Source organism: Actinoplanes solisilvae, assembly GCF_003999975.1.
Lineage (GTDB): Bacteria > Actinomycetota > Actinomycetes > Mycobacteriales > Micromonosporaceae > Actinoplanes > Actinoplanes solisilvae.
In genome coordinates this window covers 285,283-342,953 of record NZ_RJAC01000001.1, presented here as the reverse complement: position 1 = coordinate 342,953, position 57,671 = coordinate 285,283, and the positions used below count along the sequence as shown (strand labels likewise).

Annotated in this window: 45 protein-coding genes (2 of these 45 only partly in view); 27 read left to right on the top strand and 18 right to left on the bottom strand. The window is 70.8% G+C overall.

Annotated features, from left to right (window positions below; genetic code table 11):
- Both EER30_RS01585 and EER30_RS01580 read left to right on the top strand, forming a co-directional pair.
- Positions 1 to 305: the 3' end of an ABC transporter ATP-binding protein gene (locus EER30_RS01585; RefSeq protein WP_127497519.1), read on the top strand. Its footprint begins 508 nt before the window's first position; only the last 305 of its 813 coding nucleotides appear in the window; its start codon lies off the left edge, out of view; the stop codon is at positions 303 to 305.
- A 4-nt stretch (positions 306 to 309) separates the two neighbouring features.
- A complete protein-coding gene (locus EER30_RS01580; protein WP_127497517.1) occupies positions 310 to 1,203 on the top strand; it encodes a ribokinase in 894 nt (297 codons plus the stop codon).
- Here the strand turns inward: EER30_RS01580 and EER30_RS01575 are convergent.
- From EER30_RS01575 to EER30_RS01565, 3 genes are read right to left on the bottom strand one after another with little or no spacing between them, the layout of a single operon-like run.
- Positions 1,200 to 2,087: a methyl-accepting chemotaxis protein gene (locus tag EER30_RS01575; protein ID WP_127497515.1), complete on the bottom strand. Its 888-nt coding sequence runs from the start codon at positions 2,085 to 2,087 to the stop codon at positions 1,200 to 1,202. The two genes, EER30_RS01580 and EER30_RS01575, sit on opposite strands and share 4 nt — an antisense overlap.
- A complete protein-coding gene (locus tag EER30_RS01570) occupies positions 2,088 to 2,621 on the bottom strand; it encodes a PAS domain-containing protein (protein ID WP_127497513.1) in 534 nt (177 codons plus the stop codon). It abuts the gene before it with no gap.
- Positions 2,622 to 2,677: 56 nt separating this feature from the next.
- Positions 2,678 to 3,139: a DUF6232 family protein gene (locus tag EER30_RS01565; protein ID WP_127497511.1), complete on the bottom strand. Its 462-nt coding sequence runs from the start codon at positions 3,137 to 3,139 to the stop codon at positions 2,678 to 2,680.
- A 55-nt stretch (positions 3,140 to 3,194) separates the two neighbouring features.
- Between EER30_RS01565 and EER30_RS01560 the strand changes: the two genes are divergently transcribed.
- From EER30_RS01560 to EER30_RS01545, 4 genes are all read left to right on the top strand, one after another.
- The gene (locus tag EER30_RS01560; RefSeq protein WP_127497510.1) at positions 3,195 to 3,968 is read left to right on the top strand and encodes an enoyl-CoA hydratase/isomerase family protein; all 774 of its coding nucleotides are present in this window, start codon (positions 3,195 to 3,197) and stop codon (positions 3,966 to 3,968) included.
- Between the two features lie 39 nt (positions 3,969 to 4,007).
- The gene (locus EER30_RS01555) at positions 4,008 to 4,547 is read left to right on the top strand and encodes a hypothetical protein (protein WP_127497508.1); all 540 of its coding nucleotides are present in this window, start codon (positions 4,008 to 4,010) and stop codon (positions 4,545 to 4,547) included.
- A gap of 26 nt (positions 4,548 to 4,573) precedes the next feature.
- On the top strand, positions 4,574 to 6,196 hold the full coding sequence (locus tag EER30_RS01550) for an Hsp70 family protein (RefSeq protein ID WP_127497506.1): 1,623 nt from the start codon (positions 4,574 to 4,576) through the stop codon (positions 6,194 to 6,196).
- A 74-nt stretch (positions 6,197 to 6,270) separates the two neighbouring features.
- The gene (locus tag EER30_RS01545) at positions 6,271 to 7,893 is read left to right on the top strand and encodes an acetolactate synthase (protein ID WP_127497505.1); all 1,623 of its coding nucleotides are present in this window, start codon (positions 6,271 to 6,273) and stop codon (positions 7,891 to 7,893) included.
- On the opposite strand, the gene EER30_RS01540 is transcribed toward EER30_RS01545, so the two are convergent.
- From EER30_RS01540 to EER30_RS01530, 3 genes are all read right to left on the bottom strand, one after another.
- On the bottom strand, positions 7,894 to 8,202 hold the full coding sequence (locus EER30_RS01540) for a PLD nuclease N-terminal domain-containing protein (protein ID WP_432417493.1): 309 nt from the start codon (positions 8,200 to 8,202) through the stop codon (positions 7,894 to 7,896).
- A 77-nt stretch (positions 8,203 to 8,279) separates the two neighbouring features.
- Complete coding sequence (locus EER30_RS01535; RefSeq protein ID WP_127497501.1) at positions 8,280 to 8,594, bottom strand: DUF202 domain-containing protein; 315 nt, start codon at positions 8,592 to 8,594, stop codon at positions 8,280 to 8,282.
- Positions 8,591 to 8,971 (bottom strand): YidH family protein, encoded by a 381-nt coding sequence (locus EER30_RS01530; protein WP_432417492.1) that lies wholly within the window; start codon positions 8,969 to 8,971, stop codon positions 8,591 to 8,593. Before EER30_RS01530 ends, EER30_RS01535 begins: the two co-directional genes overlap by 4 nt.
- Positions 8,972 to 9,344: 373 nt before the next feature.
- Between EER30_RS01530 and EER30_RS01525 the strand changes: the two genes are divergently transcribed.
- From EER30_RS01525 to ligA, 6 genes are all read left to right on the top strand, one after another.
- Positions 9,345 to 10,124: an electron transfer flavoprotein subunit beta/FixA family protein gene (locus EER30_RS01525; protein WP_127497499.1), complete on the top strand. Its 780-nt coding sequence runs from the start codon at positions 9,345 to 9,347 to the stop codon at positions 10,122 to 10,124.
- 14 nt (positions 10,125 to 10,138) lie between these two features.
- Positions 10,139 to 11,089 carry an electron transfer flavoprotein subunit alpha/FixB family protein gene (locus EER30_RS01520; protein ID WP_127497497.1) on the top strand — a complete coding sequence of 317 codons (951 nt, stop codon included), beginning with the start codon at positions 10,139 to 10,141 and terminating at the stop codon, positions 11,087 to 11,089.
- Between the two features lie 76 nt (positions 11,090 to 11,165).
- Entirely contained in the window at positions 11,166 to 12,341 is a 1,176-nt protein-coding gene (locus EER30_RS01515) for a cysteine desulfurase family protein (protein ID WP_127497495.1), read from the top strand.
- 54 nt (positions 12,342 to 12,395) lie between these two features.
- Entirely contained in the window at positions 12,396 to 13,496 is a 1,101-nt protein-coding gene (gene mnmA, locus EER30_RS01510; RefSeq protein WP_127497494.1) for a tRNA 2-thiouridine(34) synthase MnmA, read from the top strand.
- A complete protein-coding gene (locus EER30_RS01505; RefSeq protein ID WP_127497492.1) occupies positions 13,489 to 14,499 on the top strand; it encodes a uroporphyrinogen decarboxylase/cobalamine-independent methonine synthase family protein in 1,011 nt (336 codons plus the stop codon). The genes mnmA and EER30_RS01505 overlap by 8 nt, the downstream gene beginning before the upstream one ends.
- Positions 14,500 to 14,645: 146 nt before the next feature.
- On the top strand, positions 14,646 to 16,994 hold the full coding sequence (gene ligA / locus EER30_RS01500; protein WP_127497491.1) for an NAD-dependent DNA ligase LigA: 2,349 nt from the start codon (positions 14,646 to 14,648) through the stop codon (positions 16,992 to 16,994).
- Between the two features lie 12 nt (positions 16,995 to 17,006).
- On the opposite strand, the gene EER30_RS01495 is transcribed toward ligA, so the two are convergent.
- Positions 17,007 to 19,088 (bottom strand): putative bifunctional diguanylate cyclase/phosphodiesterase, encoded by a 2,082-nt coding sequence (locus tag EER30_RS01495; RefSeq protein WP_127497489.1) that lies wholly within the window; start codon positions 19,086 to 19,088, stop codon positions 17,007 to 17,009.
- Positions 19,089 to 19,517: 429 nt separating this feature from the next.
- On the opposite strand from EER30_RS01495, the gene gatC reads away from it, so the two are divergent.
- Complete coding sequence (gene gatC / locus EER30_RS01490) at positions 19,518 to 19,817, top strand: Asp-tRNA(Asn)/Glu-tRNA(Gln) amidotransferase subunit GatC (RefSeq protein WP_127497487.1); 300 nt, start codon at positions 19,518 to 19,520, stop codon at positions 19,815 to 19,817.
- Between the two features lie 4 nt (positions 19,818 to 19,821).
- Positions 19,822 to 21,285, top strand: a complete 1,464-nt coding sequence (gatA, locus tag EER30_RS01485) for an Asp-tRNA(Asn)/Glu-tRNA(Gln) amidotransferase subunit GatA (protein WP_127497485.1) — start codon at positions 19,822 to 19,824, stop codon at positions 21,283 to 21,285.
- Positions 21,286 to 21,333: 48 nt separating this feature from the next.
- On the opposite strand, the gene EER30_RS01480 is transcribed toward gatA, so the two are convergent.
- Positions 21,334 to 22,785: a M1 family metallopeptidase gene (locus EER30_RS01480; protein WP_127497484.1), complete on the bottom strand. Its 1,452-nt coding sequence runs from the start codon at positions 22,783 to 22,785 to the stop codon at positions 21,334 to 21,336.
- A 120-nt stretch (positions 22,786 to 22,905) separates the two neighbouring features.
- Here EER30_RS01480 and gatB point away from each other — a divergent pair, with 120 nt between their 5' ends.
- Entirely contained in the window at positions 22,906 to 24,405 is a 1,500-nt protein-coding gene (gene gatB / locus EER30_RS01475) for an Asp-tRNA(Asn)/Glu-tRNA(Gln) amidotransferase subunit GatB (RefSeq protein WP_127497482.1), read from the top strand.
- Positions 24,406 to 24,425: 20 nt separating this feature from the next.
- Here gatB and EER30_RS01470 read toward each other — a convergent pair whose 3' ends face one another.
- The 4 genes from EER30_RS01470 to EER30_RS01455 all read right to left on the bottom strand — a co-directional run bounded on the left by EER30_RS01470 (position 24,426) and on the right by EER30_RS01455 (position 28,759).
- Entirely contained in the window at positions 24,426 to 25,439 is a 1,014-nt protein-coding gene (locus EER30_RS01470) for a hypothetical protein (RefSeq protein ID WP_127497480.1), read from the bottom strand.
- 45 nt (positions 25,440 to 25,484) lie between these two features.
- On the bottom strand, positions 25,485 to 27,086 hold the full coding sequence (locus EER30_RS01465; protein WP_127497478.1) for a metallophosphoesterase family protein: 1,602 nt from the start codon (positions 27,084 to 27,086) through the stop codon (positions 25,485 to 25,487).
- 56 nt (positions 27,087 to 27,142) lie between these two features.
- The gene (locus EER30_RS01460; protein WP_432417491.1) at positions 27,143 to 28,321 is read right to left on the bottom strand and encodes a PQQ-dependent sugar dehydrogenase; all 1,179 of its coding nucleotides are present in this window, start codon (positions 28,319 to 28,321) and stop codon (positions 27,143 to 27,145) included.
- 63 nt (positions 28,322 to 28,384) lie between these two features.
- Complete coding sequence (locus tag EER30_RS01455) at positions 28,385 to 28,759, bottom strand: PH domain-containing protein (RefSeq protein WP_164842199.1); 375 nt, start codon at positions 28,757 to 28,759, stop codon at positions 28,385 to 28,387.
- A 63-nt stretch (positions 28,760 to 28,822) separates the two neighbouring features.
- Between EER30_RS01455 and EER30_RS01450 the strand changes: the two genes are divergently transcribed.
- The 3 genes from EER30_RS01450 (at position 28,823) to EER30_RS01440 (ending at position 32,932) form a co-directional block, all read left to right on the top strand.
- Positions 28,823 to 29,908: a WD40/YVTN/BNR-like repeat-containing protein gene (locus EER30_RS01450; RefSeq protein WP_127497474.1), complete on the top strand. Its 1,086-nt coding sequence runs from the start codon at positions 28,823 to 28,825 to the stop codon at positions 29,906 to 29,908.
- Positions 29,908 to 30,192: a MoaD/ThiS family protein gene (locus EER30_RS01445; RefSeq protein ID WP_205650085.1), complete on the top strand. Its 285-nt coding sequence runs from the start codon at positions 29,908 to 29,910 to the stop codon at positions 30,190 to 30,192. Before EER30_RS01450 ends, EER30_RS01445 begins: the two co-directional genes overlap by 1 nt.
- A gap of 109 nt (positions 30,193 to 30,301) precedes the next feature.
- The gene (locus EER30_RS01440; protein WP_240669702.1) at positions 30,302 to 32,932 is read left to right on the top strand and encodes a putative bifunctional diguanylate cyclase/phosphodiesterase; all 2,631 of its coding nucleotides are present in this window, start codon (positions 30,302 to 30,304) and stop codon (positions 32,930 to 32,932) included.
- Between the two features lie 2 nt (positions 32,933 to 32,934).
- Here EER30_RS01440 and EER30_RS01435 read toward each other — a convergent pair whose 3' ends face one another.
- Complete coding sequence (locus EER30_RS01435; RefSeq protein WP_127497472.1) at positions 32,935 to 33,948, bottom strand: LacI family DNA-binding transcriptional regulator; 1,014 nt, start codon at positions 33,946 to 33,948, stop codon at positions 32,935 to 32,937.
- Between the two features lie 313 nt (positions 33,949 to 34,261).
- Here EER30_RS01435 and EER30_RS01430 point away from each other — a divergent pair, with 313 nt between their 5' ends.
- The 4 genes from EER30_RS01430 to EER30_RS01415 are packed head-to-tail and all read left to right on the top strand — an operon-like array spanning position 34,262 to position 39,974.
- Positions 34,262 to 35,563 carry an ABC transporter substrate-binding protein gene (locus tag EER30_RS01430; protein ID WP_240669701.1) on the top strand — a complete coding sequence of 434 codons (1,302 nt, stop codon included), beginning with the start codon at positions 34,262 to 34,264 and terminating at the stop codon, positions 35,561 to 35,563.
- Positions 35,564 to 35,621: 58 nt separating this feature from the next.
- Complete coding sequence (locus EER30_RS01425; protein ID WP_127497470.1) at positions 35,622 to 36,605, top strand: carbohydrate ABC transporter permease; 984 nt, start codon at positions 35,622 to 35,624, stop codon at positions 36,603 to 36,605.
- A complete protein-coding gene (locus EER30_RS01420; RefSeq protein ID WP_127497468.1) occupies positions 36,602 to 37,456 on the top strand; it encodes a carbohydrate ABC transporter permease in 855 nt (284 codons plus the stop codon). Before EER30_RS01425 ends, EER30_RS01420 begins: the two co-directional genes overlap by 4 nt.
- Before the next feature lie 52 nt (positions 37,457 to 37,508).
- Positions 37,509 to 39,974: a glycoside hydrolase family 2 protein gene (locus EER30_RS01415; protein ID WP_127497467.1), complete on the top strand. Its 2,466-nt coding sequence runs from the start codon at positions 37,509 to 37,511 to the stop codon at positions 39,972 to 39,974.
- Between the two features lie 58 nt (positions 39,975 to 40,032).
- On the opposite strand, the gene EER30_RS01410 is transcribed toward EER30_RS01415, so the two are convergent.
- The 4 genes from EER30_RS01410 to EER30_RS01395 form a co-directional block, all read right to left on the bottom strand.
- On the bottom strand, positions 40,033 to 40,833 hold the full coding sequence (locus EER30_RS01410; protein ID WP_127497465.1) for an MSCRAMM family protein: 801 nt from the start codon (positions 40,831 to 40,833) through the stop codon (positions 40,033 to 40,035).
- 36 nt (positions 40,834 to 40,869) lie between these two features.
- On the bottom strand, positions 40,870 to 42,255 hold the full coding sequence (tnpB, locus tag EER30_RS01405) for an IS607 family element RNA-guided endonuclease TnpB (protein WP_127497463.1): 1,386 nt from the start codon (positions 42,253 to 42,255) through the stop codon (positions 40,870 to 40,872).
- Positions 42,252 to 42,434, bottom strand: coding sequence for a hypothetical protein (locus EER30_RS01400; RefSeq protein ID WP_127497461.1), 183 nt, complete (start codon positions 42,432 to 42,434; stop codon positions 42,252 to 42,254). The genes tnpB and EER30_RS01400 overlap by 4 nt, the downstream gene beginning before the upstream one ends.
- 203 nt (positions 42,435 to 42,637) lie before the next feature.
- On the bottom strand, positions 42,638 to 44,335 hold the full coding sequence (locus tag EER30_RS01395; protein WP_127497459.1) for an AfsR/SARP family transcriptional regulator: 1,698 nt from the start codon (positions 44,333 to 44,335) through the stop codon (positions 42,638 to 42,640).
- A 137-nt stretch (positions 44,336 to 44,472) separates the two neighbouring features.
- Between EER30_RS01395 and EER30_RS01390 the strand changes: the two genes are divergently transcribed.
- The 3 genes from EER30_RS01390 (at position 44,473) to EER30_RS01380 (ending at position 52,960) form a co-directional block, all read left to right on the top strand.
- On the top strand, positions 44,473 to 46,143 hold the full coding sequence (locus EER30_RS01390) for a multicopper oxidase family protein (protein WP_127497457.1): 1,671 nt from the start codon (positions 44,473 to 44,475) through the stop codon (positions 46,141 to 46,143).
- Complete coding sequence (locus EER30_RS01385; RefSeq protein ID WP_127497455.1) at positions 46,143 to 46,901, top strand: hypothetical protein; 759 nt, start codon at positions 46,143 to 46,145, stop codon at positions 46,899 to 46,901. The genes EER30_RS01390 and EER30_RS01385 overlap by 1 nt, the downstream gene beginning before the upstream one ends.
- Positions 46,902 to 47,155: 254 nt before the next feature.
- A complete protein-coding gene (locus EER30_RS01380) occupies positions 47,156 to 52,960 on the top strand; it encodes a peroxidase family protein (protein ID WP_127497453.1) in 5,805 nt (1,934 codons plus the stop codon).
- 58 nt (positions 52,961 to 53,018) lie between these two features.
- Here the strand turns inward: EER30_RS01380 and ilvD are convergent, their stop codons facing one another.
- Positions 53,019 to 54,866: a dihydroxy-acid dehydratase gene (ilvD, locus tag EER30_RS01375; protein WP_127497451.1), complete on the bottom strand. Its 1,848-nt coding sequence runs from the start codon at positions 54,864 to 54,866 to the stop codon at positions 53,019 to 53,021.
- 101 nt (positions 54,867 to 54,967) lie between these two features.
- Between ilvD and EER30_RS01370 the strand changes: the two genes are divergently transcribed.
- Together EER30_RS01370 and EER30_RS01365 are read left to right on the top strand one after the other, a co-directional pair.
- Positions 54,968 to 57,277 (top strand): putative bifunctional diguanylate cyclase/phosphodiesterase, encoded by a 2,310-nt coding sequence (locus EER30_RS01370; RefSeq protein WP_432417490.1) that lies wholly within the window; start codon positions 54,968 to 54,970, stop codon positions 57,275 to 57,277.
- A gap of 202 nt (positions 57,278 to 57,479) precedes the next feature.
- Positions 57,480 to 57,671: the 5' portion of an acetolactate synthase large subunit gene (locus EER30_RS01365; protein WP_127497449.1), read on the top strand. The gene runs 1,638 nt beyond the window's last position; the window shows 192 of its 1,830 coding nt (coding positions 1-192); it begins with the start codon at positions 57,480 to 57,482; the stop codon falls past the right edge of the window.

Genomic DNA, 57,671 nt, shown 5'->3' with positions numbered 1-57,671 from the left:
CCGACCCCGAGCTGATGCTGCTCGACGAGCCCGGCGCCGGCCTCGACCTGGGCGGCCGCGAAGACCTGATCGCCCGGCTGACCGAACTCGCCCTCGACCCCGACTCGCCGGCGATGGCCCTGGTCACCCACCACGTCGAGGAGATCCCGCCCGGCTTCACCCACGGCATGCTGCTGCGCGAGGGCACGATCGTCGCCTCGGGCCTGCTCGGCGAGGTGATGACGGCCGACAACCTGAGCAAGACGTTCGGGGTGCCGCTGGTCGTCGACCGGTTCGGCGACCGCTACGCGGCCCGGGCGGCCTGACGTCATGGCCCCGCGCATCGTCATCGCCGGCAGCGCGAACATGGACCTGGTCGGGCTGGCCGACCGGCTGCCCCGGCCGGGCGAGACCGTGCTGGGCGAGAAGTTCCTGATGATGCCGGGCGGCAAGGGCGCCAACCAGGCGATCGCCGCCGCCCGCGCCGGGGGCAGCACGGTCTTCCTGGGCGCGATCGGCTCGGACGCGTTCGGCGTCAACCTGAACGCGCGGCTCAACGGGGCCGGCGTCGACATGCGACACGTGCGCACCAGCTTCGGCCAGTCCGGTGTGGCCGTCATCATGGTCGACAAGGGCGGTGAGAACTCGATCCTGGTCTCGCCCGGCGCCAACAACTCGTTCGTCGGCCTCACCGCGGGCGAGGAAGCGGCCATCGCCGAGGGCGACGTGCTGCTCTGCCAGCAGGAGATCCCGGTCGAGACGGTGGTGGCGGCGGCCCGGGTGGCGCGCGCCGGCGGCACCCGCATGATCCTCAACGCGGCCCCGGCCCGCGAGCTGCCACCCGAGCTGCTGGTCAACATCGACCTGCTGGTGGTGAACGAGGTCGAGGCGCTGACCGTCACCGGCGGCGACGCGATCGACGTGCCGGCGCTGCTGGCCCTGGTGCCGCGGGTGGTGCTCACGCTGGGCGGCGGTGGCTCGCGCTACGCCGACCGCGACGGGCGCGACGAAACCGTGCCCGCCTTCCACGTCGAGGTCACCGACACGACCGCGGCCGGGGACGCCTTCACGGGCGCGCTCGCCGTGGCCTGGGGCGAGGGCCGCGACCTGGTCGAGGCGGTGCGCTGGGCCAACGCGGCCGGCGCGGCGTGCGTTCGCAAACTCGGGGCTTCCGACGCGCTGCCGACGCGCGACGAGATCGACGAGGTCTATCGGGCCGGTTAGCTCTGGCGGGCCGTGCTGACGAAGCGGCTCACCTCGGCCCGCAGCACCTCGGCGAGCTGCGAGAGGCCGGCTGTGCCCTGAGCGCTGCCGCCGTCGACCGCGGAGGCGATGCCGTTCACCAGGCCGCTCATCTCGCGGATGCTGCCGGTCACCGTCTCGAGCACGGCCACCGCGTCGGCCGCGACCTCCTGCACGGTGTTCACCTGACCCATGATCTCGTCGCTGGACGCGCTGGTCTCGGCGGCCAGGGTCTTCACCTCGCCGGCCACCACGCTGAAGCCGCGCCCGGCGTCACCGGCGCGGGCGGCCTCGATGGTCGCGTTCAGGGCAAGCAGGCGGGTCTGCTTGGCCACCTGGTTGATCAGGTCGACCGCCGTACGGATCTGGTCGGAGGCGGTGCGCAGCGAGGTGACCGTGGACAGGCCGCGCTCGGCCACGGTGACCGCGTCGCGGGCGAAGCCGGCGAGGCTGCCGGTGGATGCGCCCATCTCGGTGGCGGCGGTCGCGACCTGCTCCGAGACGGTCAGCACGGCCGACTCCAACTCGTCGGCAAGGGCGACACGGGCCCGCGCGGCCTCGGCGACCCGCTCGGCCGTGCGGCTCATCGCCACGATCGAGGCGGAGATCTGCTCGGCCGACGACCGGAAGGCGCCCGACAGGCCGCGGGTGAGGATCCGCCGGTGGAACCGGCCCTCGGCGGCGGCGGCCGACGCGGCGCCCGCCTCGCGCACGAAGGCGTCACTGATGTCGAGCAGATTGTTCAGCGCGATGCGAGTCGCCACCGCCTCGGCCGACTCGCCGATCGAGGGCAGGCGCGCCTCGAGATCTCCGGCCGAGGCCCGGCGGCAGACGTCGGTGATCGCGGCCAGCACGTCATCTGACATCTAGCGCGCTCCGCTGGTGAGGGCCCAGATGAACTCGTCGTACGTGCGACCGGCCAGCTCGGACTGCAGTGCCTGCCAGCCCGCCTCGACCGCCGCCGCCTTGGACCCCTGCTGCTGCTCGGCCGAGCGGATGCGCTCGTAGAGCCGGCTCACCTCGGCCACCACCGAGGGCTCCGGGAGCCGCCGGTTCGAGTGGTAGCCGACCAGCTTGCCGTCGGGCCCGAACGACGGTGTGACATGCGCGAAGACCCAGTAGTGGGCGCCGTCCGAGGCCATGTTCACGACGTACGCGAAGATCTCCTCGCGCCGTCCGAGGGTGTCCCAGAGCAGCTTGAACACGGCCTGCGGCATGTCCGGGTGCCGGATGATGTTGTGCGGCTGCCCGATCGCCTCGGCCTCGGTGAGCGCCGAGGTGCGCAGGAAGACCTCATTGGCGTAGGTGAGAACGCCGCGCGGATCGGTCTTGGTGACGATGATCTCGTCGGCGCCGAAGGTGCGCTCGACACCGGTGGGGCGCTGGGTGGTGGTTCGCATGGTGAGTCGATCGTCACCGATGAAGGGCCGGCTCCGCGCCGATTTCTGTAAATTGGTCAGCGGCGCCCGGCCGGCTCCAGGGCGCGTTGCAGGGCGCGGTAGATGCGGCCGAAGCGGGCCGCGTCCGGGGTGCTGAGCAGCAGCAGGTCGCCGCTGGGGGTGCGGGCCCAGATCTCGCGCACCCGGCTGCCGCGGTCGTAGGAGCGGTCGATGCGCTCGAGCAGCACGTCGGCCAGCGGGGCCGCGGCCAGGCCGATCAGGACGCCGCCACCGACCAGGGCGATCGTCGTGGTGGTCGAGGCGTCGATGACCAGGGCGACGGCGATGCCGAAAAGTCCGACGACCACCGGGGTGAGGATCGCGACGGCGACCGCGCCGCGACCGGCGATCGTGCCCCAGGACCGGCGCCCACGGGTGTGCCACACCTGGATGAGGTCGTCCAGGCGCAGATCACGGCCGCTCATCCGGACCCCGGCGGAGGTTATCCACACATCCGGGTCCCGGTAGTACGTAGTCATCGTCACATTTTGTACCCGTCGTAGGCTGACCTGAACCACTACTCAGGAGGCGTTCGTGGGCGAGTTCGTGACGTTGGAGATTACCGACGGCATCGGCACGATCCGATTGGACAGGCCGCCGATGAACGCGCTCAACACCCAGCTTCAGGAAGAGTTGCGGGCGGCGGCGCAGGCCGCGACCGCCGACGAGCAGGTCAAGGCCGTGATCGTCTACGGCGGTGAGAAAGTCTTCGCGGCCGGCGCCGACATCACCGAATTCACCAAGGTCGGCTACCCCGAGATGGCCGTGCGAGCGGGTGCCCTCTCCAGCGCCTTCGACGCCGTGGCCCGCATCCCCAAGCCGGTCGTCGCCGCGGTCACCGGCTATGCCCTCGGCGGCGGCTGCGAACTGGCCCTGACCTGCGACTGGCGGGTGGTGGCGGAGGACGCCAAGCTGGGCCAGCCCGAGATCAAGCTGGGCATCATCCCCGGCGCGGGCGGCACCCAGCGGCTCGCCCGGCTGATCGGCCCGGCCCGCGCCAAAGACCTGATCTTCTCGGGCCGCATGGTCGACGCCGAGGAGGCGCTGCGCATCGGCCTGGCCGACCGGGTCGTGCCGGCCGCCGAGGTCTACGCCACGGCCGAGGCGCTCGTCCGGCCGTACGTGAAGGGGCCATCTCTCGCACTGCGGGCCGCCAAGCTGGCGGTGGACGGCGGGCTGAACACCGACCTCGCCTCGGGACTGGCCCTCGAGTCGCAGCTCTTCGCCGGGCTCTTCGCCACCGAGGACCGCGTCGAGGGGACCAGCGCCTTTGTGGAGAAGCGTAAACCCACATTTACGGGGCGTTAACCCTCGACCGCATCGATCCCTTGCCATAAAGTCCGACGGGTGGAACCGGTTCCGGTCACGCTCAAGGTGCGACGCACCGTGCGCCTGGCCGTGGCGCTGGTGGTCGGTCAGGCGTTGCTGTGCGCGCTGATCGGCTGGCTGACGCTCGGCCAGTCCCGGCCCGAACCGGCCCGCCCGCCGGGCTCCTCGGTGGTCGACGCGATGGGGGCGCCGCCGAGCCCACCCGCGATCCGGCCCACCTCGCGGGCCGTGCCCGCCCCCGCCACCCGGGCCCGCAAGGCCACTTCGACGCCGGCCCCTCGCCGATCGACGAACACCCCGGCCCCTCGCACCGCTGCGACGACGCCCACCCCGGTGCCGATCGAGGGTCCGCCCGAGGATCCGGCGGTCGTGCCACCGGTGCCCCCGCCCGCCGCGTCCCCGCCCGCCACGTCTCCTCCGCCCGCCGACGTGGTGCAGCAGCCTGTGCGTGAAGGTGACGAATGCCGGCCGCTGGGCGCCCGCGGCCGCACCGCGAAGGGCGAGGACGTGCGGTGCGTGCGCGAGTGGCCGCGACAGCTCCGCTGGCGAATCGTGTGATCACGCCTACCCCCTAGAATCAGGGGATGGCCATCGACCAAGGTGAGCCGAGAAAACACGCCCTCGGCGTGGATTTCGGCACCTCGAACACCGTCGCGGTGGCGCGCTGGCCCGACGGTCGTGCGCGTCCGCTGCTGGTCGACGGCTCGCCGCTGCTTCCCTCGGCGGTCTATGCCGAGCTCGACGGCAGTCTCGTGGTGGGCCGCGACGCGGTGCACAGCGCCCGCATCGACCCGGTGCGCTTCGAGCCCAACCCCAAGCGCCGCATCGACGACGGCCTGGTGCTGCTCGGCGAGCAGGAGTTCCCGGTCGTCGACCTGATCAGCGCCGTGCTCGCCCGGGTTGTCGAGGAATGGCAGCGCGCCGTCGGCCCGGTCGCCCACGAGACGACCCTGACCTGCCCCGCGACCTGGGGCGCGACCCGCCGCACGCTGCTCGCCGACGCGGCCGCCCGGGCCGGGCTGGTCAACGCCCGGCTGGTCGCCGAGCCGGTCGCCGCGGCCACCTACTTCGCCGAGGTCCTGGGGCGCGACGTGCCGATCGGCTCGGTCGTGGTGGTGCACGACTTCGGCGCGGGCACGTTCGACGCCAGCGTCGTCGCCCGCACGGCGTCCGGCTTCGAGGTGATGGCGGTCGACGGCCGCGACGACATCGGCGGCCTCGACGTGGACGCCGCGATCGTCGAGCACCTGCGCACGAGCGAGTGGGAGCGGCTGCTCGAGCCGACCACCGCCCAGGAACGACGGGCCCAGCGCCAGCTGTGGGAAGAGGTGCGCATCGCCAAGGAGCGGCTGTCGCGCGCCCAGTCGGCCGACTTCGTGGTTCCCCTTCTCGACACCGAGGTCCACCTGACCCGCGACGAGCTCGAGAAACTGGCCCGGCCGGTGCTCGAACAGACCGTGCGCGTCACCAAGGGCCTGCTCGACTGGGCCGACCTGCCCGACGGCCGGCTGGCCGGGGTGTTCCTGGTCGGCGGGGCGAGCCGCATTCCGCTGGTGGCCACGCTGCTGCACCGCGAGCTGGGCGAGGCGCCGGTGGTGATCGAGCAGCCCGAGCTGGTGGTCGCCGAGGGCAGCATCCTGGCCGGCGCGGCGCTGCTGGCGACCGGGGCGGCCGCGCCGGGGCTCACCTCAGAGCTGCGGCTGGTCTCCACCGGCCGAGCCGAGACAGCGACCGTACGGGTCGTGGCCGCGCCCCCGCACATTCCGGGCACGACCGGTCTGCAGCCGGCGGTCGACCCCTGGCCCAACGCGGATCATCACAATTGGGCCCTCGACCCGCACGCGACCGTGCCGACGCCGAAACCGCAGTTCTCGCGGCCGGTCTCGACCCCGCCGGCCGCCCCGGTCTCGTCCCGGCCGGTCTCGCCACCTCGTCCGCCCTCCGTCACTCCTAGGCCCCCTTCGGTGGCGCCCCGGCCCGCCTCGGTGCCGCGAACCCGGCCGCAGCCCCAGGTCTCCGAGGCCGTACGCCGTGGCAAGCGGCCCAACCGTTTCCTGCGCGCGCTCCAGGTCCTGCTGAGCATCCTCGTGATGATCGTCGTACCGCTCGTGGCGCTGGTGCTCACCTACAGTTACGGCAACGATCTCTCCGTCGAGGAGAACGTGCGGAACCTGATTCGGGAGATCCGCGGTCTCGTCGGTATCTGAGAGCTGTTCATCTTTCCGGTCCTGCCGGGTAGCGTGCCTACACCGGCAAAGGCGCACGGATGGGGGCACACGGTATGGCAGACGTGATCGAGGGACACGGCGGCGAACTGGCACTGGCCGCGGCACGGGCGTTCGGCGTCAACGAGATGTTCACGCTCTCGGGCGGGCACGTGTTCCCGCTCTACGACGCCGCCCACAAGACCGACTTCCCGATCTACGACGTACGCCACGAGCAGACCGCGGTCTTCGCCGCCGAAGCGGTCGCCAAGCTGCAGCGCCGCCCGGGTCTCGCCGTACTGACCGCCGGTCCCGGCGTGACCAACGGCATCTCGGGCCTGACCAGCGCGTTCTTCAACGCCTCGCCGGTGCTCGTGCTCGGCGGCCGGGCCCCCGCCTTCCGCTGGGGCTCGGGCAGCCTGCAGGAGTTCGACCACGTTCCGCTGGTCGCGCCGGTCACCAAATACGCGGCCACGGTCGGCGACACCGACTCGATCCCCGGCGAGGTGCGGGCCGCCCTGACCGCCGCGCTCACCGCGCACCGCGGGCCGGCCTTCCTCGACCTGCCCCTCGAGGTGGTCTTCTCCAGCGGCGAGGCCGCCGACCCGGGCCGGCCCGCCGTCCCGGTGATCGAGCCCGACCCCGACGAGGTGTCCCGCGCCGCCACGCTGCTCGCGTCGGCCTCCCGGCCGGTGATCATCGCGGGTTCCGACGTGTGGGGCGGCGACGCGATCGCCGAGCTCCGGGCAGCCGCCGAGGCGCTCGACGTACCGGTCTTCACCAATGGCATGGGCCGCGGCGCACTGCCGCCGTCTCACCCGCTTGCCTTCGCCAAGGCCCGGCGGCCCGCGCTCAACGAGGCCGACGTGGTCTGCGTGATCGGCACGCCGCTCGACTTCCGGCTCGGTTTCGGCGAGTTCGGTGCCGCCCAGGTCGTGCACATCGTCGACGCCCCGAGCCAGCGGGCCGGGCATGTCGAGACGGCCGTGTCGCCCGCCGGTGACCTGCGGCGCATCCTCGCGGCCATCGCCGGCTACACGGGCGAGCGCGCCTCACACGCCGAGTGGATCTCAGGTCTGCGTACGGCGGAAGACGCGGGTAAGGCTCGCGACGCTGAGGCGATGACGGCCGAGACCGACCTGATCAAGCCCGCGCGCATCTACGGCGAACTGCGGAAGGTGCTGGCGCCCGACGCGGTCACCATCGGGGACGGCGGAGACTTCGTCTCGTACGCGGGCCGGTTCCTCGAGCCCGCCCAGCCCGGCACGTGGCTCGACCCGGGTCCGTACGGGTGCCTCGGCACGGGCATGGGTTACGCGATGGGCGCCCGGGTGACCTATCCCGACCGTCAGATCTGCGTACTGCTCGGCGACGGGGCCGCCGGCTTCTCGCTGATGGACGCCGAGTCGCTGGTCCGGCAGGGGCTCCCGGTCGTCATGGTGGTCGGCAACAACGGCATCTGGGGGCTCGAGAAACACCCCATGCAGGCCATGTACGGCTATGACGTGGCCGCCGACCTGCAGCCCGGCCTGCGCTACGACGACGTCGTCAAGGCACTGGGCGGCGCGGGGGAGACGGTCGAGAAGGCGTCCGAGATCGGTCCGGCCCTCGAACGTGCCTTCAGCGCCGGGGTGCCCTACCTGGTCAACGTGTTGACCGACCCCAGCGACGCCTATCCCCGGTCATCGAACCTCGCCTGATCAGGGCTTGTCGGGCTCCTCGTGGTTGTTTAGTTCCTTTTCCCATTTCGCGAGCATTTCCCGGTCGCGCCGGGACTGCTCGGTGTCGACCGATCGAAGGAAGTCGGCGTCGTCGTCGGGTGCCGCCGGAGCGCGGCGCCGGCGAACGACGGTGCCCTCCTGCGGGATCGGCTTGGGACGGCCCCAGGCGAAATAGGCGAGTGGGCCCAGCAGGGGGATGAAAAGGATCACCAACACCCACACGAATCGTGGCGCGTTGCGGACGCGATCGGCCGACAAGCTGCTGATCAGCGACAGCACGAGCAGCACCAACTGCACGGCAGCGAGGAGAATGAACAACCGGACCATGTGGCAATGATGACGCGCCGTCGCCGATCCGGCGACGATCAGAGCATGACAACCAGGCCGGCGAGCGCGGCGAGAGCGACAGTGATCAGGGCATAAGCGGTGATCGTGCGCCGGCCGGGGTGCGGCGGGCGGCGTTCCAGGCCACGGGCGCGGCGGTAGGCCAGCGCGACCAGCGCCGACCAGCCGATCCCGCCGAGCGCGGCATTGATCCACTGGGCGGCCCCGGCGTCCGGGTCGAAGGCGGGGCGGGCGGCGAGCAGAAAGACGACGGTGGCCGCGAGAACCGTGCGCCGCCAGGCCAGCCGGGTGCGCTCGGCCGCGGCGCCGCGGTCCTCGGTCCACTCCACCGTCATTTCGGTAGCACTACCGCGACGATCAGGAAGAGCGCTCCGACCGCGATGGCGACGGCCAGGACGGCCGGGAACTTCGTGCCGGGCAGTTCCTGGTCCAGCCGCATGGCCCGCTCGGTGCGCGCCCAGTGGTGCACGGCGCGCAGTGCCACCACGGCACCGAGCACGAGCAGGGCGACGGCCAGAATCTCGCGCAGGTGGGCGATCTTCATCGGCCGCAGGAACTGGGCGCAGGCCAGGCCGCCCGCGATCAGGGCCAGCCCGGTGCGGATCCAGGCGAGGAACGTCCGTTCGTTGGCCAGCGAGAACCGGTAGTCGGGGGTCCGGCCGACGACCGGGGTCTTCTCGGGATCGATCCATTGGCGCAGGCTGCCGAACACGTCCCAGATTATTGACCGCCCAGGTGAAGAAGGCTTGTCCACAGGCTGCGGACTTCGTCACTCACGCAGGCCTCGCGCGAACGGCCACAGAGGCACCACGGAGAGTCCGGATCGCGGCGTCCGTGGATGTCCGGCGCGGGCGCGGAGCGCCGTGGTGGAGGATGTGAGGCGGACGGAAGCAACCCACCGCGTAACCGAGCGATTTGGGCGGACATATCGCACACCTCCCTGGTCAGACTGTAGCGATTCGGCGGTCAGTGTGGGTGAGGTGTGTCACTCTCGGTGGCTGACACGGCCAAGCTACTGGCGGGTAACGTGTCGGGAGGCGTCCGGCCGCAACGGTGCGTTGAATACAGGAGGTCGTAGGAGCGCGATGAACATCGTCGTACTGGTCAAGCAGGTGCCCGACTCCGGTGCCGAGCGCACCCTGAGCGCGAGCGACAACACCGTCGAGCGTGCCTCGGCGAACAACGTCATCAACGAGATGGACGAGTACGCCATCGAGGAAGCGCTGAAGATCAAGGAAGCGCACGGCGGCGAGGTCACCATCCTCACGATGGGCCCGGCCGGCGCGACCGAGTCGATCCGCAAGGCGCTGTCGATGGGGCCCGACAAGGCCGTCCACGTGCAGGACGACGCGCTGCACGGCTCCTGTGCCGTCGCCACGTCCAAGGTGCTCGCCGCCGCCCTCGGCACGCTGAACGCCGACCTGATCATCGCCGGCGCCGAGTCGACCGACGGCCGCGTGCAGGTCATGCCCCACATGCTGGCCGAGCGTCTGGGCATCGCCGCGCTCACCGGCGCGCGCAAACTCACGGTCGACGGCTCGACGCTGACCGTCGAGCGGCAGACCGACGAGGGCTACGAGGTCGTCACCGCGTCCACGCCGGCCGTGGTCAGCGTGTGGGACACCATCAACGAGCCGCGTTATCCGTCCTTCAAGGGCATCATGGCGGCCAAGAAGAAGCCCGTGCAGGCACTCGCCCTGTCCGACCTGGGCATCGCGGCCGACGAGGTGGGCACGGCCGGCGCGACCAGCGCCGTCGTCGACTTCTCGCCTCGCCCGCCCCGCAGCGCCGGCACCAAGATCACTGATGAGGGCGACGGCGGCTCCCAGCTCGTCGCGTACCTCGCCACCGAGAAGTTCGTCTGAGGGGATTGAGAGACATGGCTGAAGTATTGGTCGTCGTCGAGGCCTCGCAGGCTGCCGGCGTCAAGAAGGTCACCCTCGAGATGCTGACGATCGCCCGCACGCTGGGCTCGCCCAGCGCGGTCGTGTTCGGCGACGCAGCCGCGTTCACCGACAAGCTCGGCGAGTACGGCGCCGAGAAGGTCTACGTCGCCGCGGGCTCCGACGTCGAGGACTACCTCGTCGCCCCCAAGGCCACCGCGGTCGCCGAGCTCGTGAAGTCGGCCCAGCCCGCCGCCGTGCTGCTCGCCTCCACCCAGGAGGGCAAAGAGATCGCCGGGCGTCTCGCCGTCAAGCTCGACAACGGCCTGCTCACCGACGCGGTCGACGTGGCCGCCGACGGCACCGCCACCCAGGTCGTCTTCGCCGGCTCGGGCATCGTCAAGTCGAAGGTCACCCGTGGCCTGCCGATCGTGACGATCCGCCCGAACTCCACCACCCCGACCCCGCAGCCGGCGACCCCCACGGTCGAGCAGCTGACCGTGACCGTCGCCGACAGCGACAAGCTCACCCGGGTCGTCGAGCGGGTGGCCGAGCAGAAGGGCTCGCGCCCCGAGCTCACCGAGGCCTCGATCGTGGTCTCCGGCGGTCGCGGCGTCGCCAGCGCCGACAACTTCAAGCTGGTCGAAGAGCTGGCCGACCTGCTCGGCGGCGCGGTCGGCGCGTCCCGCGCGGCGGTCGACTCCGGCTTCTACCCCCACCAGTTCCAGGTGGGCCAGACCGGCAAGACCGTCTCCCCGCAGCTCTACATCGCGCTCGGCATCTCGGGCGCGATCCAGCACCGGGCCGGCATGCAGACCTCGAAGACCATCATCGCGGTCAACAAGGACGCCGAGGCGCCGATCTTCGAGCTCGCCGACTACGGCGTGGTCGGTGACCTGAACAAGGTCGTCCCCCAGGCGGCCGACGAGATCCGCAAGCGTAAGTAATTCCGGTCACGCGACGGCCCGGTGCTCAGCGCCGGGCCGTTCCGCGTTCCCGGGCGAGGCATAAGCTGAAGCCCTGATGACCTACTTGGATCACGCTGCGACCACGCCGATGCTCGACGAGGCGCTGGCGGCATACGTTGCGGCGGCCCGCGAGGTCGGTAACCCGTCGTCCCTGCACGCTTCCGGGCGCCATGCCCGCCGGCTCGTCGAGGAGTCGCGCGAGCGCATCGCGGCGGCCCTCGGCGCCCGCCCGTCCGAGGTGATCTTCACCAGCGGCGGCACCGAGAGCGACAACCTCGCGGTCAAGGGCATCTTCTGGGCGCGGCGGGCCGGTTCCCTCAACCGCAGCCGCGTGGTCGCCTCGTCGGTCGAGCACCACGCCGTCATGGACAGCGCCGAGTGGCTCGGCACCCACGAAGGCGCCCAGGTGAGCTGGCTACCTGTCGATTCGCGTGGGCGGGTCGACCCTTCGTCGCTGGCCGAGCTGCTGCAGTCGTACGCGGAAGAAATCGCCGTCGTCAGCGTGCAGTGGGCCAACAACGAGGTCGGCACGGTGCAGCCGGTGGCCGAGCTCGCGCGCCTCGCCGCCGAGGCGGGCATCCCCTTCCACACCGACGCGGTGCAGGCTCTCGGCCAGATCCCGGTCGACTTCTCGGCCAGTGGCGCCGCGGCCATGACGATCACCGGACACAAGGTCGGCGGCCCGGTCGGCGTGGGCGCGCTGCTGCTCGGCCGCGATATCGCCTGCACCCCGCTGCTGCACGGCGGCGGTCAGGAACGCGACGTGCGCTCGGGCACGCTCGACACGGCCGGTGTCGCGGCCTTCGCCACGGCGGTCGAAATCACGGTCAAAGGCCAGGCGGCGTACGCCGAAAGGGTCGGAGCGCTGCGGGACGACCTCGTGGCCCGTGTCCGTGCGCTGGTGCCCGACGCCATTCTCAACGGTGACCCTGAGCACCGGCTCGCGGGCAATGCTCACTTCAGCTTCCCCGGCTGCGAGGGCGACGCGTTGCTGCTGCTCCTCGACGCGCAGGGCATCTCGTGCTCGACCGGGTCGGCCTGCTCGGCCGGCGTCTCGCAGCCCAGCCACGTGCTGATCGCGATGGGCGCCGACGACGACCGCGCCCGCTCGTCGCTGCGCTTCAGCCTCGGCCACACCAGCACCCGGTCCGACGTCGACGCTCTGGTGGCCGCCCTGCCCGGCGCGATCGAGCGGGCCCGGCGGGCGACCGCCTGGAAGACGCCTCGCTGACGGTTGTCCACAGGCCGTCCGAGTGCACACGGCGACCCGGTTAGGCTTGCGGTCATGCGAGTTCTTGCGGCTATGTCGGGCGGCGTCGATTCCGCCGTCGCCGCCGCGCGCGCCCACGACGCCGGCCACGACGTCACCGGGGTGCATCTGGCGCTGGCGCGAAACCCTCAGACCTATCGGACGGGCGCGCGGGGCTGCTGTACGCTGGAAGACTCCCGTGACGCCCGCCGCGCCGCCGACGTGATCGGCATCCCCTTCTACGTGTGGGACATGGCCGAGCAGTTCCACGCCAACGTCGTCGACGACTTCGTCGCCGAATACGCCGCCGGCCGCACCCCCAACCCGTGCCTGCGCTGCAACGAGAAGATCAAGTTCGAGGCGGTGCTCGACCGGGCTGTCGCGCTCGGTTTCGACGCCGTGGTCACCGGCCACCACGCCCGCCTCGGCGACGACGGCCTGCTGCGCCGCAGCGTCGACGACGGCAAAGACCAGTCCTACGTGCTGGCCGTGCTCACCGGCGACCAGCTCTCCCGCGCGGTCTTCCCGCTCGGCGACTCGACGAAGGCTCAGGTCCGCGACGAGGCGGCCCGCCGGGGTCTCTCGGTCGCCGACAAGCCCGACTCCCACGACATCTGCTTCATCGCCGACGGCGACACCAAGGGCTTCCTGCAACGCCAGCTCGGCTCGACGCCGGGCGACATCGTCGACGGGCGCACGGGCGAGCGCCTCGGCACCCACGACGGCGCCTTCGCCTACACGGTGGGCCAGCGCAAGGGTCTCGACCTGCGCGTGCCGGCCGCCGACGGGCGCCCGCGCTACGTGCTGTCGATCACCCCGGTGACCAACACAGTGACCGTCGGGCCGCGCGAAGACCTCGAGGTCGACACCGTGACCGCCTCGCGCGCGATCTGGCACGGGGCCGAGACGCCGGTCGAGTGCGACGTGCAGTTGCGCGCCCACGGCGAGGTCGTGCCGGCCGTGGTGACCGTCGCCGACGGCGAGCTGACCGCCCGGCTGCTCTCGCCCGCGCGGGGTGTCGCGGCGGGGCAGGCGATCGTGGCCTACCAGCGTGACTCCGGCGGCGACATCGTGCTCGGCTCGGCCACCATCACGGCCGGCGTGGCTTCCGAGGCCCTGGTGGCGGCGCGTGCCTGACTTCCCGTGGGCGGCGGGCTCGGCCACCGGCATCGGGTCGCTCCCCGGCACCGACATCGCCGAGGCCCAGCGCGTCGTCTTCGGCGAACTGCCCGACCTGCCCCACCTGGCCGAGCTGCCGGCGCGGGGGCCGGGGGCCGACATCATCGGGCGCAGCGCCGGGTTCCTGGTCGACCTGCCGGTGCAGCTCTACGCCGGTCGCTGGCAGGTGGCCCCCCGCCCCGGGCAAGACGCGCGCCGCACAGCCGACCTGCTCGAACGCGATCTCGACCAGCTCACCGAGCAGGGCGATGCCTACTCCGGCCCCCTGAAGATCCAGTCGGCCGGGCCGTGGACGCTGGCCGCGAGCATCGACCGCCCGATCGGCGGGCGGCTGCTGCGTGACGCCGGAGCGGTGCGCGACCTGACCGCCTCGCTGGCCGAGGGCCTGCGGCGGCACGTCGATGACGTTCGCAAGCGGCTCCCGCGGGCCGAGGTGCTGCTGCAGCTCGACGAGCCGTCGCTGCCGGCGGTGCTGGCCGGCCGGGTCCCGACCGAGAGCGGGCTGGGGTCCTACCGGGTCGTGCCGGGGCCCGACGCGGCGTCGGTGCTGCGCGAGGTGGTCGAGGCCGTGGGGGCGCCGGTGATCGCGCACTGCTGCGCTGCGGGCGTGCCGCTGCCGGTCTTCCGTGATGCGCGGGCCGCTGCCGTGGCGCTCGACCTGTCGCTGCTCAAAGATCTTGACCCGCTGGGGGAGGCGCTCGAGGCGGGGCTCGGTCTCTTCGCCGGAGTCGTGCCCACCGCCCCGTCCGCGGCCTTGACCTCGCCGTCCGGGGGTGTCGACGGCAAGAAGGTCGCCGAGCGGGTCTCGACGCTGTGGAAACGGCTCGGGTTCGCGCCGTCGCGGCTGCCGCAACAGGTGGTGATCACGCCGGCCTGCGGTCTGGCGGGCGCCTCGCCGGCTTACGCGCGGGCCGCGCTGACGGCCTGCCGCGAGGCCGGGCGACGGCTGGCCGAGGTCTGATCAACCTGCGGGTTGTGCCGTCGCGCCGGGCGAAAAATGTCAGGGGTGGCGACTACCGTTCCGCGTAGGGCCTGTTTTGGAATGGTGCCGGGCCGCGGACGAGGCCTCAAGCCAACAGGCCCTAGTTGTCGAGCACGGAGGTCCCGGTGGTCAAGAAGGCTTCGCAAGAGACCGAGCAGCTCGCTCAGCCCACCGCTGAGCAGGTGGCCGCCGCCGGGAAAGATCCGACCCCCGAGGCCAGCGCCCGGCACGCCGAGCTGAGCGACGAGCTGCTCGGCCATCAATACCGCTATTACGTCCTCGACTCGCCCACGATCTCCGACGCCGAGTTCGACAAGCTGCTGCGCGAGCTCGAGGCGATCGAGGCGGAGTTCCCGGCGCTGCGCACGCCCGACTCCCCGACCCAGAACGTCGGCGGTTCGTTCTCCACCCAGTTCACCGCCGTCGAGCACGCCGAGCGCATGCTCTCCATCGACAACGTCTTCGACGACGAGGGGCTCGAGGGCTGGATCGACCGCACGGTGCGCGACGCGGGCGGCCCGGTCGAGTTCATCTGCGAGCTCAAGGTCGACGGCCTCGCGATCAACCTGACCTACGAGAACGGCCGCCTCGTGCGCGGCGCCACCCGCGGCGACGGCCGCACGGGTGAAGACGTGACGCCCAACGTGCGCACGATCAGCGAGATCCCCGAGCGACTGCACGGCGACGACCTGCCCGAGCTGGTCGAGGTGCGCGGCGAGATCTACTTCCCGGTCTCGGCCTTCGCCGACCTCAACGCGTCGCTGGTCGAGCAGGGCAAGGCCCCGTTCGCCAACCCGCGCAACGCGGCCGCCGGCAGCCTGCGCCAGAAAGACCCGCGCATCACCGCGTCGCGCGGGCTGCGCATGGTCGTGCACGGCATCGGGGCCCGCAAGGGCTTCACGCCGACGTCGCAGTCCCACGCCTACGAGGCACTCAAGGCCTGGGGGCTGCCGACCAGTTCGCGGTGGAAGCTGGCCGACGACGCCGCCGCCGTGCGCGACTACATCGCCTACTACGGCGAGCACCGCCACGACGTCGAGCACGAGATCGACGGTGTCGTCGTCAAGGTCGACTCGGTCGCCCTGCAGGGCCGGCTGGGCACCACGTCGCGGGCGCCACGCTGGGCGATCGCCTTCAAATACCCGCCCGAAGAGGTCACCACCAAGCTGCTCGACATCGACGTCAACGTGGGCCGCACGGGCCGGGTCACGCCGTTCGCGGTGCTCGAGCCGGTCAAGGTGGCCGGGTCGACGGTCGCCCTGGCGACGCTGCACAACGCCCGCGAGGTCGAGCGCAAGGGCGTGTGGATCGGCGACACGATCGTGCTGCGCAAGGCGGGCGACGTGATCCCCGAGGTGCTCGGCCCGGTGATCGACCTGCGGCCGGAAGACGCGCACCCGTTCGTGATGCCGACCAACTGCCCGGCCTGCGGCACCAAGCTGGCGCCGGCCAAAGAGAGCGACATCGACATCCGCTGCCCGAACACCCGGTCGTGCCCGGCTCAGCTGCGCGAGCGCGTGTTCCATCTGGCCGGTCGCGGGGCGTTCGACATCGAGGTGCTGGGCTACAAGGCCGGCCAGGCGCTGCTCGACTCCCACGCGATCACCGACGAGGGCGAGCTGTTCTCCCTGACCGAAGACCAGCTGCGCCAGTCGCCGTTCTTCGTCAACCAGGACGGCAGCCTGGGCACCAACGCGGTGAAGCTCCTCGAGAACCTCGAGGGCGCCAAAGACCGGCCGTTGTGGCGTGTGCTGGTCGCGCTGTCCATCCGCCACGTGGGGCCGACGGCGGCGCAGGCGCTGGCGCGCCAGTTCGGCTCGATGGAAGCCATCGAGGCGATCGTGGCCGCCCCGCCCGGCAGCGCCGAAGAGGCCGCCGCCGTGTCGGCCGCCGCCCTCGACAGTTCGGTCGCCGCGACGGCCGCCGACGCGGCGGCCGATGCTGCTGCCGTCGAGGCCGCCGATGCTGCTGCCGTCGAGGCCGCCGATGCTGGTGACGACGTCGATATCTCCGAGGGCAAGGCCGGCAAGAAGCCCAAGGCCGCCCCCGATGTTCTGTCGAGTGTGGAGGGCGTGGGGCCGACGATCGCCGAGAGCCTGCGCGAGTGGTTCGCGGTCGACTGGCATCGCGACATCGTGCGCAAGTGGCGCGAGGCCGGCGTCCGCATGGCCGACGAGCGCGCCGACGAGGGACCCCGCCCGCTCGAAGGGCTCACGCTCGTCGTCACCGGCACACTCTCGACCCACTCGCGGGACGAGGCCACCGAGGCCGTCACCTCGCGCGGCGGCAAGGTGAGCGGCTCGGTCTCCAAGAAGACGGCCTTTGTTGTGGTCGGCGACAACCCGGGCAGCAAATACGACAAGGCCCTGGCGTTGAAGGTCCCGGTTCTGAACGAGGAGGGCTTCGCCGTCCTGCTCGCCGACGGCCCTGACGCGGCCCGAGAGGTCGCCGAGTTCAGCCCGAAGGCCGGCTGACCGCCGCGCGGGTTACTTCGTCGCGGCAGGGAGGGCCGGGCGCAGCGGGCGGTAGCGGGTCAGCCATTCGCTGAGCTCGGGGGCGGGCATCGGGCGGGCGTGGAACCAGCCCTGGGCGGCGTGGCAGCCCGCCTCGGCGAGGATGCGCCAGGTGCGTTCGTCCTCCACGCCCTCGGCCACCGCGCGCAGGCCCAGGGCCTCGGCCAGGTCGATGACAGAGCGCACGATGGCGGCGTCGCCGCGGTCGGCGGACATGCCGAGGACGAAGCTGCGATCGATCTTGACCTCCGCGAGGGGGAGGCGGCGCAGATGCTGCAGCGACGAGTAACCGGTGCCGAAATCGTCCAGCGAGATGGCGATGCCCATGCGGTCCAGGCGGGTGATCGTGCTGAGGACGCGATGCGGGTCGGCCATCAGGGCGCTCTCGGTGATCTCCAGCTGGAGCAGGTCGGGCGGGACCGCGTACTGCTGGAGCAGGCTGTCGACGCGGTCGGCGATGTCGCCCGCGTGCAGGTCGCGCACGCTCACGTTGACCGCGGCGCGCAGCGGGCGGCCCGCGTCGCGCCAGGACGCCACCTGGGCCACCACCTCGTGCAGGACGCGGCTGGTGAGCAGGCGCATCACCGGGGTCGGCTCGGCGACGCGGATGAGTTCGTCGGGACCGACCAGGCCGCGTTCCGGGTGCCGCCAGCGCAGCAGGGCCTCGACGCCGACCACCTCGCCCGTCGCGATGGCGATCTGGGGCTGGTAGAAGAGCGTGATCCCGTCGTCGTCGCTGTCCGAGCGCAGCGCGTGCCGCAGATCGGCCAGCAGGGTCAGGCGGTCGGGGGTGTGGTGCGGGGCGTCGGGGCCGTAGATCGCGACCTGGTCGCCGCGCTGCTTGGCGTCGTACATGGCTGATTCTGCCTCGCGCAGCAGCGTCGTGCCGTCGCCGCCGGGGTCGCGTTGCAGGGCTATGCCGATCGAGGCGGTCACGTCGATGGGGGTGCCGTCCAGGGTGAACGGCCGGTTCAGCGACTCGGTCAGGTGGTCGGCGACGCGGCGGGCGGCGGGCGGGCCGTCGACGCGGGTGGCGAGCACGGCGAACTCGTCGCCGCCGAGCCGCACGACCAGGTCGTGAGCGGGTACCACCTCGGCCAGGCGGTGCGCGACCTCGACCAGCAGGCGGTCGCCCACGCCGTGGCCGAGAGCGTCGTTCACCGTGCGGAAGCGGTCGAGGTCGAGCAGCAGGAGCGCGAGCCGCCGGCCCTTGGCCTGGGAGAGCACGGCCGCGTGCAGGGCGCGCCGGTTGGGCAGGCCGGTCAGGGCGTCCACGCGGGAGGCGCGCTCGAACTCGCCCGACGACCGCACCATGCGGTGGACGGCGTGCAGCGCGAGCAGGACCAGCGGCACGAAGGCCAGTCCGACCTGGGCCGTGGCCAGCACCACCGGACCGAGCAACAGCAGCGCGGCGGTGGCCAGCACCTCGACACCGGCCCGTCGCAGCCGTCGCAGCCGCTGGAGGCGCCGCAGCCGGGGACCCGGGCGGTCGGCCATCGAGCGGGCGACGACGGCGGCCAGCCCGTAGCGGGCGACGATCCAGGCGCCGGCCGCCGCGACCGTGAACAAGGCGTCGTGCCAGTCGGGGCCGGGGCCGATGCGCAGCGACACCAGGTTTGCGACGAGGGTGGCCGCGCCCAGCGCGACCGCGTGCTGCACGGCCAGGTGCAGGGTGCGCTGCGGGGAGTGCCGCATGCGCACGCCGGCGACCGTGACCGCGAGCAGTTGCACGGCCAGGGCGGGGACGTATCCCCAGGCCAGCGCGATGGCGAAGGTGAAACAGATGGACGGCAGGATGACCGAGGTGGCCCGGCGGTTGGCCACGACATAGGGCCGCGCGTCGACGATCACGGCGAGAAGACCCATGAGCCAGTACGCGCTGGGGAGCGCGGCGAACGTGTCGCGCTGGACGGCCCACAGCAGAGCGTTGGCCGCCGCCACCAGCACCGCCGTGACGATCAGGGCGCGCCGCCGACGGGGGCCGTCACCGTCCGGCGGCCGGTGCCCGGAGGACGCCGGGCTCGCCGCGGAAGTGCGGGGACGTGCGGCGTCCATGCGACCTCCACCATGGCTCCGGCCAACCAACCGTTCTCACGATAGATCCACCCGCTCAATTCACCGCAAAACCACATCGCTGTTATCAAATCGGCACATGCCTCCAAACGCGCATTACCCCTAAATTCCGTCTTGCGAGTGAGGCCGCGATCCGCGTTCTTCGGGCGGCACACGGCGGGACGGGATGGTTTGGGGTTGGGCGTTACCACTTACGCAGGCCGCCCGGGTGGGGTGAGCGTTCTGGGCGCGCAGCGCCCTGCTCGGCCCGCCCGGGCCCTCGGCGTGAGCGACGGTCCGCACCCACCACCCCGCTACGACACCTCGAAGTTGATTTTGGGGGTGTGACATGAAGCGTCCCGGCGACAGCCCGTGAAGGACAGCGAAATAGACTCCACCCGTCAGCATTGGATTCGAGAAAGTAGGGGCAGGATGGCCGCCATCTCCCGCGAAGAGGTCGCGCATCTCGCGCGCCTGTCGCGGCTCGCCGTGACCGAGGAGGAACTGGACCGGTTCGCGGGGCAGCTCGACGTGATCCTGCAGTCCGTGGCCCGGATCGGTGAGGTGGCCGCCGACGACATCCCGCCGACCTCTCACTCGGTGCCGCTGACCAATGTTTATCGCGACGACGTTCCCGTGCCCTGCCTGACGCAGGAGGAAGCGCTTTCGGGCGCACCCGACGCGTTCGAGGGCCGGTTCCGGGTGCCGCGGATCCTGGACGAGGAGGACTGACGCCGTGTCTGACCTGACCAAGATGTCGGCGGCGCAGCTCGCCAAGGCGATCGCCGGCAAGGAGGCCTCGGCTGTCGAGGTCACCACCGCCCACCTCGACCGCATCGCTGCCGTCGACGACCAGGTGCACGCCTTCCTGCACGTCGACCGTGAGGGCGCGCTGGCCGCCGCCGCCGCCGTCGACCGCGGTGAGGTGACCGGTCCGCTGGCCGGCGTGCCGATCGCCGTGAAGGACATCGTCGCCACCAAGGGTGTGCCGACGACCGCCGCCTCGAAGATCCTCGAGGGCTGGCGCCCGCCCTACGACGCGACGATCGTCGAGCGGCTGCGCGCGGCCGGTCTGCCGATGCTCGGCAAGACCAACATGGACGAGTTCGCGATGGGCTCGTCCACCGAATACTCGGCCTACGGCGCGACGAAGAACCCGTGGGACCTCGGTCGCATCCCGGGCGGTTCCGGCGGTGGCAGCTCGGCGTCGCTGGCCGCCTACGAGGCGCCGCTCGCCATCGGCACCGACACCGGCGGCTCGATCCGTCAGCCCGGCGCGGTCACCGGCACGGTCGGGGCCAAGCCGACCTACGGTGGCACCTCCCGCTACGGACTCATCGCCTTCTCGTCGTCGCTCGACACCCCCGGGCCCTGCGCCCGTACGGTGGAAGACGCCGCGCTGCTCCACTCGGTGATCGCCGGGCACGACTGGCGCGACTCCACCTCGATCCCGAAGCCGGTTCCCGACGTGGTCGGCGCGGCCCGTCTCGGCGCCACCGGCGACCTGAGCGGCGTCAAGCTCGGCATCGTCAAGGAGTTCGCCGGCGACGGCAGCGAGCCGGGTGTGCTGAGCGCGTTCCACGAGTCGCTCGAGGCGCTGGTCAAGCTGGGCGCCGAGGTCGTCGAGGTGTCCTGCCCCCACTTCCAGTACGCGTTGCCGGCCTACTACCTGATCGCCCCGAGCGAGGCGTCGTCGAACCTGGCCCGCTTCGACGGCGTGCGCTACGGCCTGCGCGTCGGCGACGACGGCAACCGTTCGCTGGAAGAGGTCATGTCGCTGACCCGCGAGGCCGGTTTCGGTCCCGAGGTGAAGCGGCGCATCATCCTGGGGACGTACGCGCTGTCCAGCGGCTACTACGACGCCTACTACGGACAGGCGCAGAAGGTGCGCACGCTGATCACGCGCGACTTCGAGTCGGCGTTCGAGCGGGTCGACGTGCTCGTCTCGCCGACCACGCCGTTCGTGGCGTTCCCGTTCGGCTCGCGCACCTCCGACCCCTACCAGATGTACCTGGCCGACCTCTTCACCATCCCGACCAACCTGTACGGCGGTCCGGCGATCTCGGTGCCCTGCGGGCTCTCCGAGGGCCTGCCGGTCGGCTTCCAGGTGATGGCGCCGACGATGGCCGACGACCGCATGTACCGGGTGGCCGCGGCGCTCGAGTCCGCGGTGGGCACCTTCACGCCGCCGGCCCTCTGACGAGCGAGGCGGGCCGCCCGGCACCGTGAGTGTCGGGCGGCCCGAGCTTCACTTCGGCGTGGACTTCGAGTCGAGCCAGGTGTTGATCAGGTTGGTGAAGTCGCGGCCGGTCTGCTTGTTGACGAAGGTGATGAACGACGCCCGCGTCTGCTGGGTGTTCTTCTGGGTCTGCACCCAGGCGCGGCCGAGGGCGAAGAACTTCGCGTCGCCGAGCGCGTCGTTCAGCTCCTTGAGCATCCCCGCCGGGCAGATATAGACATTGCTCTCGGCGAAGTTGGCCGCCTTGGGCGAACCGGGCGGGCCCAGCTTCTTGCGCAGCTCGGCGTCCCGTTGGCGAAGAAAGTCCTCGAGCTCCTTGTCGCTGTACTTCAGCACCTCCTGCCCGTAGAGGTACTGCACGTAGGTCGCCCAGCCCTCACTGAGCCACAGGTCGGTCCAGGTCGAGGGAGTCACCGTGTCGCCGAACCAGTGGTGGGCGTACTCGTGGAGCAGGTCCTCCTCGTAGGCCTGCTTGTCGAACTTCGTGGTCTTGGCACCCATCGTGATCATCTGTTGGGTCTCCATGCCGGAGGCCGAGTCGACGAGGACGATGCCGCCGCTGGGGAACGGGTAGGGCCCGAACCGCTTCTCCAGGAAGCTCAGGTAGGCCGGCGACTTCTTCAGCGACGGCACGAACTTCTCATCCTTGCCCGGCCGGTACCAGTAGGTCAGCGGGATGCCGCGCGGGCCCTTGGCGCTGACCTTCTTGTATTTGCCGACAGCCAGGGTCTGCAGGTAGCTCGCCATCGGGTCGGTGCTGCGGTAGCGGAACGTGGTGCCGTCCTGCCCGGCCGGGGTGCCGGCAGCGATCGCGGACCAGCCGGCCGGCACGGTCACCGCGATGTCGTAGAGCGCCTTGTCGGAGGGCTGGTCATTGGCTGGATACCACGTGTAGGCGCCCCAAGGCTCCTGCATCGTCCAGAGGCCGCCCTCCTTGGTGATCGTCAGTCCGAGGGGCTCGGTGTCGGATCGGTGCGACGGCATCGGGGTGGTGGCGGGCTTGCCGTGATAGCCGACCACGAGCGTGACCGGCTTGTCCTTGCTGACGGCGGCCGGGACGACCAGCTTCTCCTTGACGACCGTCGCCTTGGCGGCCGCGCCGTCGACCGTGACCTCGTCCAGGGCATACGGCTTGAAGTCGAGCTTGATCTCGGTCGCGTCGGCCGTGGGCCGGATCCGCAGCGTCGCGGTGCCCTTCAGGTTTTTCTGCTGAGGCTGCCAGGTGAGTTGCAGGTCATAGTGCAGCACGTCGAGGGCGGCGGTGCCGTGCTGTGGATACAGCTTGTCGGCGACCGGGGTGGACGTGCCCTTGCTCCACGCCGCGTAGTCGACGGCCGGGGCGGCCTGAGCAGCGCTGGAGGCCGAGGTGGTGGGGGTGGCGGTGCTGGTCTTGCCGTCGTCGCACGCGGTGAGAAGGCTGGCCGCGGTGAGGGCGGCGACGACGAGTGGGAGGCGTTGCATGGCGGGACCGTACACAAATGATCTTCACGTGTGGGGGCAGCCTGTGGGTCAGCGAACTTCCGTCGGTCGGGCCCACTAGTCTGGAAGCTGTTGAAGTCGACAGTCCTGGGAGCCCACCGCATGACGACCACCGCGCTGCCCACCTACGAGGACGCCGTCTCGCGTTACGAGCCGGTCATCGGCCTCGAGACCCACGTCGAGCTGGGCACGGCCACGAAGATGTTCTGTGGCTGCCGCACCGAGTTCGGCGCCGAGCCGAACACCCAGGTCTGCCCGGTCTGCCTGGGCCTGCCCGGCGCGCTGCCGGTGGCCAACCGCGCGGGCATCGAGGCGACCATCCGCATCGGCCTCGCGCTCAACTGCGACATCGCCGCGTGGTGCCGCATGGCGCGGAAGAACTACTTCTACCCCGACATGCCGAAGAACTTTCAGACCTCGCAGTACGACGAGCCTCTCTGTGTCGACGGCTTCGTCGACGTCGAGGTCGAGGGCAAGACCTACCGGGTCGAGATCGAGCGGGTGCACCTCGAGGAAGACACCGGCAAGACCCTGCACGTCGGCGGCGCGACCGGCCGCATCCACGGCGCCACCGAGTCGCTGGTCGACTACAACCGCGCCGGCATCCCGCTTGTCGAGATCGTGACCAAGCCGGTTCCCGGGCTGGGCGCGCTCGCTCCCGAGGTGGCCAAGGCCTACGTCGCCGAACTGCGCGACATCATCCGTTCGCTGGGCGTCTCCGACGTGCGCATGGAGCAGGGCTCGCTGCGCTGCGACGTGAACACCTCGCTGAACAAGCCGGGCGAGGAGTGGGGCACCCGCACCGAGACCAAGAACGTGAACTCGCTGCGGTCGGTCGAGCGTGCGGTCCGTTCCGAGATCATCCGCCAGACCGGCCTGCTCGACGAGGGCATCCGGATCTTCCAGGAGACCCGGCACTTCCAGGAGACGACCGGCGACACCCGGCCCGGCCGCTCGAAGGAGACGGCGACCGACTACCGCTACTTCCCCGAGCCCGACCTGGTGCCGATCGCGCCCGACCCGGCCTGGGTCGCCGAGCTCAAGGCCGCCCTGCCCGAGAAGCCGAGCAGCAAGCGGGCCCGGCTGCGTGAGGACTGGGGCATCAGCGCGATCGACATGGAGTCGGTGGCCAACGCCGGCGCTGTCGAGCTGATCGAGGAGACCATCGCCGCCGGTTCGTCGCCGGCCGGCGCGCGCAAGTGGTGGATGGGCGAGCTGGCCCGCCGCGCCAACGAGGGCAACATCGAGCTGGCCGCCGTGGGCGCCACGCCGGTCCAGGTCGCCGCCCTGCAGAAGCTGGTCGACGAGGGCAAGCTCAACGACAAGCTGGCCCGCCAGGTGCTCGAGGGCGTCGTCGAGGGCGAGGGCGACCCGGCCGAGGTCATGGCCGCCCGAGGCCTCGGAGTCGTCTCCGACACGGGCGCGCTGACCGCCGCGGTCGACGAGGCGATCGCCGCCAACCCCGACATCGCTGCCAAGATCCGTGACGGCAAGGTCGCCGCGGCGGGTGCCCTGGTCGGCGCGGTCATGAAGACCACCCGCGGCCAGGCCGACGCCAAGACGGTTCGCGACCTGATCCTGTCGCGCCTCGGCGCGGCCTGATCCGACCCCCGCCGCTCGCCTCAGTGGGCGGCGGGGACCACCGCGGACTGGGCCGTGGCCGACGCGGCGGGGTAAAGGGCCCAGCGCCGGGCCGTGCGGGCGCGAGCCAGGAAGGCCGGCACGCGGTTCGGGCGCACCGACTGGAACCACAGGGCGCCCGTCTCCGAGTCTTCGAGCAGACCGTAGAACTCGTCACCCTCCGGAGCCGTGAAATCGGCGGCCGGGGGCTCGGCGAAGATCGTCACCACGGCCCCGGGCGCGATGACCGCGCGTACGGCATCGGTCTCGCCGGTCGCGGGCACCAGGAACCAGCGGTGCACCGCCGTGCCGGTGGTCTCCAGCAGGGCCAGGTCGGCGCCGGCAGCCCGAGCCTGCTCGCCGATCCGGGTCCAGAAATAGTCGTCGGCCTCACCCTCGGCCTTGATCTCGGCGCGGGCCAGCGGCGCGAGCGGGGCGGCCGTGGTCGGGGCGGACGCGAGCGAACCCAGGTCGGAGACGCGCAGGGCCACCCCGGACCCGGCGACCGCGAGACGAACCTGCTCGCGGATCTGCCAGACGCCGATCAGCAGCAGCGACAGCCCGACCAGCCGGAAGGTCAGCGCCAGCGCGTCGTAGCCGAGCGCCGTGGCCAGTGAGTCGAGATCGTCCACCTGCCCCGATCCGCTGAGGGCGAGCCGGACCACGAAGGACAGGCCGAGGCACAGGCCCCAGCCGGCGATTCCCCAGTGGGTGACGACCGCGCCGGGCTCGACGTTGACGCGGGTCAGCAGGGTGCGGGTCTGGGCGCGCCACCAGTAGAACGCCCCGATGTAGGCGACCAGCAGCACGATGTTGAGGCAGTCGAGCGTGTACGGGTCCTCGACGACGGCGGCGACCAGCGGTGAAACGGCCCCGGTGGCGCCGCTGAGCGCGTACGACCGCAGCGCCAGGTCGGTGACCAGCAGAACCATCGTCAGCAGGGCGGCCGCGCCGACGGCGGCCAGGACGGCGAGAGTCTTCGTTTCCCACGAGCGGGGCGGGCGAGCGATCGTCATGCAGAGTCCCTCGTCGATCTTGAGTGAGCGACGGGACTCTACGGGTTATCGGCTCGGTTCCGACTGCGGGGTGGCCGAGCCGGACGGGGACGGGGTCTCCTCGGCCTTGGCGCCGACCACGTTGCGCTGCATCTCCACGTTGGACTGACCGGTACCGCCGAGCTGAATGTCGTCGTACGCCTTCAACTGGCGGTTCTCGTCGAAGTAGAGCACCGACAGGCTCAACGGGGTCGGATCGTCCTTTTCCAGGCCGCGCAGACCCGCACCGCCCGTCGAACCCTCGACCATCAGCCGGGTCGCCGGCGGTTGCTGTGCGCCGTTGGCGGGCGGAGCGGAGGGGGCCGACGCCGACGGCTCGGGCGCGGGCGGCGGCGCCAGCAGGCTCACCTCGCGTTTGTGCAGGTGACCGGCGAGCACCAGCGGCACCACCCCGGACAGCGGCGGCGCCATGGCCGGGTCGTGCACCAGAGCGATGTCGACCGGCTTGGCCGAGCCGCGGATCGTGTCGGCGAGCTGGGTGCCCGCGCGCAGCAGCGGCGACTCGGTGGCCGGGTCGGCGTCGGGGGTCTCGCTCTTGTCCGGAGTGAACTCCGGGTCGCCGATGCCGCCGATGGTCAGTCCGTCCACGGTGGTGATCTGGTTGTCGAGCACGATCGCGTTGCGCTGGCGGGCGACCGCGGCCTGGATGGCGGCCGAGTCGTGGTTGCCGCGGACCCAGATGTACGGGACGCCGATCGAGGGGATCGAGGAGGCGTACCCGGTCTCGGCGCTGCTGCCCCAGTCGACCGTGTCGCCCGTGTCGACCACGGCGTCGATCTCGAACGTCTGCACCACCGTGCGGATCAGCCCGTACGCCGAGGGGTTCAGATGCAGGTCGGAGACGTGCAGGATGCGGGTCGTGTTCGCCTCGGGCTCGTAGACCGGCAGGGACGACACCGTGGTGTAGAGCCGGCTCACGTTGCTGACGATCTGCTGCAGCTGCTCGGAGTAGCGGCCGTAGTTGTCGGCGATGCGGCGCGCGTCACCGACCACGGCGGGCGCGTTGACCAGCAGGCCCTCGTAGCGCGGTTCGGCGATCGATTCGGGTCGCAGCGTCGCCGCGGCCAGACCCAGGCTGCCACCGGTCACCACCAGGGCGGTCACGCCGGCGGCGGCAACCCGGCGGATGTTGCGGAAGATCAGCGCGCTGAGCACCAGGGCGCTGATCACCGCGATGCCGAGCGTGCGGATGCCGAGCTTGATCACGCCGTCGCGAACGTCCTCGACCGCGTTCTCGCCGGCCGAGCTGATCGCCGTGGGGTCGCCGATCAGGGCCTCGGTGCGGTTCTGGTCGAGCGCGGCCAGATTGACCTTGAGATGCAGCGGGCCGTCGTGGCTGTCGAGGTGCAGCGAGCCCAGCGGCGGCAGGTCGACCTCGGTGCCGCCGAGGACGGACGGGCTGATCGACATCTCGGCGCGGAACGGTCCCACGGCGACATTGGCGTGCGCGAACAGCATGGTGCCGATCACGACACCGCCCACGCTGATCAGCGTGATCATCGCGGCGACCCGCACCCGTCCCGTCCACGGGTTGCGGCGCAGAACACCGAAGAACCGGCCCAGGGCGTACGCGTACCGGCGCATCGGCCGTGTCGTCTGCTCGGTCATCGCGGGCACACCTGCCCCGCGCCGCCGCCCGTCAAACGCCTCCACCGTGGCATGACTCAGCTACGCCCGGCGCCGCCGTCGGAGAAGACCAGCCGGATGATCCGGTCGTCGTCGGGGCCGGGATCGCCGCCGTCCTCCTGGTTCGAGGTGCTCACCCAGAGCGAGCCGTCGGGCGCGGCGATCATGCCCCGCAACCGTCCGTATTCGCCGGCCAGCACCGACTGCGGCGTGCCCAGCACGGTGCCGTTGCCGGTCACGGTGAGCAGGTAGGCGCGCTGGCCGAGCAGGCACGCCGTGGCGATCGTCTGCTCGAGCGCGGCGACCCCGGCGCAGCCCGACTCGGCCGCCGTCCAGGTGAACAGCGGGTTGGTCAGCTTGGGGTCGGCACCTGCGCCGTCGGCCTTGGGCCAGCCGTAGTTCTTGCCCTTGCCGATCACGTTGAGCTCGCCGGACCTGCGCTGGCCGCTCTCACTGGCGTACATGCGTTTGGTCTTGTCCCACGTGAGGCCCTGCACGTTGCGGTGGCCGGAGCTCCAGACCAGGCTGTCTTTCACCGGGTTGCCGGGCGCGGGCTTGCCGGCCGTGGTCATGCGCAGGATCTTGCCGCCGAGACTCTTCGGGTCGGGCGCCTGCGTGCCGGTCGGTGTGGCGTCGCCGGTGCCCGCGTAGAGCTGGCCGTCAGGGCCGAAGGCGAGCGCGCCGCCGTTGAGGTCGGCCGAGCGCGGGATGCCGGTGACGATCGGCGTGAGCTTGCCACCGAGGGTCAGCTTGCCGACGCGATTGTCCTTGGCGGTCGAGTAGTAGACGAAGACGGTCTTGTCGGTCTGGTATTTCGGGGAGACCGCGATGCCGAGCAGGCCGCCGTCGCCGGACGCGCGCACCTCGGTGAGTCGTTGCGCCTCGGTGACGGTCAGTCCGTTCGCGTCGGACTCGGGGCCGACCTTGAGAATGCGGCCGGTGTCACGCTCGGTGACCAGGGCCGCGCCGTCGGGCAGGAACGCCAGGCCCCACGGGACGTCGAGATCTTTGGCCAGGACGGTGACCGCGACCTCTTGCGCGCCGCCGCTGGGAGCCTCGGCGCCGTCGGAGGGTGCCGCGGCCGAGGGAGCCGGCAGGTTGGGCGGGGCGCCCTGCTGGTCGGGGTCGGGCGGGCCGAAGCTGCAGGCCGAGGTGAGCCCCAGAACCGCGGCGAGCGCCACCACGGCGACCCTGACCCGGCGGGAACGCACGATCACTCGACCTCCTCGAGACTCGACGCACCCCAGGGTAGCGAGGTCAACTGAGAAGCCCAGCCGGACTCACTTCTCGCCGCCGATCTCCTGTCCGCCGGCCGCCAGCACCTTGGACAGGTTGTCGCGGGTCACGCCGGTCAGACGGATCATGTTGCCGTTGTCGAGCAGGGCGGCGATCTGGCCGCTGCGGTCGGGCGCCAGCTCGGTGACCCGCGCCCACGGCACCCGGGTGCTGCCGAACAGGGCACGCACCCGCAGCTCGTCGGCGAAGACGTCGGTGCCGGCGCGCCAGGCCCACACGAAGGCCGCCACCGGGATCAGCAACACCAGGGCGTACGCCCACCCGTAGCTGGCGAACGGGACGGCGCCGACGAACGCGAGCACCGCGGCGACCATGAGGGCGCCGGTCTTGCGGACGCGGAGCAGGGGCTTGACACGCACCGCGCCATCCTCCCACCCGCGGTGTGCGGCATTTCTGTCGGACCCGGCGCGCATAATCTCGCCATGACAGTGCTTCTCGCGATCGGCACGCAGAAGGGCCTCTTCCTGGCCACCAGCGACGATGAACGCCGGACCTGGCACGTCGGCCCGGCTCACTTCCCCGGCACGGCCATCTACACGGTCGGCGTCGACCCGCGCGGTCCCCGCCCCCGCCTCCTGGTCGCCGTCGACAACTCCCATTTCGGCCCGAGCGTCGCCGTCAGCGACGACCTCGGCGAGACCTGGCAGGAGCCCGACACGGCTCCCATCGCCTTTCCCGAAGACGCCGGAGCCGCCATCGAGCGGGTCTGGCAGCTCGTGCCCGGCGGCCCGGCCGAGCCCGGCGTGATCTACGCCGGCTCCCAGCCCTCGGCGCTGTTCCGCTCGGCCGACGGCGGCCGCTCGTTCGAGCTGGTCCGCGGCCTCTGGGACCATCCGCACCGCCCGCAGTGGGGCGCCGGCTTCGGCGGCCAGGCGATCCACACGATCCTGCCCCACCCGAGCGACCCGTCGCGCCTGCTCGTGGCCATGTCGACCGGCGGGGTCTACCGCTCCGGCGACGGCGGCGCGAGCTGGGCCCCGGCCAACTCCGGCATCAAGGCCTACTTCCTGCCCGACCCGTGGCCCGAGTTCGGCCAGTGCGTCCACCGGGTGGCCCGCGACGCCGGCGACCCCGACCGTCTCTACGCCCAGAACCACCACGGCGTCTACCGCTCCACCGACGGCGGCGACAAGTGGGAGTCGATCGCCGCGACGCTGCCGTCCGACTTCGGCTTCCCGATGGTCGCCCACCCCACCAGGCCCGGCACTATCTGGAGCTTCCCGCTCACCGCCGACAGCGAACGCCACCCGACCGAGCTGCGCTGCCGCGTCTACCGCTCGACCGACGCCGGCGACACCTGGGAGCCACAGCACCGCGGCCTGCCCGACGGCCCCTACTACCCGGTCGTGCTGCGTGACGCGATGTGCACCGACGACCACGACCGCGCCGGGGTCTACTTCGGCACCCGGGCCGGCGAGGTGTTCGCCACCAGGGACGAGGGCGAGAGCTGGCAGACGGTGGTCGCCCACCTGCCCGACGTGCTCTCGGTGCGGGCGGTGTCGGTCTGATGCCGGTGCTGCTGGTGCCGGGCGTGCTGCGGTCCGAGGCGGGCGGGGCGTCCCGGCTCGAGATCGGCGCGGCCGGCACGCTCGGCGCCGTGCTGACCGAGGTCGAGCGGCGCTGGCCGCTGCTGGCCCGGCGCATCCGCGACGAGCAGGGCGCGGTCCGGCGCTACGTCAACGTCTATGTGGACGGCGAAGACGCCCGCCGCGCCGACGGGCTCGAGACCCCGGTCAAGCCCGACTCCGAGATCCAGGTCCTGCCCTCGGTCGCCGGGGGCGCGGCTCCATAGCCGACCGTTCGAACGTGCGAAGAAACGATCCCCGGCCGTAACCTGTTCGAGGGACGCTCGTTTGTCCGGTGCAGCGTCCCTCCGACCCCCCTTCGCATTGGAAGTCGACGTGGCAGTGCCGCCCCCCACGCGCACCCACCTCGCCCGGCCGCCGCGCTGCCGGGCGATGTTTCTAGGCGTGCCCGTGACGGCGGCGCTGGTGCTGCTGGCGGGCGGGGCCGACCTGATCCCCGGTCAGATCGCGCTGGCCGTGGGGGTCGGCGGCTGCGGCCTGTGGGCCACCGTCCACCTCGTACGGGCTGCCCTCACGATCCACCACGCCGACCGGTCGTTCGTGGCCTGCCGGGGCGCCGGGTTCGTGGGCATGGGTGCGCTGGCCGCGGTCGTCGCGGTGCTGCTGACCCTGCTGGGGCCACCGTCGGTGGTCGTCTGGGTGACGGCCGTCTTCGCCCTGGCCGCCGGCTGCTACGCGACCGGCGCCCTGCTGCTGCCCGGTTCGGGTAGGGGCTGGATCCTGCATTCCCGGCGGGCCTTCGACGGCCTCGGCCTCGGCGTCAGCCTGGCCTTCGCCGGCTACCTGCTCACCCCGGCCGAGGCCGCCAGCCCAGGTGCCCTGCCGGTCACCCTGATCGGCGCCACCGGGGTCGCGATCGTGCTGGTCGCCGTGTTGCGCGGCTGGCCGGCGCGGTGGCCCGCGGTGCGCTGCGGCGCCGGCGCGATCCTGGTCCTCGGCGGCATCGGCTCGATCACCACCCTGCTCACGATCGACGGCGGCGGCCAGGTGCCGGCGCTGGCCGGCCTGCCGATCGTGGCCGGTCTCGGGCTGACCGCCGAGGGCGGCTCCCGCCGCGACCTGCCCGCCGTCCCGCTCGAGCCGCGCAGCCCCGATCAATACCTGGCGAGCTACCCGCTGCTGGCCGTTCCGGCCGCCGTGGGTGTCGTGGCCGCCGTCTGGCACCTGATCGTGCAGCGCACGTTCGACACCACCAGCATCATCCTCGGCATCGCGATGGTCGCCGTGCTGGCCATGCGCGAGCTGCTCGTCGTGCGTGACATCCGGCGTTACGCGAGCCAGTTGCAGACCGCCGAGGCCCACTTCCGCTCGCTGGTCGCCGGGGCCACCGACCTCACCCTGGTGCTCGACGAGCGGCTGCACATCCGGTGGCAGTCGCCGGCCGCGTCCCGGCTGTTCGGGCTCAACGACGACGAGGTGGTCGGCCGCGCGTTCACCGAGCTGATCCACCCCGACGACGTCGAGGGGGCCCGCGAGGTGATCGACGCGGTCCTCGACGGCGAGCAGACCGACGGCCCGCCCGAGCTGGTCACCGCCCGGCTGCGCGACGGCGCCGACCTGTGGCGCGACACCGAGTCGACGATCACCGACCAGCGCTCGGTGCCCGAGGTGGCCGCGCTGGTGGTGCACGTGCGCGACATCGGCGAGCGCCGCCACCTCGAGAAGACGCTCAAGAAACTGTCCTACACCGACCAGCTCACCGGACTGGCCAACCGGCGGGCGCTGATGCGCGAGCTGCTGGCCCACCGTCGCCGCGCCGGTCAGCAGGGCACGCTGCTCGTGATCGACCTGCACGGCCTGGCCGAGATCAACGACAGCCGTGGCCGCGAGACCGGCGACGCGGTGCTGATCGAGGTGGGCCGCCGCATCCGCGGCCTGCTCGGCGACGAGGACATGCCGGCCCGTCTCGGCGGCGACGAGTTCGCGGTGCTCACCACCGACGGCGCCGTGCTGGCCTATGCGCTGGCCGCCCGCATCGCCACCGTGCTCGCCGAGCCCCACCAAATGCCCGGCGCGATCGTCGAGGTGCACACCAGCATCGGCCTGGCCGAGCTGGCCGGTGGGGTCGACTCCGACGAGGTGCTGCGCCACGCCGACCTGGCCCGTCGCCGCGCCCGCCAGCTCGGCCTCGACCGCGTCGAGTGGTACGACCCCGACGTCGAGATGAAGCTCAACCGCCGCATGGACCTCGAGCGTGAACTGCTCGGCGCGGCCGACCGGGGCGAGCTCGACCTGGTCTTCCAGCCGGTGGTCGGCCTGCGCGACGAGCAGCCGGTCGGCGTCGAGGCGCTGCTGCGCTGGCGGCACCCGCAGCTCGGCACGATCCTGCCGAACGAGCTGCTGCCGATCGCCCGCGCCGTCGGCATCTCGGCCGAGCTCGACGAGTGGGTCCTCGGCGCCGCCTGCAAACACCTGGCCGCGTGGCGTGACGACGGCTTCTGGCTGTCGGTCAACGTGTCACCGCGTGAGCTGCTCACCGCCCGCTTCCCCGACCGCGTCGCGTCGACCCTGAAGCGTTACGGGCTGGCCCCCGAGCGCCTGGTCGTCGAGATCGCCGAGACGTGGATCGCCGAGGACGTGCCGGCCATCGTGGCGTCGCTGGCCGCCCTGCGCAAGCTCGGCGTGCGCGCCGCCCTCGACGACTTCGGCGCCGGTCAGGCCTCGCTGTCGCACCTGCGCCGGCTCCCCGTCGACATGCTCAAGCTGGACGCCTCCCTGGTCAACACGTCGTCCGAGGCGGCCACGGGCCACGGCCCGGCGGTCATCGACGTCGTCGTCAGCCTGGGCCGCCGGCTCGGCCTCGAGATCGTCGCCAAGGGCCTCGAGACGCAGGAGCAGCGCGATCGGGCCGCCAAGGCCGGCTGTCTCTACGGGCAGGGTTTCTCGCTGGGCCGCCCGGCGCCGGCCGAGCGCATCGAGGCCTATTTGGAGAGCCACCGCGCGTAGGACTAGCGGGGCGGGGCCGTGCTTCCGCGGGGGGTCAGGTGGGCCGTGCCGGCCTCGACGTTGCCGACCTGCTTGCCGTCGATCGCGGCCAGCAGTTCGCGGGCGGCGTGGGCGCCGTATTCCGCGATGTCGCGTGACAGTGCTGTCAGCGGCGGATGCACCAGGCTGCACAGTGGAGAGTCGTCCCACGCCACAATGGACAGGTCACCGGGCACGGCGAGGCCCATCTCCTGTGCGACGGCCAGCCCGGCTATGGCCATCACGTCGTTGTCGTAGATGATTGCGGTGGGGCGGTCGGCGCCGATCAGGAGCCGGCGCGTCGCCCGGCCGCCCTCTTCGCCGGTGTAGTCCGACGGCATCGTCACGGCCTCGTTGAGCCCCAGCGAGGTGCAGACGTCTTCGAAAGCCCGGGTGCGCGTGCGTGTGTGCAGCAGGTCGGGCAGGCCGCCGACCCGGGCGATGCGGCGGTGGCCGAGCGCCACCAGGTAACGCACCGTCTCGGTGATCGCGCCGGCGTCGTCGGACCACACCTGGGCGATCTTGCCGGTGTCGCCGGGGCCGCCGATCACCACCGCGGGCAACTGAAGCTGTTGCAGCACGGGGATGCGGACGTCATTCTCGCGCAGGTCGGTGACGATCACGCCGTCGATGCGACGCTCGCCCCACCAGCGGCGATAGACCTCCACCTCCTGCTCGGGGGTGCTCACGACCTGGAGCGTCAGCGCGTAGGAGCGGGCGGCCAGCTCGGCCTCGAAGCCGCTGATCAGGCCCATGAAGAACGGCTCGATGCTGAGGATGCGCGCGGGCCGGCACAGGGTGAGCCCGACGGCGCGCGCGCTGGCGCCCGAGAGAGCGCGGGCCGCGCTGTTCGGGTTGAAACCGATCTCCTGGGCGATGGCGACGATGCGCTGCCTGGTTGCCTCGGAGACGCCGGGCTGGCCGTTGAGCGCGTAGGACACCGCGCCTTTCGACACGCCCGCCCGCCGCGCGATGTCGGCGATCGTGGGCCGCTTCACTCGGTCTCCTCTGTTCCCCGCCGAGGCTTCCCACCGAGCCTACCGGCGGAGTTTACCGGTGACGGGGATCGGTAGAGCGCTCTCACGGATACTCGTGCCGAGATGAGTGAACGGCGGCGGCGTGAGTTGATCGGTTAAGTGTCGGCAGACACACCAATTCTGTAAACAGCCTACGGCCGTTAAGCCCGAATCATCCCGCTTAACGAGTACTGACAACGATGCCAGATCACGGCTGTAACACGGTATTGACAGCCTTCGAATGCCGTCATAGCGTCTCGTCAACTTATCCGGTTCAGTGAATTCTCTCTCCGCCATGGAGGCGTACATGGAACGGCTGGGCAAACGGAGTGTGCGAGCGATCGTGGTCGCGGCGGCGGCGACTCTGGCGATCACGGGCTGCAGCGGGCAGAGCCTCGAGGGCAGTGGCGACAAGACCGACGCGACCGGCGAGCAGATCACGCTCAAGGTCGCGTTCTGGGGCGACATGGGCCTCGACAAGCTCAAGGCCGCGTACGAGAAGGACCACCCGAACGTCAAGATCGTGCTGAACTCGGGCGAGTACAACGCCCAGCACGAAGACCTGCAGAAGAAGCTCGTGGCCGGCAACGGCGCGGCCGACATCTCCGCCGTCGACGAGGGCTTCATCGTCCAGTTCCGCAGCCAGGCCGACAAGTTCGTCAACTACCTGGACAAGGGCGGGGCCGAGTTCGAGCCGAAGTACCTGCCCTGGAAGTGGGCCCAGTCGCTGTCGCCGGACGGCAAGCAGATCGGCCTCGGCACCGACGTCGGCGGCCTGGCCATGTGTTACCGCTCCGACCTGTTCAAGAAGGCCGGCCTGCCCACCGAACGCGACGCCGTCTCCAAGCTGTGGTCGAGCTGGGACGAGTTCATCGAGGTCGGCAAGACGTACACGGCCAAGACCGGCAAGAAGTTCGTCGACTCCGGCACCAACATGTTCAACCCGGTGCTCGCCCAGCAGCCGGTCGGCTTCTACAACGAGCAGGACCAGCTGCAGATGGAGGGCGGCCCCAAGGTCGCCTTCGACGCCGCGATGAAGGCCATCAACGCCGACATCTCCGCCGACCTGGCCAGCTTCCAGCCCAACTGGGACCAGGGCTTCAAGAAGGACCAGTTCGCCGTGCTCGCCTGCCCGGCGTGGATGCTCGGCCACATCCAGGACACCGCGCCCGACCAGAAGGGCAAGTGGGACATCGCCGCGATCCCCGGCGGCGGCGGTAACTGGGGCGGCTCCTGGTGGACCGTGCCGGCGCAGGGCAAGAACACCGACGCGGCCGTCGAATTCGTGAAGTGGATGGTCCAGCCCGCGCAGCAGATCGAGGTCTTCAAGACCGTCGGCAACCTGCCGTCGCAGCCCGCGCTCTACAAGGACCCCGCGGTGCTCGACTACAAGAAGGAGTTCATGAGCAACGCGCCCACCGGGCAGATCTTCGCGGCCACCGCCGAGAACCTGAAGCCGCAGTACCTGGGCAAGAAGAACGGTCCGACCCGGGTCGCGGTCGAGAACGTGATCCGCCGCGTGCAGGAGGGCAGCCTCAAGCCCGAAGCGGCCTGGGCCGAAGCGATCAAGGAAGCCGAGAAGGCGTCCAAGGCCTGATCCCTTTCGATCGAGGGCGGGGTGGCGTGGGCCGCCCCGCCCGGACCTAGGAGTGGCCGTGTCCCTCACTCAGCTCCGCCCGGCGCCGCCGCACGATCCGTCGCCGCCGAAGTCCCCCGGCCGGATCAAGCTCTGGCTCTACCGTTTCGACACCAAGAGCGTCCCGTACGCCCTGATCGCGCCGTTCTTTATCCTGTTCGGCGTCTTCGGGCTCTTCCCCATCGTGTTCAACGGCGTCGTGGCGCTGCGCAACTGGCGGCTGGACGACCCGACGCTGACCGGCTGGGCCGGTTTCGAGAACTTCACCAAGCTCGCGCAGGACGAGGACTTCTGGAACGCGCTCGGCAACACGTTCGGGATCTTCCTGCTCTCGACGATCCCGCAGTTGCTGCTCGCCCTGCTCGTCGCGAGCATCCTCAACCGCAAGCTCCGTGCGATGACGTGGTGGCGTATCGGCGTACTGCTGCCCTATCTGACGCCCGTGGTTGCGTCCACATTGGTCTTCGCCGTCTTCTTCTCGCGTGATTACGGCATGGCGAACTGGTTCCTCGGGCTGGTCGGCTTCGGCCAGGAGACCCCGCTCGACTGGCGGGCGGCCAAGTGGAGCAGCTGGCTCGCGATCGCCACGATGGTCAACTGGAAGTGGATCGGATACAACGCGCTGCTCTATCTGAGCGCGATGCAGACCATTCCCAAAGACGTGTACGAGGCCGCGGCCGTCGACGGCGCCGGCCCGTGGCGACAGCTCTGGCGGATCACCGTACCCATGATCCAGCCCGTCGTGGTGTTCACCGTGATCCTGTCGACGATCGGCGGACTGCAGCTGTTCAACGAGCCGATGATGTTCGACGAGAACCCGCAGTCGGCCAGCGGCGGCTCCGACCACCAGTTCCAGACGATCGCCCAGCTCATCTACAAGGTCGGCTGGAAGGACCTCAACCTCGGGTACGCCGCCGCCATGTCCTGGGCGCTCTTCCTGATCATCCTGATCGTGGCCGGCGTCAACGCCCTGCTGACCAAGCGCATCGGAGGAGACCGGTGAGGACGTACGTGACGCGGGCGCCCCAGGACACCCCCGGCTCGTGGAAGACGTATCTCGGCCTCTCCGCGATCATGCTGTTCTCGGCATTCCCCGTCTACTGGATGTTCGTGATCGCCACGAGCGCCGACGAGGCCGTCACCCGGATGCCGCCGTCGGTCATTCCCGGCAACCAGCTGCTGACCAACCTGAACGAGGTGTTCACGCTCCAGGACGTCTACTTCACGGCGTCCCTGATCAACAGCGTGATCACCGCGACCACGATCACGGTGGCGACGCTGTTCTTCTGCTCGCTGGCCGGGTTCGCCTTCGCCAAGCTGCGGTTCAAGGGCCGCAACGCGCTGATGATCGTGGTGATCCTGACCCTGACCGTGCCCAACCAGCTCGGCGTGGTCGCGCTCTACATCGTGATGGGCAAGCTGCAGTGGAACGGCACCCTGCTCGCGGTGATCGCGCCCGGGCTGGTCAGCGCGTTCGGTGTCTTCTACATGCGGCAGTTCATCGCGCACGCCGTGCCCGACGAACTGGTCGAGTCGGCTCGCATCGACGGCGCTCTGACGATGCGCGTCTACTGGAACATCGTGCTGCCGGCCATCCGTCCCGCCCTGGCGGTGCTCGGCCTGCTCACGTTCGTCATGGCCTGGAACGACTTCCAGTGGCCGTTGATCACTCTGAACGGCACCGACTTCCCGACGTCCATGGTCGCGCTGTCGGACCTGGCCAGCGGCAACTACGTCATCTACCGGCGAGTGCTGGCCGGGGCCTTCGTCGCCACCGTTCCGCTGATCGTTCTGCTCCTGATCGGCGGACGGCAACTCGTACGGGGGATCATGGAAGGCGCAGTCAAGAGCTGATCCCCGTGGGGGCCCGCGCCTGCCGGGTCCCCACGGGCGAGTAAGGAGAAACGTGACCTCGTACCGCCCCCTGCACGAAGGCTGGACCCTTTCGGGAGCCGACGTCGAGAGCCTTCCCGCCACCGTGCCCGGCTGCGTGCACACCGACCTGCTCCGGGCCGGGCGGATCGCGGATCCGTACCTGGACGAGAACGAAAAGCAGCTCGCCTGGATCGGGCGCACCGACTGGGACTACTCGACGACGTTCACGGCCACGCCGCCCGCCGAGGGGGAGCGGATCGACCTGGTCTGCGCCGGGCTCGACACGATCGCGGCGATCGAGCTGAACGGGGTCGCGGTCGGTTCGACGGCCAACCAGCACCGCAGCTACCGGTTCGACGTCGGTTCGCTGCTGGCCTCCGGCGAGAACACCCTTCGCGTACGGTTCACCAGCGCCTACACCTATGCCGAAGCGCAGCAACAGCGGCTCGGTCACCGCCCCAACGCGTACGACGAGCCGTTCAACTTCATCCGCAAGCAGGCCTGCAACTTCGGGTGGGACTGGGGCCCCATCCTCGTCACGGCGGGCATCTGGCAGCCGATCGGGCTGGAGAGCTGGCGGGTGGCGCGGCTGGATTCGGTGCGGCCGCAAGTGACGGTCGACCGCGGCACGGGCCGGGTCGAGCTTCGGGTACGTCTCGACCGGGCCGCGGCCGAGCCGGTGACGATCACCGCCTCGGTGGGTGGGCGGAGCGCGCAGGCGACCGTCGACGGCATCGAGGCGCTGCTGATCCTCACCGTCGACGACCCCGATCTGTGGTGGCCGCGCGGGTTCGGTTCGCAGGCCCGATACGACCTGGACGTGACGCTGACGTCGGCCGGCGGGACCGTGCTCGACACCTGGAACCGCAAGATCGGTTTCCGTACGGTCCGGGCGGACACGACCGACGACGGCTACCGCATGATCGTCAACGACGTGCCAATCTTCGTGCGGGGCGTCAACTGGATCCCGGACGACGTGTTCGCCGACCGGGTCACCCGTTCCCGGCTGGCCGAGCGGTTCCGGCAGGCGGCCGACGCGAACGTCAACTACCTGCGCATCTGGGGCGGCGGCCGGTACGAGTCGTTCGACTTCTACGACCTCGCCGACGAGATGGGCTTCATGGTCGGGCAGGACTTCCTGTTCGCCTGCGCGGCCTATCCCGAGGAGGAACCGTTCCGCTCGGAGATCGAGGCCGAGGCCCGCGAGAACGTGGTGCGTCTCGCGTCGCACCCGAGCCTGGTCGTGTGGACCGGCAACAACGAGAACCTGTGGGGCTATGAGGACTGGGACTGGAAGCCGGTTCTCAACGGGCGCACGTGGGGGTCGGCCTACTACTACGACCTGCTGCCGCGCGTCGTCGCCGAGCTCGACCCGACGCGGCCCTACTGGCCCGGCAGTCCCTATTCGGGGGCGCCCGACCGCTATCCGAACGACCCCGCCTTCGGCACGACCCACGTGTGGGACGTCTGGAACACCGATGACTACACGAAGTACGCCGCCTACCGCCCGCGGTTCGTCGCCGAGTTCGGCTTCCAGGGTCCGCCGACGTTCTCGACGGTGCGACGGTCCATCTCGGACGAGCCACTCGCGCACGACTCGCCCGGCATGGCCCACCACCAGAAGGCCGGCGGCGGAGACGAGAAGCTGCAGCGCGGGCTGGACAACCACCTGCCGCAGCCGCGCGACTTCGACGACTGGCACTTCCTCACCCAGCTCAACCAGGCCCGCGCGGTGGCGTTCGGCATCGAGCATTTCCGCTCGCTGCGCCCGCTCTGCAACGGCACGATCATGTGGCAGCTCAACGACTGCTGGCCGGTCACCTCGTGGGCCGCGGTCGACGGTTACGGCCGCAAGAAGCCGCTCTGGTACGCGATGCGGGACGCCTACGCCGACCGCCTGCTGAGCTTCCAGCCGCGTACGGGCGAGACGCTGACCCCCGGCGGCCCGCGCACCGACATCGAGCCGGGCACGATTGTTCCCGCCGACGGCGTGCCCGCCCTGGTGGCGGCCAACGACAGCCGCACGCCCTGGACCGTCGAAGTCACCGTGACCCGCCGCAACCTCGCGGGTGACGTGCTGGCCTCAGCTGTGCTCGGCGCGAGCGTCGGCCCCGGCGAGAACGCCACCCTGGCGCAGCCCACCGACGTGACCACCCCCGGCGACCCCTCGACGGAGTTCCTCGTCACCGACACCGGCACGACGTGGTTCTTCGTGCCGGACAAGGACGTTGCCTGGCCGCCCGCCGACTTCACCACCGACGTCACACGCGACGGCGACATCACGAGGGTCACGGTTCGCGCGACGTCGATCCTGCGGTCGCTGACCCTCTTCCCCGACCGCCTCGACCCGACCGCCGAAGCCGACCGCGCCGCGGTCACCGTCCTGCCCGGCGACGCGGTCACGTTCACCGTCCACTCCGAACAGCCGCTCGATCCGGCGGCTCTTTCCCGCCGCCCGGTTCTCCGCTGCGTCAACGACATCACGTCGTCACACTGACCGCTGTTCCGCCACCGCCCCGCACGTCCCCTGGGACCGTGCGGGGCGGTGTTCGTTCTCAGCGAGGTGCGCCGAGAACGATGTCGTGGGTCGCGTGGTCGCCGGTCAGCTCGACGCGGGTCGCCACCGGGGCGTGGCCGCTCGCGGCGAGGGTGTAGACGCCGGGCGGCAGGTCGCGCAGTTCGTAGTAGCCCTCGTGATCGGTGACGGCGGCTCCGGCGACGCGGCCGGTGTGGTCCACGGCGACGACCGAGGCCTCGGGTATCGGGTGGGCCGAACCCGCGGCGCGCACGTTGCCGGTGAGCACGCCCCCGACGGTCAGGATCAGGTCGACCGGGCCGGGCTCGTTGGCCGTGACCGTGCGTGAAGTGGGACGGGCGTGCTCGGCGTCGGCGGTCAGCGTGTACTCCGGGCCGTCGAGACCGGAGAGCTGGTAGCGGCCGTCGGGGCCGGCGGTTGTCGTGGCGATCACCTCGCCGCGCGGGTCGGTGAGGGTCAGCGTCGCGCCCCACAGGCCGCGGCCCGCCCGGTCGGTGACACGGCCGGCGATCTGTCCGGCGCCGGCCAGCGAGAGCACCCGCCTTATCTCGCCGGCCGCCACGTTGATCACGGCCACGGCGGGCTGGTGCCGGTCGGCCGCGCAGATGAGCAGGAACGAGCCGCCCGCGTGGAGCACCATCCGATAGCTACCGTCCGCACCGGTCACGGCGCTGGCCAGCTGCCGCCCGGCGAAGTCGGTGATGGTCAGCACCGCGCCGGGCAGCGGCAAGCCGCCCGGCCCGTCGATGCGCCCGCGCACCACGGCGTCGCCGGGGCCGGCGTCGGGCTGGGCAGTGTCCGTCTCGGCGTGGGCGCTCATACATCGAGCAACGACGCCGCGAGCCGGAAGTTGCCGTTACCTGTCAGTGTGCTTGGTGAGCACACGGTTGGTAGTCCTGCCTTGCGGCAGGACGGTCCCGGTCTGACCGACTGGCGTCGTGCCGGGTTTACGCTTCACAGCCACCCGCCCGCCTACGCGGGTCTTCTGGTCGGCTCCACGTACTGCCACCGAGCCACTCCCGGCGGTATCGAACTCAGCCGCTAGCGCGGCGAGGTTGAGGGCGGCGTTGTGGTCGCGGTCGACGACCAGCCCGCACGCCGCACACCGGTAGTTACGCTCGGACAGGGTCAGCTTGGTTTTCACCGCGCCACAGCCCGAGCAGGTCTTGGATGACGGATACCAGCGGTCGGCCACCACGAGCCGGCCACCGTTCCACGAGGTCTTGTAGGCCAACTGGCGGCGGAGTTCGCCGAACCCGGCATCGGCGATGTGCCGGGCCAGCCGCCGGTTGGTGAGCATGCCAGCGACGTTGAGATCTTCGACCACCACCGTGCCGTACGTCGTAGCCAACCAGCTGGTGAGCTTGTGGAGGGTGTCGCGGCGCAGATGAGAGACCCGGGCATGCGCCCGGCCGAGCCGTGCCGCTGCGCGCTGCCAGCGTTTCGATGGACGCGGTCTCGTTCTGCGGTCGGGCCCGGCTTTGCGGGACAGGGCCCGGCCCAGTGCCCGCAGCCGGGTCTGCGCGGTGGCCAGGTGGCGCGGATTCGGCACGAGATCGCCAGTAGATAAGACCGCCAGGTGTTTGATCCCGACGTCCACGCCGATCACAGCATCCGGTCGGGCCGGGGTTCGTTCGGCCCGGTCGACTTCGACGGTGAACGACACGTGCCAGCGCCCGCCGTCGCGGCGCACGGTGGCCGACAGGATCCGGGCTGTGCCGGCTTCCAGGCGGCGGGCGAGTTTGCGGGCTGATTCGTGCAGCTTCAACCGGCCCAGCCGGGGCAGCACCACATGCCTGCGGTCCGGCTCGACTCGGATCGCTCCGGTCGTGAACCGCACACTCGGGGTGGTGCGGCGACGTGACTTGAACCGCGGGAACCCGGCCGCCCGGCCCGCCCGCTTACCCTTGCGGGAGTCGGCCCAGTTCTTCAACCCGCGGGCCAACGCGTCCAGGCCGGTGTTGAACGCCTCCTTCGACACCTCACCCCACCACGGCGCCACATCACGCTTGGCGGCGTTCCACGCCTTGCGTAGCCCTGCGAGCGACCACGACACCGCTGGGGTCAGCGACTCCTCGGCTACCCCGTAGGAGCGTTCCGCGGCCCGCTGACCTATCACTGCCTTGACCTGTGCCAGCGCCCAGTTGTGGGCGACCCGGGCTGCGCCGGCGTGCGCGAGGACATTGCGGTGCTGGCGGAATGTCAGGTCGAGGGCGAACCGGTAGGCCTGGATCGTCTTCACCCCAGACCACCCCTGGTGACCACCGCGGCCACGCGGCGAGCCCCGTCCGCAGCAGCCCGACGCCCGTACAACCAGGCATACGACGAAGTCAGAACCTCCGCAACGTCGCGCACCGAGTCGTCGGCCTCGGCCGGGGCGACGACCAGCAGAGGGCGGCGTTCGTCCTGCCTGCCCTCCATCGAAGCGACAGCAGTGTCGCCAGCCGCACGACTACTAGTCAAGAGACATATTGTTATTCGCCTAGGACTTGGCATGCGACGCCACCGCGCGGCACCGTACGAATTTCTAGCGGCCGCCGTGCCTGCAGCTTCAAACACACCGCCACTACTGCCGGTCAATGAGCACCATCGACGATCGGCAGGTGAGCAGATGACACCCCCTCCTACCGCGCCGCGCTGGCGGCCAGCAGTTCCCGCAAGGCCCGGCTCGAAGCGCCGGACACCTGGTCGGCCACTGCATCGCGAATCAGCGAGCTGCGGTGGCCGACCTCGCCGTTCGGGCCTTCGGCCAGCAGATGCGCGTGCACCAGGCGGTCGATGCAGATGAGCACGTGGGCCAGCGGCCGGTCGGTCAGCTCGGCCAGCTCGCCGGCGGTCAGGTCGCCGAGCACGGCGCAGTGGCGCAGCAGGTCCCAGGACTGCTCGGGCATCCACCGGGTGCGGGCGCGAGCGATCTGCATGGCCACCGACCGCGCGATCTCGTCGGGCCGCTGGGCCACGGCGACCAGGGCCGGGATGCCGCCGGTGCGTTTGGCCAGCGCGGCGTCGCCCAGGTCGTCGGCGCTCAGCGGGGCGAGCCGCAGCACGATCGGCGAACCGAGCGCGGACAGCGGCAGCGCGGCGACCTGCGACGGGTAGTCATAGGCCAGCACGATGCTCAGCGCCGGGCAGTGCTGGGACAGCCACGACAGCTCGGCGACGCTGGCCGGGTCCAGGCTGCAGGCGTCGTCGACGGCGATGATGATGGACTCGTCCACGTCGAGGATGGCCGAGACCGTCTCGAGCTCGGCCCGGCCCAGCGGGCGGTCCGCGGGGGCGGCGTCGACCAACTCGAGCAGCTGCTTACTCGCACCGAGCTGCACCAGCGCGCTGCGCAGCCAGGCCAGGCGGTGCACGGCGATCGACGAACCCGCGCGACCCACGCCGACCCGATCGACCAGGTGGCGGGCGACCTCGTCCAGGTAGGCGGACTTGCCGGACCCTTCCGGCCCGACGATGTGCACGACCCGCGGCGGGTCGGGGTCGACCAGGACCCGCAGTTCGTTCGTCCGTCCGAGGAACCGTTCCAGCGGCGCCGGGCGTACCTTCGGTGTGATTGCCCGGTCGGGTTCCGGGCGCCGGCGGCCGAGGACTTCACGGTGCAGGCGCACCAGGTCGGCCGAGGGGGAGACGCCGAGATCCTCGTCGAGCACTTTGCGGCACCGCTCGAACAGCCGCAGCGCGTCCTCCGGGTGGTCGAGCCGCATCGCCGCGTTCATGGCGGCCTTGTAGGCGGGTTCGAGGAACGGGTCCAGCTCGATGGCCTCGGTGGCCAGGCGCAGGGATCGGGAGGCGTCGCGGTCGAGGGCGGCGGCTGAGAGCTCCAGCCGGGCGGCCACGGCGGCGGCTTGGGCCTCACCGCGGGCGGGGCCGGCCCAGTCGGCGTACGGGTCCTCGGCGAACGGCAGGTCCTGGCCCAGCTCGAGGATCCGCCCGTGCAGCGCGAGCCGCTCGGGGCCGCCGGGCGGCAGCGTCTCCAGCTCACGGATCAGCCGGCGCAGGTCGCACAGGTCGAGTTCGGCGCGGGCGGTGTCGAAGACGTAGCCGCCGCTGCGGGTCACGATGAACCAGCTCGCCGCGGCGCCGTCCGGTTGCAGGCGGCGGCGTACCACCGACACGTAGTGCTCCAGCGCGGCCACGTGGTTGCCGGGCAGTTCGTCGCCCCAGACCGCGTCGGCCAGGGCGTCCTTCGACTGGATCCGGCCGTGGCGGGCGGCGAGCACGGCCAGCACCTGCCGCGCGCGCCGGGGCAGCTCTCCGGCGGGCAGCTCGGCGCCCTCGTCGTCGGTGACAGTCAGTTGGCCCAGCACGCTGACGCGCATGGTGGCTCCTTCGTATTCGTCTTGAAGGGTTATCGGCAGCTTCTGGGGCCGCCTCAGCACTTCCTCAGCCCGACTTCAGAGCCGGTTCCTAACGTCTGCGTCGATCAAGTGAGTGGTGACTGCGGACGGGGTGTTCGATGGAGAACGGGAAAGTCAGCCGGCGCAATCTGATGCGCGGCGCCCTGGCTCTTGGTGGTGGCGGGCTGATCGTGGCCGCGGCCGGCGGCGAAGTGGTGGCCGCCTCCAGCAAACTGGCGGCGAAGAACACGCCCACGCCGTACACGAATATGTTCCGGCGCCCGCCGATCCTGATGCCGATCGAGTCGGGCACGGACGAGAAGGGCCCGTGGGAGCGATACCGCGTCACCGAGAAGTTCGGCCAGGCGAGCATCGTTCCCGGGCTGACCACCACGGTCGCCGGCTACAACGGGATCTTCCCCGGCCCGATCATCAAGGTCGACCAGGGCACCCGCACCGAGCTGCGGGTGGCCAACCAGTTCACCGTGAACCCGATCAACCGCCGGTCGATGGGCACAGTCACGCACCTGCACGGGTCGGCGTCGCTGCCGCAGTACGACGGCTACGCGAACGACTGGACCACGCCGGGCAGATGCAAGACGTACAAGTACCCGAACTGGCAGCAGGCGCGCACCCTCTGGTACCACGACCACATGCACCTGATGACGTCGGAGAACGTCTTCATGGGCCTGGCCGCGCAGTACCACCTGAGCGACCCGTACGAGAAGGCGCAGCTCCCGCAGGGCGAGTTCGACGTGCCGCTGATGGTCAGCGACATGTCGTTCAAGGCCGACGGGCAGGTCGCCTTCGACGACTCGTCGCACGAGGGCTTCATGGGCGACGTCATCCTGGTCAACGGCGTGCCGTGGCCCAAGATGAAGGTCAAGCCGCGGGTCTACCGCTTCCGGGTGCTGGCCTGCGGCATCTCGCGGTCGTTCCGGTTCGCGTTGAGCAACGGCGACCCGCTGCACATCGTGGGCACCGACGGCGGCATGATGCCCAAGCCCGCGGCCGTGAGCTCCTACCGGCACGGTGTGGCCGAGCGCTACGAGGTGCTGATCGACTTCCGGAAGTACAAGGCCGGCACGAAGATCGAGCTGCGCAACCTCAGCAACAAGAACAACGTCGACTTCAAGAACACCGACAAGATCATGCAGTTCGAGGTGGTCGCCGACTCGGGTTCGCCGGACACCTACGTCATGCCCACGGTTCTCGATCTAGGCCCGCAGCCGTACGCCAACCTCGGCGCGATCGACGTGAACAAGCTGACGCCGTCGATGGCCAAGGCCCGCCGCACCGTGCAGGTCGAGCGCAAGCACGGCATGTGGACGGTCAACGGCGAGACGTGGGAGGACGTCGAGAAGACGAACTTCCAACGCGTGCTGGGCAACCCCAAGCCGTACGACGTCGAGATCTGGGACATCGTGAACAAGTCCGGTGGCTGGTTCCACCCGGTGCACATCCACCTCATCGACGGCCGGATCATCTCGCGCGACAACACGCCCGGCAACAAGCCCCACCCGTGGGAGCTCGGCGGCAAGGACGTCTTCTACGCGGGTGAGAACGAGACCGTCTCGGTGATCATGCAGTTCACCCTCGGCCCCGGCAACGACGGCGGGCGCTACATGATCCACTGCCACAACCTCGTGCACGAGGACAACGACATGATGATCCAGTTCGCGGTCGGCGGTATCAACACCAACGACCCGGTCACGTCCGACCGTCCGATCCTGGACGACCTGAGCGCCATGCCGATCCAGTACCGCCCCAGCTACCCCTTGGGTACCTGATGCGGACGGTTACGAGGATCGTCGCCGCCGTCGTGCTGCTCGCCGCCCTCGGGTACGTCGGATTCCGCTTTCTCGCGGCGCCCGAGGCGGTGTCGGCGACGATCGACGCCGGCGAGAGGGGCGACGCGGGTGATGAACAGACCCTGACGACCTTCGACGGCGCGATGGTGCGGGAACGAGCCGCGATCGGGGTGCTGCCCCAGAAGGGCGTGACCGACGACGCCGTGCGGGCGCAGATGCAGGCGGCCGCCAAGAAGGCCAACGTCGGTCCGCTGATCGACGCGAACTTCGCGGTGTTCAGCGCCGAGATGCTGAACTACCTGGTGCCACCGGTGACCATGGTGCTGCCGGAGGGCGTCAAGGTCGAGACAGCCGAGGCGTTCATGCGTGACCATCAGCCCGCCGACGTGGCCTTCTACCTGGTCGAACCGGTGCTCGTGCACGACGTGACCTTCGCGGCCTTCCCGACCGGCGGAATCAGTCCGACCCAGGCGAACAAGGCTCAGGAGACCGAGGGCATCCTCTACGACTCGCTGAACAAGTACGACACCAAGGTGCAGCCGGCCGGGGTGGTGGTGCATTACTTCGGAGCGGTGCTGAGTGACGCCACGATCGCCACGGTGCGCAGTGCGATGGGCCGCGCGGCCAAGGTGCCGGCCGATCGGGTCGCCGTCTCGGCGAGCCTGCCCGACCCAGGCGTAGACCTGTCGAACGGCGTCCCGAGCCTGACCGACGGCCCCCACGGAAAACACAACTAATTCAGACGTACGACCTGAGGACCGTCCACTGATGGGCGGTCCTCTGTCGTATGTCCGTTCTTCAAACGCCGCCGTGCGGTCGCGCTCGGCTCCGAAAACCGCCGTACTGCCGCCTCGGTGCCTCCGCGCTTCAGGACTGCTTCAGCTCACCGACTGGCGTTCAGCCGCGCCTCAGAACAACGACACCGGCACCAAATCCGAAATCAGCAATATATACGAAATTCCGGTTTTCCTAGCTCCCGGGGAGAACGTGCATGAGATTTCGACCAGCAATCGCCCTCGGTTCCCTGCTCGCCTCGCTGATCGTCGCCACGCCGGCCGAGGCGGCGCCGGTCGCGGCAGGCTTCCAGGTCACCGCGGCCGACCTCGCCTACATCCTCAAGCAGATCAAGATCGCTGAGGCGCATGTGGCCAACACGACCAGCCGCACCGGCCCCTGTGGCGCGCTGATCGGCAACGGGCCCGACCAGATGCCCAGCCCGATGATCTCGATGGGCCTGCGCACGGTCGACGGCTCCTGCAACAACCTGACCCCGGGCCAGGAGAACTACGGCGCGGTCGACCAGCTCTTCCCGCGCCTGGCCGGCAAGAGCTTCGGCGCGGGCGAGACCGCCCCGGCGAACATGTTCGGCCCCGGTAGCCCCAGCTTCCCCACCACGTACGCCGACAAGACCGCGAACAACACGGTCGTCGACAGCCGCCCCCGCACGATCAGCAACCTGATCGCCGACCAGACCGCCAACAACCCGGCGGCGGTCGCGGCGGCCGGCACCCCGGTGCGCAGCCAGTCCTCCGGCGCCGACCCGGCCACCGAGGGCGACACCCTGTCCATCCCGAACGTGACCACCGACATCGGGCTCTCCGCCCCGTACAACTCGTGGTTCACGCTCTTCGGGCAGTTCTTCGACCACGGCATCGACCTGACCGTCAAGGGCGGCGGCACGGTCGTGGTGCCGCTGCGCGCCGACGACCCGCTGCTCGCCGGCCCCGACCGCGTGCCGGGCAACGCCGACGACCCCAAGCCGGGCGACGCCAACTACGTCAAGCCGTCGATGCGGTTCATGGCCATGACCCGGGCGGCCAACCAGCCCGGCCCCGACGGCCGGCTCGGCACCGCCGACGACGTTCAGGACGCCAAGAACACCGACACGCCGTTCGTCGACAACTCGCAGACCTACACGTCGCACGCCTCCCACCAGGTCTTCCTGCGTGAGTACACCGCCGGCCCCGACGGCCCGGTCTCGACCGGCGACCTGCTGGGCGGCGCGACCGGCGGCCTGCCCACCTGGGCCGAGGTCAAGACGCAGGCCCGCGACGTGCTCGGCCTGGCGCTCAGCGACGCCGACGTGCTCAACGTGCCGACCGTGCTCGCCGACCCGTACGGCAAGTTCGTCCCCGGCCCGGCTCGCGGCCTCCCGCAGTTCGTGACCGCCACCGGCCTGGTCGAGGGCGACACCGCCAACCCGGTCGCCGTGCCCGCGGACACGCTGCGCTTCGACACCGCGTTCCTCGCCGACATCGCGCACAACGCCGACCCCACGCCGGTCGACCACGACCACAACCCGGCCACCCCTAAGGTCGCGCCGCAGAAGGACGGCGACGACGTCGCCAGCGCCGACTTCGCGAGCCAGGCACCCGGCACCTACGACGACGAGATGCTCGACGCGCACTACATCGCCGGTGACGGACGGGTCAACGAGAACGTCGGGCTCACCGCCGTGCACCAGGTCTTCCACTCCGAGCACAACCGTCTGGTGACCGACATCGAGCGGGTCCTGACCGCCGACGCCGGCCCGGCGCTGGGCGAATGGAAGCTCCCGGGCGGCGCCTGGAACGGCGAGCGGATCTTCCAGGCCGCCAAGTTCGTGAACGAGATGGAGTACCAGCACCTGGTCTTCGAGGAGTTCGCCCGCAAGATCCAGCCGGCGATCAACCCGTTCCAGCCGTTCGCGTTCACCCAGACCGACCTCAACCCGGCCGTGTACGCCGAGTTCGCGCACTCCGTCTACCGCTTCGGCCACTCGATGCTGACCGAGACGATCACCCGCACCCACAACGACGGCACCGACGACTCGCTCTCGCTGCTCGACGGCTTCCTCAATCCGCCCGCCTACACCAACGGCGGCACGATGAGCCCCGAGGAGGCGGCCGGCATCGTCATCAACGGCATGTCGTCGCAGGTCGGCAACGAGCTCGACGAGTTCATGACCGACACGCTGCGCAACAACCTGCTCGGCCTGCCGATGGACCTGGCCTCGCTGAACATCGCCCGCGGCCGCTCCGAGGGTGTGCCCTCGCTGAACAACTTCCGTCGCACGATCTTCGACCGTACGCGGGACTCGCAGTTGAAGCCGTACGCCAGCTGGGTCGACTTCGGCGAGCACCTGAAGCACCCCGAGTCGCTCGTGAACTTCGTGGCCGCGTACGGGAAGCACCCGAGCGTCGTCAGCGCGACCACCACGGCCGCCAAGCGTGAGGCCGCCCGCCGCCTGGTCGACCCGCAGCCGGGCGAGACCGTGCCGGCCGACGCCGCCGCCTTCCTGAACGCGACCGGCTCGTGGACCGCCGCGACCAGCGGCCTCGACGACGTCGACCTGTGGATCGGCGGCCTGGCCGAGGTGACCGACCCGTTCGGTGGCCTGCTCGGCACCACGTTCAACTACGTCTTCGAGAACCAGCTGACCAACCTGCAGAACGGCGACCGCCTCTACTACCTGGCCCGCACCCCCGGCATGAACCTGCGCAGCCAGCTCGAGGGCAACTCGTTCGCCGAGCTGATCGGCCGCACCACCTCGGCCCAGAACCTGCGAGCCGACGTGTTCGCCACCTCGGACTGCAAGTTCAGCCTGGCCAAGCTGGCCGGCACCCCCGAGGGCTACGAGCAGTTCGGCAACCAGGTGACCGACGACCCGGCCACCGCCTGCGACGAGAGCAAGCTGCTGATCCGCATGTCGGACGGCACGATCCGCTACCGCGCCCGCAACACCGTCGACCGGCCCGGCATCAACGGCCAGTCCGTCTTCACCGGCACCGGGAACGTCGACCGCGTCGCGGCCGGCAACGACAACGACACCATCTGGGGCGACAAGAGCGACGACGTCCTCGAGGGCGGCGCCGGCAACGACCTCGTCTTCGGCGGCGAGGGCGACGACGTCATCACCGACACCGGCGGCGACGACATGCCGCGCGGCGGGCCGGGCAACGACGCGATCGACGCCGGTCCCGGGCTCGACATCGTGAACGGCGGTCCGGGCAAGGACTTCATCGACGGCGGCGCGAACATCAACGACTCGTTCGCCGGTGAGGGCGACGACTTCGTGAACGCCGGCGACGGCGAGGACATCGCGATGGCCGACTCCGGCGACGACTGGATGGAGGGCGGCAACGGACCCGACCTGCTCCAAGGCGACAGCGGCAACCTGTTCTTCCTCGACGACTCGAACAAGCCCGGCCACGACATCCAGATCGGTCAGGGCGGCGACGACGACTACGACATGGAGGGCGGCGACGACATCGGCGTCCAGGGTCCCGGCATCGAGAAGAACGCCGGCGGCTCGGGCTACGACTGGTCGATCGCGAACGGCGACGGCGACGCGATCGACTCCGACCTCGACCTGCCGCTGCCTCCGCTCGAGATCCTCGCGACCGGTGTGCGTGACCGCTACAACGAGGTCGAGGCACTCTCCGGCGGCCCCAAGAACGACGTGCTCCGCGGCGACGACCGCATCCCGTCGCAGGTCGGCGGCGGCGGTTTCATCGGCTGCGACGCGCTCGACACGGCCGGCGTGGCCCGCATCAAGAACCTCGACCAGGTGGTCACCGACCTGCCGATCCCCGCCTCGACGGTGGGCAACGCGTCGGGCCGCCCGTGCGACCTGACGGGCAACGTCTGGGGCGAGGGCAACATCCTGCTCGGCGGTGGCGGCAACGACCTGCTCGAGGGCCGGCTCGGCGACGACATCCTCGACGGCAACCGCTACCTCGACGTGCGCCTCGAGGTGCGCTCCGAGACCGGCGCCGTCGTACGGACCGCCCGCACCATGAACGAGCTCAAGGCCGACGTCTTCGCCGGCCGGATCAACCCCGGCAACATCTTCGCCGTACGGGAGATCAAGACCTCGGCGGCCGACGATCTGGACACCGCGGTGTTCTCGGCGGCCAGCGTGCAGTACGCGATCACCCCCGTCGACGGCGGCGTGATCGTGGCCGGCCCCGACGGCACCGACACGGTGCGCAACGTCGAGCAACTGCAGTTCACCGACGCGCTCGTTCCGGTCGTGCCGGCCTTCCTCGGAGTCTCCGCCTTCGCCGGCAACGGCCAGGCGACGGTGCTGCTGACCGTGCCCGAGACGGTTCCCGGCGGTGAGATCACCGGGCTGACGCTGGAGCGCACGGCGGCTGGCGTGGTCACCCTGACCGACCTGCCCGCGACCACCCGCGACCTGGTCGTGGACGGTCTGACCAACGGTGTTCCGGTGAGCTTCCGGGTGCGGGTCGAGACGACCAACGGGCCGGGCGAGTTCTCGGCCTCCTCGACGCCGGTGACCCCGGTGGCCCCGGCGCCCGACGACGACCCGCCGGGCGACGAGGACGAGGACGGCGACGACGACGAGACGGGCGACGACGACGAGACCCCGGTCGACCCGACCGACCCCACCAACCCGACCGACCCCACCAACCCGACGAACCCGACGAACCCGACCAACCCCACCGGCCCGAGCCCGGGCACGCCGGCCAACCCGGGCACGCCGGCCAACCCGGGCACGCCGGCCAACCCGGCCGCGCCGGACGCCCCGGTCATCGGCCTGGCGACCGGTGGTGACGAGTCGGCCGTGATCCGCTGGACCGCGCCGGCCGAGAACGGTGGATCGGACATCAACGGCTACGAGATCCAGGCGATCGACCCCGACACCGGGATCGTGCTGGGTGTCGACGCGGCCGGCAGCACGGCGACCGAGATGACGATGACCGGCCTGACCAACGGCGTTCCCTACGGCTTCTGGGTCCGCGCGGTCAACTCGGTCGGCGCCAGCGTCGAGTCGGCGATGTCCAACGTGGTCGTGCCGGCCGCGGTCGTCCCCAACCCGGGCGGCGGCACCACCGACCCCGGCACCACCGACCCCGGCACCACCGACCCCGGCACCACCGACCCCGGCACCACCGACCCCAGCACCACCGACCCGGGCACCACTGATCCCGGCACCGGAACCGGCAACGGCACGACTGACCCGGGCACCGGTACCGGCAACGGGACGACTGACCCGGGCACCGGAACTGGCAACGGGACGACTGACCCGGGCACCGGAACTGGCAACGGGACGACTGACCCGGGCACCGGAACTGGCAACGGCACGACCGACCCGGGCACCGGAACTGGCAACGGCACGACCGACCCCGGCACCGGCACCGGGAACGGGACCACCGACCCGGGAACCGGCAACCCGCCGCCGCCCACCGTGGCCGGCGCTCCCCGGATCGGCGGCGTCAGCACCGGCAACGGCGTCGTGGTGGCCCGCTGGACGGCCCCGGCCAGCAACGGCCACTCGCCGATCCTGCGCTACGAGATCGAGATCCGCACCGGCTCCGGCGCCCTGTACGCCATCCGCACCGCACCCGGCGGGGTCTCGCAGCTCGCCCTGACCGGCCTGGCCAACGGCACCGCGTACCGCATCCGGGTCCGCGCGGTCAACGAGATCGGCCGTGGCGCCTGGTCGTCGGCCTCGTCGGTGGCCATGCCGCGTAAGGTCCCGGCCGCGACCGCCTCACTCACGGTCAAGGCCGGCGCCAAGGGCGGAAAGATCACCGCCTCGGCGTCGTGGAGGCCCGGCAACAACGGTGGCGCCGCGCTCACCGGCTTCCGGGTGACGATCCAGCGCCTGACCGCCAAGGGCGCCGTCACCGGCGCGCCGCGGGTGCTGATCCTGCCGGCATCGGCCCGTTCGACGACCGTGACCGCCCCGGCGGGTGTCAAGGCCGGTACGCGTTACCGCATCACGGTTCAGCAGGTCAACACCGTCGGCACCGGCGCCGGACGTTCCGGCAGCACCACCGTCCGCTGACGAGCGTGAAACAGAACGGCCCGGACCGAGGTCCGGGCCGTTCTTCATGTCGTAGCTGTCACTCGGGGACCTTGCGGTAGGCGCCGTCGCTGGCGCTGGTGGCCATCGAGGCGTAGGCGCGCAGGGCGGCCGACACCGGCCGCTGGCGGTCGACCGGGGTGAACGGCTTGGCCCGGCGTTCCTCCTCGTGGCGGCGCTGGGCCAGTTCCTCGTCGGTGACGTTCAGCGTGATGCTGCGGCCGGGGATGTCGATGGTGATCTCGTCACCCGTCTGGACCAGGGCGATCAGGCCGCCGGCGCCCGCCTCGGGGGAGACGTGGCCGATGGAGAGGCCGCTGGTGCCGCCGGAGAAGCGGCCGTCGGTGATCAGCGCGCACGCCTTGCCGAGGCCGCGGCCCTTGAGGAAGCTCGTCGGGTAGAGCATCTCCTGCATGCCGGGGCCGCCCTTGGGCCCCTCGTAGCGGATGACCACCACGTCGCCCTCGACGACCTCTTTGCCGAGGATGCCGTCGACGGCGGCGTCCTGCGACTCGTAGACCCGCGCGGGACCGGTGAATTTCCACAGCGACTCGTCGACGCCGGCCGTCTTGACCACGCAGCCGTCGGGGGCGAGGTTGCCGAAGAGGATGGCCAGGCCGCCGTCGACCGTGTACGCGTGGTCGACCGAGCGGATGCAGCCGTCCTGGCCGTCGGTGTCGAGGGTCGCCCAGCGGTTCTCGGTGCTGAACGGCTGGGTCGTGCGCACGCCGCCGGGGGCCGCGTGGAAGAGATCGAGCGCCGCGTCGGACGGGCTGCCGCCTCGGATGTCCCACTCGGCCAGCCACGTGTCGAGGTCGGGGGAGTGGATCGAGCGGACGTCGGTCTTGAGCGAGCCGCCGCGGTGGAGCTCGCCGAGCAGGGCGGGGATGCCACCGGCCCGGTGCACGTCCTCCATGTGGTATTTCACGCTGTTCGGCGCGACCTTGGCCAGGCACGGCACCCGGCGCGAGATGGCGTCGATGTCGGCCACGCTGAAGTCGAGTTCGGCCTCGCGGGCGGCGGCCAGCAGGTGCAGCACGGTGTTGGTGGAGCCGCCCATCGCCACGTCGAGGGCCACGGCGTTCTCGAAGGCCGACCGGTTCGCGATGTTACGGGGGAGAACGGACTCGTCGTCCTTCTCGTAGTAGTCCTTGGCGATCTGCACGATCAGCTCGCCGGCCTTCTCGAAGAGCTGCTTGCGAGAGGCGTGGGTCGCCAGTGTCGAGCCGTTGCCGGGCAGGGCCAGGCCGATGGCCTCGGTGAGGCAGTTCATCGAGTTGGCGGTGAACATGCCCGAGCACGAGCCGCAGGTCGGGCAGGCCGAGCGCTCGATGACGCCGAGCTGCTCGTCGGTCACGTTCTCGTTGGCGCTGGCGCTCATCGCGTCGATCAGGTCGAGCTTCTCGTGAACGATGCCCTCGATGGCGACCGTCTTGCCGGCCTCCATCGGGCCGCCGCTGACGAAGACCGTCGGGATGTTGAGCCGCAGGGCGGCGATCAGCATGCCGGGGGTGATCTTGTCGCAGTTCGAGATGCAGACGAGGGCGTCGGCGCAGTGGGCGTTGACCATGTATTCGACCGCGTCGGCGATCAGCTCGCGGCTGGGCAGCGAATAGAGCATGCCGCCGTGGCCCATCGCGATGCCGTCGTCGACGGCGATCGTGTTGAACTCGCGCCCGACGCCGCCGGCTTTCGCGATCGAGTCGGCGACGAGGCCGCCGAGGTCTTTGAGGTGCACGTGACCCGGTACGAACTGGGTGTAGCTGTTGGCGATGGCCACGATGGGCTTGCCGAAGTCGTCGTCGGTCATCCCGGTGGCGCGCCAGAGGGCACGCGCGCCGGCCATGGTCCGACCGTGGGTCGAGGTCCGAGAACGCAGGTCAGGCATCCCCTCATAGTGCCACCGTTCGAGACGGAAACGGCCTCGCCTGTCCACAGGCCGGGATTCCGGGGCTTCTTATTGGCTCGGAGATCCGGCAGAGTGTTCGCGTGCATTCACCGTCCGGCGTGGAGCTGGCGGGGCTCGCGAGCCTGCTGGTCGCGGTCCCGGCCGTTGCCCTGCTGGGCGCGTCCGGCCGCCGTCATACCGGGGCCGCTCGCCGGGCCCATCTGCTGCTGGCCGCCGGGGGTGCGGTCGCGACCGGCGCCGCCCTCGCGGGCGTGCTCACTGTGCTTCTCACCACCGCGGCCCCGCCGCGCACGGGCCTGGGCTCGGCGGTGGCCGCCGGCACGGCGCTCGGCATCCTCACCCTGCTGGTCGGCACAGCCGCGCTGCCGGGCGCGGCCGAAAGCCCGGGGGCGGCCGTGCGGCACCTGCTCGACGGGCTCGTGGTCGCGGCGTCGATCTGGTTCGTCGGCTGGGTGCTGATCACCGCGCCGACCCGCATCCTGGGCGACGCGACCCCGATGGCCTGCCCGTCGGTGCTGGTCCCGGCCGGTCTCACGGTGATCTCGCTGGGCCTGACCATCGTGCTCGCCCTGCACGCGCACCGCCCGCGGCTGACCACCGTACGGGTGGCCGCCGGGGTGACGTTGGTCGCCGGCGCCGCGGTCGCCATCGCCAGCGGCATCTGCCAGGACTGGGACGGCGCCGTGCTGACCGGCGCGCTGCTGCTGCCGGCCGGGCTCTTCGTGATCGCCCGCGCGGTCAAGGTGGCCGACCGCCCGGTCGAGGTCGCCGGCCACGTCACCGAGCGCGGATCGGCGTACGCGGTGGTCTCCATGACGGCGATGGTCGCGGCGCTCGGTTATCACCTCGGGCGCGGCGGCGATTTCGATCTTTACGGCTATCTCGCCGTCAGCGTCGAGGGCTTCGCGCTGGTCGGCCGGCAATACCTCGCGCTCAAAGACGTGAAGCGCTACACGCTCGAGCTGCGTTCACGTGAGGCGCACTTCCGCGAGCTGGCCCACACCGACCCGCTGACCGGCCTGGCCAACCGCCGCGGGCTGCAGCGGGCGCTACGCGACAGCGGCGACTCCCTGGTGCTGGTCGGCATCGACCTCGACGGCTTCAAGACGGTCAACGACATGCGCGGCCACGACGTGGGCGACGCCGTGCTGACCGAGGTGGGCGAGCGGCTGCGCCGCAACCTGCTCGACGGCGACGTGGCCGCCCGGCTCGGCGGCGACGAGTTCGCCATCCTCATGCGCGGCACGGCCGACGAGGCGACGCTCACGGCTCACCGGCTGCTCGCCGTGCTCGGGGAACCGTACGAGGTCGATGGTGGTTCGGTCTTCCTCTCGGCCAGCCTGGGCGTGGCCGACACCGGCGACATGATCCGCGACGCCGACCTGGCCCTGCGCTACGCCAAGCAGCGCGGCAAGAACCGGGTCGAGCGCTATCAGGCCCGCTACGACGAACTGCTGCGCCGGCGGGCCACGCTGGAGAGCGAGCTGCGTCACGCGATCGACCGCGAGCAGCTCCGGCTCGTCTTCCAACCGGTGGTGGCGCTGCCCTCGATGCGGCCGGTCGGCGCCGAGGCGCTGCTGCGCTGGCACCACCCCACGCTCGGGTCGGTGCGGCCCGACGAGTTCATCCCGGTGGCCGAGGAGTCCGGGCTGATCAACCGGATCGGCGCGTGGGTGCTCGAGCAGGCCTGCGTCCAGCTCGCCGACTGGCTGGCCAAGGGTCACGACGTCTGGGTCTCGGTCAACCTCTCGCCCAAGGAGCTGCACGCCGCCGACTATGCGGGGCAGGTCGCCGCGGTCCTCGAGCAGCAGGGCGTGCCCCCGCAGCGGCTCGTGCTCGAGGTGACCGAGCACGCCGTCGCCACCGACATGGAAGAGCTGATCAGCCGCCTCGCCGAGCTGCGCGCCACCGGGGTACGCATCGCGCTCGACGATTTCGGCGCGGGTTACTCCTCGCTCGGCCAGCTCCGCACGCTGCCGGTCGACATCCTGAAGATCGATCACGCGCTGGTGGCCGAGCCCGAGTCTCGTACGGGAACGGCGGCGCCGCTGGTCGACGTGGTGGTGCGGCTCGGGCACCGGCTCGGTCTCGAGGTGCTCGCCGAGGGCATCGGCACTCCGGCGCAGCGAGCGGTCGTCGAGGAGGCGGGCTGTCGTCTCGGGCAGGGCTCGCTGTTCGGCTGGGGTGTCCCGGCCGAACATCTCGAGGCGCAGTTGCAGACGTTGCGGCAGGGCGGCGCCCGGCCGACGCCGGCGCCGCGTTCGGCGCCCCCTGTGGACGCGTCTCCGCGCAGCCAGGTCGTCATGCTCGGGCCCGGAATGCGGCAGCTCAGAGCGTTGCTGCCGAGCGATCCGGGCTTCGGCACCCCAACGGGTGAGTCGTCCGAGTGATCAAAATGTGGGATCAGTTGACTCACCGCGTGAGATGCGGCAAGGTTGGCAGCATGTGCTTCGCGTCCCGAGTACTTATGTGAGCGCACTCGTGCCGCCTCTTCCAGGCGGCGAGAGTGCGCTAGGTCCCGTGCTTCCGGCACGAGGGCCTTTTTTGTTGCTCACATACAGCTGACTCCCATTCGTAGAGGGTAGAAGTGCCATGACGAGACCCACTCCCGAGACTCTCGCTCACCGAGCCAGCCCGGCCACCGTCGCGGCGGCCGCCGGCCAGACCCAGGCCGTAGCCTCCCCGGTTCAGACGTCGGGCGCCGGCGCGCTCGTCCGGTCGCTCGAGGCGCTCGGGGTCGAGGTCGCGTTCGGCATCCCGGGCGGCGCGATCCTCCCGGCCTAC

Coding starts and splice junctions, on each gene's coding strand:
- EER30_RS01575 (WP_127497515.1), bottom strand. CDS start 2,087: ATGTCAGATGACGTGCTGGCCGCGATCACCGACGTCTGCCGCCGGGCC.
- mnmA (WP_127497494.1), top strand. CDS start 12,396: ATGCGAGTTCTTGCGGCTATGTCGGGCGGCGTCGATTCCGCCGTCGCC.
- EER30_RS01580 (WP_127497517.1), top strand. CDS start 310: ATGGCCCCGCGCATCGTCATCGCCGGCAGCGCGAACATGGACCTGGTC.
- EER30_RS01570 (WP_127497513.1), bottom strand. CDS start 2,621: ATGCGAACCACCACCCAGCGCCCCACCGGTGTCGAGCGCACCTTCGGC.
- EER30_RS01410 (WP_127497465.1), bottom strand. CDS start 40,833: ATGAGCGCCCACGCCGAGACGGACACTGCCCAGCCCGACGCCGGCCCC.
- gatC (WP_127497487.1), top strand. CDS start 19,518: ATGGCCGCCATCTCCCGCGAAGAGGTCGCGCATCTCGCGCGCCTGTCG.
- EER30_RS01470 (WP_127497480.1), bottom strand. CDS start 25,439: ATGACGATCGCTCGCCCGCCCCGCTCGTGGGAAACGAAGACTCTCGCC.
- EER30_RS01480 (WP_127497484.1), bottom strand. CDS start 22,785: ATGCAACGCCTCCCACTCGTCGTCGCCGCCCTCACCGCGGCCAGCCTT.
- EER30_RS01430 (WP_240669701.1), top strand. CDS start 34,262: ATGGAGGCGTACATGGAACGGCTGGGCAAACGGAGTGTGCGAGCGATC.
- gatB (WP_127497482.1), top strand. CDS start 22,906: ATGACGACCACCGCGCTGCCCACCTACGAGGACGCCGTCTCGCGTTAC.
- ilvD (WP_127497451.1), bottom strand. CDS start 54,866: ATGCCTGACCTGCGTTCTCGGACCTCGACCCACGGTCGGACCATGGCC.
- EER30_RS01465 (WP_127497478.1), bottom strand. CDS start 27,086: ATGACCGAGCAGACGACACGGCCGATGCGCCGGTACGCGTACGCCCTG.
- EER30_RS01545 (WP_127497505.1), top strand. CDS start 6,271: ATGGCAGACGTGATCGAGGGACACGGCGGCGAACTGGCACTGGCCGCG.
- EER30_RS01525 (WP_127497499.1), top strand. CDS start 9,345: ATGAACATCGTCGTACTGGTCAAGCAGGTGCCCGACTCCGGTGCCGAG.
- EER30_RS01495 (WP_127497489.1), bottom strand. CDS start 19,088: ATGGACGCCGCACGTCCCCGCACTTCCGCGGCGAGCCCGGCGTCCTCC.
- EER30_RS01400 (WP_127497461.1), bottom strand. CDS start 42,434: ATGGAGGGCAGGCAGGACGAACGCCGCCCTCTGCTGGTCGTCGCCCCG.
- EER30_RS01380 (WP_127497453.1), top strand. CDS start 47,156: ATGAGATTTCGACCAGCAATCGCCCTCGGTTCCCTGCTCGCCTCGCTG.
- EER30_RS01385 (WP_127497455.1), top strand. CDS start 46,143: ATGCGGACGGTTACGAGGATCGTCGCCGCCGTCGTGCTGCTCGCCGCC.
- EER30_RS01515 (WP_127497495.1), top strand. CDS start 11,166: ATGACCTACTTGGATCACGCTGCGACCACGCCGATGCTCGACGAGGCG.
- EER30_RS01550 (WP_127497506.1), top strand. CDS start 4,574: ATGGCCATCGACCAAGGTGAGCCGAGAAAACACGCCCTCGGCGTGGAT.
- EER30_RS01395 (WP_127497459.1), bottom strand. CDS start 44,335: ATGCGCGTCAGCGTGCTGGGCCAACTGACTGTCACCGACGACGAGGGC.
- EER30_RS01390 (WP_127497457.1), top strand. CDS start 44,473: ATGGAGAACGGGAAAGTCAGCCGGCGCAATCTGATGCGCGGCGCCCTG.
- EER30_RS01445 (WP_205650085.1), top strand. CDS start 29,908: ATGCCGGTGCTGCTGGTGCCGGGCGTGCTGCGGTCCGAGGCGGGCGGG.
- EER30_RS01565 (WP_127497511.1), bottom strand. CDS start 3,139: ATGACTACGTACTACCGGGACCCGGATGTGTGGATAACCTCCGCCGGG.
- EER30_RS01450 (WP_127497474.1), top strand. CDS start 28,823: ATGACAGTGCTTCTCGCGATCGGCACGCAGAAGGGCCTCTTCCTGGCC.
- EER30_RS01535 (WP_127497501.1), bottom strand. CDS start 8,594: ATGACGGTGGAGTGGACCGAGGACCGCGGCGCCGCGGCCGAGCGCACC.
- EER30_RS01520 (WP_127497497.1), top strand. CDS start 10,139: ATGGCTGAAGTATTGGTCGTCGTCGAGGCCTCGCAGGCTGCCGGCGTC.